We start from the raw sequence: 55,371 nt of genomic DNA, 5'->3' as shown, positions 1-55,371 counted from the left end.
TTCCGCCCCTGACCTGCGACCGGGTCCCACGCGGCGTCTTCGGCCCGTCCGACCGCGCCGCCCTCTCCCGGCCTCTCCCACAGCGCTGCCGCGCTTGGGAGAGGAGGCCTCACGATGTTCCAGCCGTCCGCAACGGGTCGATTTCGGTCATCACTCACGCGGCGACAAGCGGACCTCAGCGGGCGTTACGAGTACACGCCCTTAGGCCCCCAGCTCCCTGGAACGCCGCACGGCGGCGGCCACCGCCTCACGCAGCAGGGGCGGAAGGCCCCCGTCGCCCAGCAGGACGTCGAGCGCCGCCTCGGTGGTGCCGCCGGGCGAGGTGACCTGCCGGCGAAGCTCGGCCGGTTCGCCGCCGTTGCGGGCCAGCAGGGCGGCGGCGCCGGTCAAGGTGGAGCGGGCGAGCCGCTGGGCCTCGCGCGACGACAGCCCCGCCTCGACCCCCGCGGCCTCGAGGGCCTCGATGAAGGCGTAGAGGTAGGCCGGCGCCGACCCCGACACGGCGGTCGCGGCGTGCATCAGGCTCTCGTCGTTCAGGTCGACGACGGCGCCGAGCGGCTCGAACAGGGCGTGCGCGCGCGCCAGGGCGGCAGGATCGTCGGCGTAGAGGCTGGCGGTCCCCTGCCCGATCGCCGCGGCGGTGGTGGGCATGACGCGGGCGACGCAGCGGCCCCCGAACGCCTTGGCGATGTCCCGCGACATGACGCCCGCGGCGATAGAGACGACGACCGCGCCCGAGCTCAGCCAGGCGGCGGTCTCGCCGGCCGCCTCGCGCCACAGCTGGGGCTTCACGGCCAGGACGACAGTGTGGGCCCGGGCGAGCTCGGCGTCGGGCGGGTTGAGGGTGGCGCCGGCCTGCTCGGCGGCGAGCGCCGCGGGCCCGGGCTGCGGATCGCGGATGATGAGGTCGGCGCCCGCGAACGCCCCGGCGGCCAGCCAGCCCTCGATCATGGCGCCGCCCATGCGCCCCGCGCCCAGCATCAGGATCGGCGTGATCATGAGGAGGAGCCTTATCCGACGGGGCGCAAAGGCAAAACCCCGAACGGCGCTCCGCCGGTTCCGATTGACGGCGGTCCTCCGGCGCGGTTGCTTCGCGCCCGGTCTGCAAAGGATGTCCTGGATGTTGCGCGGTTTCTTCGCCGGGAGCGCCCTGGCGCTCGTCGTCTGCACGGCCGCCGCCGGCCAGGTGCGCGAGCAGGGGAACATCGTCTACGACGGCGTCCCGCCCACGCCGCCTGCGCTGCAGGCCGCCATCGCGCCCTACTACAACGCCCGCTCGGCCAGCTTCGAGGACTGGCTGCCGGACGGTTCGATGCTGATCTCCACCCGTTTCGGCGACACGCCGCAGATCCATCGTGTCGCACGGCCGCTCGGCGCGCGCGCGCAGCTGACGTTCTTCGGCGAGCCTATCAGCCAGGCCAAGGTGCGGCCGGGGTCGTCCGCCTATCTCTATCCGCGGGATGTGGGCGGGGCCGAATACTACCAGGCCTACCTGCGCGATCTCGCCGGCCGCGAGACGCTGCTGACGGCGCCGAACACCCGCAACCAGGCCTTCCAGTTCTCGCCGGACGGCCGGCTCGTGGCCTGGAGCCAGGTCACGCCCGGCGATCCCAACTACGACATCGTGGTCGCGGATCCGGAGAATCCCGCCAGCCGCCGCGTGGTCCACGAAGGCCAGGGCGCGATGTCGGTGAACGACGTCTCGGCCGACGGCCGCACGCTGCTGGTGAGCCGCACCAACGCCTCGACCTGGGTCGAGCTCTTCACGCTCGACGTGGCGACCGGGAAGCTGACGCCCGTGGGGCCCGGGAAGCGCAAGATCGGCTACATCGACGGCTCGTTCGTGGATGGCGGCCGGGCCGTGCTCACGCTGTCGGACGACGGCTCCGACGTGACCCGCCCCGTGGTCATCGACCTTCGGACCGGCGCCGTCCGCGACCTCGAGCCCGGCGCGAAGTGGGGCTCGGAGGCCTTCGACGTCAGCCCGGACGGCAAGGTGGTGGCCGTGGCGGTCAACGAGGAGGGCTACTCGAAGCTGGTCCTGAGGGACGTGGCGACCGGGCGGGAACTCCCCAGCCCGAAGCTGCCCCCGGGCGTCCTGACGGGCTTCAGGTTCTCCAAGGACGGCCTCCGGCTGGGGCTCAGCCTTTCGACGCCGCTGAGCGCCGGCGACGTCTGGAGCCTCGACCTGGCCGGCGGCGAGCTGGTGCGCTGGACCGAGAGCGAGCTGGGCGGCATGGACGCCGGCCGCCTCGTCGAACCGCAGCTGGTCCGCTACGCGACCTTCGACGGCCGCCAGATCCCCGCGTTCGTGTTCAGGCCCAAGGGGGCGACCGGCAAGCTGCCGGTGGTGATCAAGATCCACGGCGGTCCGGAGAGCCAGGAACAGCCCGCGTTCGACCCGCGACGCCAGTCATGGGTGAACGAGCTGGGCGCCGCGGTGATCCTGCCCAACGTCCGGGGCTCGTCGGGCTACGGAAAGGCCTACATGGGGCTCGACAACGCCGAGAAGCGCGAGGACTCCGTCAAGGACATCGGCGCCCTGCTCGACTGGATCGCGAAGCAGCCCGACCTCGACGCGAGCCGGGTGGCGGTCGTGGGCCAGTCGTACGGGGGCTACATGGTGCTGGCGGTGGCGGCGCACTACAACGACCGCATCGCCGGCGCGATCGACCTCTACGGCATCTCGGACTGGGCGACCTTCCTGAAGAACACCGAGGGCTACCGGCGCGACCTGCGCCGCGCGGAATACGGCGACGAGCGCGATCCGAAGATGGCGGCGGTGTTCGAGCGGATCTCGCCGATCCGCATGAGCGCGCGGATGAAGAAGCCGATGATGGTCTTCCAGGGCGCCAACGACCCGCGCGTGCCGCGCTCGGAGTCCGAGCAGATGGTCCGCCAGCTTCGGGCGCAGGGCTCCGAGGTCTGGTACGTCCTGGCCAAGGACGAGGGGCACGGCATCTACAAGAAGGTCAACCAGGAGGCCGTGCGCGCCACCGAGGTGGTCTTCCTCAAGAAGGTGCTGGGGCTGGAGTAGGCCGAGGCTCGCGCGGCCGCGCGGCGAGGCTCAGGCCTCGCCGACGGTCTCGAACATGCAGGCCGCGATGGCTTCCTGCGGGGTCTTGGCGCCCCGCAGCAGGAAGTCGAAGGCCGGGAAGAAGCGGTCGGCGGCCTCGACGGCCACGTCGATCATGGCCGCGGCCTGGGCCAGGCTCGGCTGCTCGCCGGTCATCAGCGCCATCCCGTGGCGGAAGATGATCTCGCCCTCGTCCCACAGCTCGAAGTGGCCGAGCCAGACGCGGGGGTTGATGGTGGCGATCAGCTCCTGCGCCGTCTGGCGCTGCAGCTTGGGCACGTTCAGATCCATGGACAGGCACAGCTGCAGGGTGTCGCCCTCGGGCCGCCACGCGAACCACAGCTCGTAGTCCTTCCAGTCGCCCGCCAGCGTGAAGGCGAGGTCGCCCTCCTCTGTCCGGTCGAACGGCAGGTTCTCCGCGGTCAGGACGTGCTCGACGACGTCGAGGGGATCGTTCGTCAGGACGACGCTGTCGTCCGTCTGGGAGGTGTCCATCACGACCCCTTTCGACACGGACGGGGAGCGGAACGCCACCCCCGAATCGTCCGCATGTTCGAAGCTAAACTGTTTCTGGAACGAGGTGTCAGCGGGTTCTTGCGTAGCGCGAGCGCGTTTCGCGTCCCGTGCAACGTTTTCACGACGATTGCGCCGATTTTCCGCTCGATCGGGCCGGTTTGGCCGCCTTCAACGCCTCGATTTCGGCTCGGAGCGCCGCGACCTCGGCCTTCAGCGCTTCGAAATCCTCGCGGCGCACCAAGTCCATCTCGGCCACGAGGCGGTCGGTCTGGCTGCGGAAGGCGGCCTTGGCCTCGTCGCCGGCCGCCTGGGCCAGGCCCATCGCGGCGGTGGTGAGCTTGGCGATCTCGTCGAGGATCGGGTTCTGTGTCTGCATCAGTCTCTTTCGGGTCCTGGGAGGCAGGTCCCTGGTCGCCTCTATATGGCCCTTCGGGGGTGAAAGCGAAGGGCTTCTCGTCTAGACGCATAAGGTCCTAACGCCGCAGAAGGTCCGACAGTGCCGTTCCCAGAGATCGACCCGATCGTGCACATCGGCGACTTCGCCCTGCAGTGGGGTCCCTTCGCGATCCGCTGGTACGCCCTCGCCTATGTGGCGGGGATCCTGCTCGGCTGGCGCTACGCGGTGGCGCTGCTGAAGAACGACCGGCTCTGGACGCGGCGGCCGCCGCCCCTCACGCCGGACCAGATGGACGACCTGATCCTGTGGATCGCGCTGGGCGTGATCGGGGGCGGCCGGCTCGGCCATGTGCTGTTCTACACGCCGGCGATGATCTGGGAGGACCCGATCGGGATCATCCAGGTCTGGGAAGGCGGCATGAGCTTCCACGGCGGCGCCATCGGGGTCGCCATCGCACTGATCGTCTATGCCTGGCGCAACAAGCTGGACCTGCTGCGGATCGCCGACGTGGTGGCGCCCGCCTATCCGATCGGCCACTTCCTGGGCCGCTGCGCCAACTTCATCAACGGCGAGCTCTGGGGCCGCCCGGCGCCGCCGGACCTGCCGTGGGCCATCGTCTTCTGCAACGACAAGATCATCGAGACCTACGGCAAGTGCCACGCCGGGACGATTCCCCGGCATCCGAGCCAGCTCTACGAGGCGCTGTTCGAGGGGCTGGTGCTGTTCCTGATCCTGCGGTGGGCGACGCACGGGGCGAAGCTGGGGAACCGGCGGGGCGTCGTGGCCGGACTGTTCCTGGTCTTCTACGCGGTGTTCCGGATCGCCATCGAGACCGTGCGCGAGCCCGATGCGGGCCTCGAGAACCTGCCGCTCGGCCTGACCATGGGCATGTACCTGTCGATCCCGATGGTGCTGGCGGGCGCATGGCTCGTCTGGCGCGGGATGCGCGAGGCGCTGCCGCCGGAGGCCGCGGCCCAGCCCACCAAGGCATGAGCCTCGCCGACAAGCTGGCGGCCGAGATCGCGCAGACGGGGCCGCTGACGGTGGCCCAGTACATGACGGCGTGCCTTCACGATCCGCAGTTCGGCTACTACGCGACGCGGCCGGCGCTGGGCGAGACGGGCGACTTCGTGACCGCACCGCTGGTGAGCCAGATGTTCGGCGAGCTGATCGGCGTCTGGGCGGCCTCGGCGTGGAGCCTGATGGGCGAGCCCGAACGGGTCGTCCTGGCCGAGATGGGGCCGGGCGACGGCACGCTCATGGACGATCTCCTGCGGGCCGGGCGCGCCCTCCCGGGCTTCCTGGAGGCCGCCGACGTCTGGCTGGTGGAAACCTCCGCGCCCCTGGCGGCGCGGCAGGCCGAGCGGCTGGGCGCGCGCGTGCGCTGGGCCCGGAGCCTGGACGAGGTTCCGGGAGGCGCTCCCCTGCTGCTGATCGCCAACGAGCTGCTCGACTGCCTGCCCGTCCGCCAGTTCGTCCGCACCGCCGCGGGCTGGGACGAGCAGGTGGTGGGCGTCGGCCCCGACGGCCGCCTGGCGTTCGCGCGCGTGCCGGCCGCGGCCCCGGTGGCCGACGCCCGCGAGGGCGCCGTGGTGGAGGTTTCCGGCGCGCAGGCGGCGCTGGGCGCGGCGCTCGGCGCTCGCCTGGCGCGGGACGGCGGGGCCGCGCTGCTCGTGGACTACGGCCGCGCCGAGCCGGGTTCGGGCGACACGCTGCAGGCCCTGCGGCGGCACGAGAAGGTGGACCCGCTCGCCTGCCCCGGCGAAGCGGACCTTACGGTGTGGGCCGATTTCCCCGCGGTGATGGCGGCGGCCGAGGCCGAGGGCGCGGCCGCGGCGATCCTGACCCAGGCCGCGTTCCTCGCCCGCATGGGGATCGGAGAGCGCGCCGAGGCCCTGGTGCGCGCGCGGCCCGAGAAGGCCGCCGTGATCGGGCGTCAACTGCACCGGCTGGTGGGCGGCGACCAGATGGGGGAGCTGTTCAAGGTCTGCTGCCTCCACGCGCCCGACTGGACACCGCCGGGATTCGAGGAGGCGGCCTGAGCGCGGCGGCGCCGTGGGCCTGATCCCCTCGCCGCATTTCAGGGTCCTCCCCTGCAAGGGGAGGAGGAGCCTGCGTCAGCAGGGTGGCGGGGTCGCGGCGCCGGGAATGCGCCCCCTCCACCGCCTTCGGCGGTCCCCCTCCCCCTGCGGGGGAGGATCGGACCACCGGCCTGGCTCCCCGCAAGCGGAGGGGAACCTGCTGGCCCTATGCGATCGCCGGAGAGCGGCGGGGGATGACGCCGCGCGGAATCGGAGCGATGGGAAGGCATGGCCGACCTTCCCGTCCTGACCTCGCCGCTGCTGGACCTGCCCGGCGTCCGCCACGCCTTCTTCACCCGCCAGGGCGGCGTGTCGCAAGGCGTCTACGCGTCGCTGAACGTGGGCGCGGGGTCGAAGGACGATCCCGCCGCGGTGGCCGAGAACCGCCTGCGCGCCGCCCGCCGGATGGGGGGCGACCTGGTCACCGCCTACCAGGTGCATTCCGCCCGCGCCGAGCGCGCCGAGGGTCCATGGCCCGGCAAGCCGCCCGAGGCCGACGCCGTCGTGACCCGGACGCCCGGCGTGGTCTGCGGCGCCCTGGCCGCCGACTGCGCGCCGATTCTGATGGCCGACCCGCAGGCGCGGGTCGTCGCGGCCGTCCATGCCGGCTGGCAGGGCGCGCTGGCCGGCGTGGCCGAGGCGGCCATCGACCGCATGGTCGAGCTGGGCGCGGCGCCCGGGCGGATCCAGGCCGCCATCGGGCCGTGCATCGGCCCCCGAAGCTATGAGGTGGGCCTGGAGTACGTGGCGCGGTTCACCGAGGCCGACCCCGCCTACGCCCGGTTCTTCACGCCCGGCGCCACGGCGGACAAACGGAACTTCGACCTGCCGGCGTTCGTGCTGGCGCGCCTTCGCGCCGCGGGCGTCGGGGCGTGCGGCTGGATCGGCCGGGACACCTGCGCGGAGCCCGACCACTTCTTCTCGAACCGACGGGCCTTCCGGCAGGGCGAGCCCGACTATGGCCGGCTGCTCTCGGCGATCGTGCTGACGCCTCAGTAGCTCGGGGCGGCCGCGGCCTGCAGGGCGCCGGCCGGCGTCAGCGCCACCCGCTCGTCGCCGAGGATGGCGATCAGGTCACGGGCCGCCAGCGCGTCCACGGCCGCGGCCAGCCGGTCCGGCTGGAAGGCGCCGAAGCGGGCCGCGGCGGCGCAGAGGTCGGTCCGGTCCGTCGCCTGGCCCGGACGCAGCTCCTGGAAGCGGGCGGCCGCCAGCACCGCCCATTCGGCGTCGTCGAGCAGCAGCGGCGCCGGCGCGACCGGGACGGCAGGCGCCGCCGAAGGCGCAGGCTGAGGCTGGCCGGGCGGACGCAGCGCCCCCAGCATGGCGGCGGCCATCTCCCGCTCGCCCGAGATGGCCGAATCGCTGCCGTGCCGGAGCAGGTGTTCGACCTCAGCGTCGGAATGCGCGCGGGCGATGATCTCCAGGTCGGGGTTCACCCGGCGCGCCTCCTCGGTGACGCCGCCGGATTCGAACCCGTCGGGGGCGGTGCAGATCAGCCGCGCCGCCCTGGCCACATTGGCGGTCGCCAGCACCAGCGGATCGGCCGCATTGCCGTCCACGACCTCGTAGCCGGCGTCGCGCGCCCTCTGCGCGGCGGTCTCGCCGACTTCGACCACGACGAAGGGGCGCTCCGCGGCGCGCAGCCCCTCGGCGACGGCCGCTCCGACGCGACCGAAGCCCACTACGATCACATGGTCGGTCAGGCCCGTGGCGGCCGGGCGCGGCGCGGGCGGCTGCGACGCCACGATCTCCCGGGGCGCGCCGGGACGAACGCGGCCGATGGCGGCGAAGATCAGCGGGTTCAGCAGGATGGAGACGATGGCGCCGCCCAGGATGAGGTCGCGCCCCTCCTCGGGAAGCAGGTTCAGGTCGACGCCGAGGCCCGCGAGGATGAACGAGAACTCGCCGATCTGCGCCAGCGAGGCGGCGATGGTCAGGGCGGTGGGGCTGTCGTGCCGGAAAGCCCGCACGATGGCGAACGCCGCGACCGACTTGCCCAGCACGATGATGGCGACGGTCGCCAGCAGCGGCCAGAACTGCTCGACCAGCACCATCGGGTTGAAGAGCATCCCGACCGACACGAAGAACAGGACCGCGAAGGCGTCGCGGAGCGGCAGGGTCTCCTCGGCCGCGCGCTGGCTGAGCTCGGACTCGGCCAGGATCATGCCGGCGAAGAAGGCGCCCAGGGCGAACGAGACGTCGAACAGCAGGGCCGCGCCGAACGCCACGCCCAGGGCGATCGCGAAGACGGCCAGACGGAACAGCTCGCGGGAGCCGGTGTGCGCCGTCCAGTGCAGGATCCAGGGGATCACGCGGCGGCCCACGATGAGCATGAAGGCCACGAAGGCGATCACCTTGCCGATGGTCACCGCCAGGGGAATCACCCAGCCGGTGACGGCGCCGCCGGAGCCATCGGCGCTCGCCAGCGCGCCGGCCAGGGCGGGCAGCAGGACGAGGGCCAGCACCATCGCCAGGTCCTCGACGATCAGCCAGCCGACCGCGATGCGCCCACGGTTGGTCTGGACGATCCGCCGCTCCTGCAGGGCCCGCAGCAGAACCACGGTCGACGCCACGGACAGCGCCAGGCCGAAGACGAGCCCCGCCACGGGCGTCCATCCCATCAGATAGGCGAGCCCCATGCCCAGCAGGGTCGCCACGGCCATCTGGCCGACGGCGCCCGGGATCGCGATCTTGCGGACCGACAGCAGGTCCTTGAGCGAGAAGTGCAGCCCCACCCCGAACATCAGCAGGATGACGCCGATCTCGGCCAGCTCCAGCGCCAGCTTCTGATCCGCCACGAACCCCGGCGTGAACGGTCCCACGAGGACGCCCGCCGCCAGGTAGCCGACCAGCGGCGAGATCCGGAACCGGTGGGCCAGGGCGCCCAGCGCGAATGCGACGGTGAGGCCCGCGACGATGGTGGCGATCAGCGGCGTATGGTGGGGCATGCGGCTCCGTGGCGTGGGCGTCGAAGTGCGGCGTCGGACTCCTGCCTAGCGGCAGGACGCCGTCCTGACCAATAGAGCCGCCGTGATCGTCGGCGACGTCTTCCCCTGGCGGAAGGGGTGGACTCAGGCGAAGGCGCTGGTATTAGCCCGCGCATCCGCCAAGGGGGGTCCGATGAAGCTGCTCGCCGGCAACTCGAATCGTACGCTCGCGCAGGCGGTCGCCTCGCACCTCGACGTCCCGCTCTGCCGGGCTCAGGTGAAGCGGTTCGCCGACAACGAAGTCTGGGTGACCATCGACGAGAACGTCCGCGGCGAGGATGTGTTCATCCTGCAGTCGACGAGCTATCCGGCCAACGACCACCTGATGGAGCTGCTGGTCTGCATCGACGCACTGAAGCGCGCGTCGGCGCGGCGGATCACCGCGGTGACGCCCTACTTCGGATACGCCCGGCAGGACCGCAAGACCGGCGGCCGCACGCCCATCTCGGCCAAGCTCGTGGCGAACCTGATCACCCGCGCCGGCGCCGATCGCGTGCTGACGATGGATCTGCACTCGGGGCAGATCCAGGGCTTCTTCGACATCCCCACGGACAACCTCCTGTCGGCGCCGCTGCTCGCGGCCGACATCAAGGAGAACTACGAGAAGCCCAAGGACATCCTGATCGTCTCGCCCGACGTGGGCGGGGTGGTCCGGGCGCTGGCGGTCGCCAGCCGCCTGAACGCCGACCTGGCCATCGTGGACAAGCGGCGCGCCGGTCCCGGCAAGAGCGAGGTGGCCAACATCATCGGCGACGTGGCCGGCCGCCGATGCATCCTGTTCGACGACATGATCGACGGGGGCGGCACCCTGTGCAACGCGGCCCAGGCGCTGATGGACGGCGGCGCGTCCGAGGTCAGCGCCTACTGCAGCCACGGCGTGCTCTCGGGCGGCGCCGTGGAGCGGGTCGAGGGTTCGGTGCTGAAGGAACTGGTGGTGACCGACTCGATCGCGGCCCCGCAGCACATCGGCTCGTCCACGAAGATCCGCTACGTGAGCTGCGCCAGCCTGATCGCCGAGGCGGTCCGCCGCATCGCCAATGAAGAGAGCGTGTCGAAGCTCTTCGACTGAGCCCGGCTGCGCTGACGCTTGCCCAACGCCGCGAACGGCGGGTAAGCCATGGACCCTCGGGGGACTGACGCTGGAATCACCGCTCGCAAGAGGGGAAGGTTGCTGATGCCGTTCCGCCTACCCGTTCGTTTCGCCGCCGCCATCGGGCTCGCCGCCGCCGTGCTGGCAGGCTGCGCCGACGCCCCGACCGTCATCGCCCCGCCCCCGCCGCCGCAGGCTCCGGCCGTGACGCTGTCGCCGCGCCTGGTGGAGCTGGCCAGCGCGTACCGCTCGTACGTCGAGGCGACCAGCGCCATCAGCCCGGCGTTCGCCGACGCCGAGGGCGTGCAGCGCTCGCTGTCCACCGGTGTCGCCTACGAACCGAATCAGATGGTGCGCGGCGCGATCGCCTACGCCGCCGTGGTGGCCCTGCAGGATCGCGCCTTCGTCGAGGGCGTCCGCGTCTACGCCAAGGACCCGACCCAGCGGGGGCAGGTCGCCTACGAGATCCTGAAGGACCCCGCCTATGCGATCGGCCTCCAGGGCTCCGCCAGCGCGGCCGGCCTGGTGATCGCCACCATGGGCGGCGAGGCCCAGCGCCTCTACGACGGCGGCAAGGCCGTGAAGCAGTCGGCCTACGAGATCCAGAAGCAGCCCTGGTCGAAGTCCGAGGCGCCGGCGCCCATGCGCGACGCCCGCCTCGCCAACGCCAAGTCGCTGTCGACCACGGCCATGCGGGGAGACGTCAACCAGACCGCCCGCCTGCAGCAGGCGTCCACCGGCGCGGCGAGCCTGGGACTTTCGGCCCAGGCGGCGGCGCCGCCCTACACGCCCACCGTCGTCCGCGGCCTCGCCGTGGCGGCCCTGGCGGTGCTGGGCCAGGCCGGCGACGCCAATGTCGACCAGGTCATGGGCCTGATGGCCGAGCCGAACGTCGGCAGCTGCATGAGCATGTCGAAGCTGAACCTCTACCAGTGCCTGGCCGTGGCGCGGCCGCACTACGAGGACGTCTTCTGCCTGGGCCAGCACGCGATGATGGACACCGGCCGCTGCATGATCCGCGCGGCGGGCCTGCCCGAGCCGCACGAGCCCCGTTTCGTCCCCAGCGCGGCCTCCGCCGCCAAGGGCTATCCGGCCAAGAAGCCGCCGCCGAAGAAGGGGCGCCGCAAGAGCTGAGCGGCCCCGCGCGGCGACGCCACGGGCCCCGTTGCGTCGCCCAGGGCTTTTGTGTATCTACGCGCACCCAATTCGACCCTCCGGGGTTTGAACCCGCCGCCGCGCGCGCGTCCGCGCGGCGCATTCGTTTTGAAGGCAAGGCCATGGCCGAGATCGTTTTGAACGTTGAAGTGCGCGAGCAGACCGGGACCGGCAGCGCGCGCGCGACCCGCCGCGACGGCAAGGTGCCCGGCGTCCTCTACGGCGGCGGCAAGGATCCGGTGGCGATCTCGGTCCGCTCCAACGAGTTCCGCAAGGCGCTCTACACCGGCAAGCTGCTGGGCCACCTCGTGACCCTGAAGTACGGCCAGGAGACCCAGCCGGTCATCGCCAAGGCGGTGGACATGCACCCGGTGACGGACGAGCCCTGGCACTTCGACCTCTACCGGGTCGACGCCCACCAGGAGATCAAGATCGAGGTCCCGGTGCACTTCGCCAACCAGGACGACAGCCCGGGCCTGAAGCGCGGCGGCTCGCTCAACATCGCGCTGCACACGGTGACCGTGTCCTGCCACGCCGACGAGATCCCGGAAGAGATCGTCGTCGACCTGACCGGCAAGGAAATCGGCGACAGCATCCGCGTCTCCGACCTGAAGCTCCCGGGCAAGGGCGTGGTGGCGCTCGACGGCGACGCGACGGTGGCCTCGATCGCCGCCGCCAAGGTCGACACCGGCGGGGCCGAGGGCGAGGCCGCCGAGGGCGAAGCCGAGGCCTGAGGCCTGGCGCTCGCGCGGGGGCCGATGTGCTGATCATCGCCGGCCTGGGCAATCCGGGCCAGACCTACGCGAAGAACCGCCACAACATCGGCTTCATGGCCGTTGACGAGATCGCGCGCCGCTGGGGCTTCCCCGCGGCGCGTTCGCGTTTCCAGGCCCAGGTGGCGGAAGGCGCCATCGACACGCCGCAGGGGCCGGTGCGGACCCTGCTGATGAAGCCGCAGACCTTCTACAACGAGAGCGGCCGCGCGGTCGGCGAGGCGGTCAAGTTCTTCAAGCTGGACCCCGCGGTGGACCTCGTCGTGTTCTACGACGAGATCGACCTGGCGCCGGGGCGGTTCCGGATGAAGGCGGGCGGCGGCGCGGCGGGCAACAACGGCGTCCGCTCGATCACCAGCCAGGTGGGACCGCATTTCCGCCGCGCGCGCCTGGGCACCGGACATCCGGGCCAGAAGGAGTTGGTGCACGGCCACGTGCTTTCCGACTTCCACAAGGCCGACATGGCCTGGGTCGAGCCGCTGCTGCAGGCCTGCGCCGACGCCGCGCCGCTTCTGGCGCGGGGCGAGGACGAGAAGTACCAGGCCGAGGTCATGCGCCTCGCCCCCGCGGAGAAGCTCGATCCGCGCAAGCAGGCGCGCGGGGAATGAACAGCTTCAGCGCCCTCTTCGGCGGCTCGCTGTGGCTGCTCGGACTGTCGCTGGTGGTCTCGATCGCGCTCGCGGTCCACGTGGTGCGCACCGGACGCGAACTGTTCTGGCTCTGGATTATCCTGATCTTCCAGCCGATCGGAGGCCTCGTCTACATCGTGGCCATCCTGCTGCCCGAGATGATGGGGGGATCCGGCGCCAAGCGGCTCGGCGCCAGCGCGCGCGCCGCGCTGGATCCCGGACGCGAGTACCGCGAGGCGAAGCAGGCCGTCGAAGACACGCCCACGGTGCGCAACCAGTCCCGGCTGGCGCAGGCCGCCGCCGGACTGGGCCGTCACGACGAGGCCGAACGGCTGTACGCCGAGGCGGCGCAGGGAATCCACGCCGACGACCCGGCGCTGCTCCTGGGCCGCGCCAATGCGCTGCTCGAACTGGACCGCGGCCAGGACGCGCTCGCCGTCCTGGAGCGGCTCGTGGCCGACCCCGAGGGCCATACGCCGGCCGCCACCCTGGCGTTCGGGCGCGCCTACGACGCGGTGGGCCGCGCCGACGAGGCCGAGAGCTTCCTGCGCAGCGCCGCCGAGCGCGTGCCGGGCTTCGAGGGCATGGCCCGCCTGGCCGCCTTCCTGCGCCGGCAGGGCCGGCGCGACGAGGCGCGCGACATCGTGGCCGAGCTGGACAAGCGCATGACCCGGCTGCGGGGGCCGTTCCTGAAGGAAGCCCGGCGCTGGCGCGACCTCGCCGCCCGCGACGCCTGAGCCGGAGCGCGCGGCCTTGAGGTCCTTCCCGGAGGGGTTCGAAGCCGTGGTGGTGGGCGCGTCCGGCGGGCTGGGCGATGCGCTGGCCACGACGCTCGAAGCCGATGCGTCTGCGGGGCGCGTGCACCGCTTCGGACGCAGCCGGGGCGCCTTCCTCGACCTCCTCGACGAGGGCTCGATCGCCGCGGCCGCCGCCGCCACCGACCAGCCGCGCCTGGTGATCGTGGCCACCGGGCTCCTGCACGACGGCGACCTGCAGCCCGAGAAGCGCCTGGCCGACCTCGACCCCGAGCGGCTGGCCCGCACCTTCGCCGTCAACACGATCGGCCCGGCGCTGGTGCTGAAGCACTTCGGGCCGAAGCTGCCCCGCGACGGCAAGAGCGTGATCGCCGTGCTCACCGCGCGCGTGGGCTCCATCGCCGACAACCGCAAGGGCGGCTGGTACGGCTACAGGGCCTCCAAGGCCGCGGCCAACCAGCTGGTCCGCACCGCGGCGATCGAGCTGGCGGTGCGCCGGCCCGACTGCGCCTGCGTGGCCCTGCATCCCGGCACGGTCGACACCGCGCTCTCCGCGCCCTTCCAGCGCGGCGTGCCCGAGGGACAGCTGTTCACGCCGGACGCCGCCGCGGCGCGCCTGCTGTCGGTCATCGACGGCCTGACGGGGGCCGACACCGGTCGGTTCTTCGCCTGGGACGGACAGGAGATCCCGTTCTGACCGCCGCGCTGCGTCTCGTCCTCGGCGACCAGCTTACCGACGGCCTCTCGACGTTGCGGGACGCCGGGCCCGGCGACACCATCCTGATGGCCGAGGTCATGGCCGAGGCGTCGTATGTGCGCCACCACAAGCAGAAGCTGGTCATGGTGTTCGCCGCCATGCGCCGGTTCGCCGGACGCCTGCGCGCCCGGGGCCTGCATGTCCGCTACGTGGCCCTGGACGATCCCGCCAGCACCGGGGCGATCGACGGCGAGATCCTGCGGGCGCTGGAGGCCGGGCGGTACGACCGCGTGATCGTCACCGAGCCCGGAGAATGGCGGCTGGCGCAGGCGTTCGAGGCCCTGGCGCTGGCCTCGCCCGTCCCGGTGGAGGTCAGCGCCGACGACCGGTTCATCTGCAGCCGCAAGCGTTTCGAGGCCTGGGCCGCCGGCCGCAAGGACCTGCGCATGGAGTTCTTCTACCGCGAGATGCGGCGGGCCACGGGCCTCCTGATGGACGGGACGCAGCCCGTGGGCGGACGCTGGAACTTCGACGCCGAGAACCGCAAGAAGCTGCCGCGCGGCGTTCGCCCGCCCGACCGCGTCCGCATCGCCCCTGCAGCCGACGTGCGCGAGGCGATGGCCCTCGTCGCCGAACGGTTCGGCGACCACTTTGGCGACCTCGACACGTTCGGCTGGGCCGTCGACGCCGACGAGGCCCGACGGCTCGCCGACCACTTCATCGTCGAGATCCTGCCGGGCTTCGGCGACTGGCAGGACGCCATGGCGGGGGGCGCGCCGTTCCTGTGGCACGCGCGCCTGTCGGCCGCGATCAACATCGGCCTCCTGGACCCCCTGGAGGTCTGCCGGCGCGCCGAAGCGGCCTTCCGCGCAGGCGCCGCGCCGCTGAACGCCGTGGAAGGCTTCATCCGCCAGATCCTAGGCTGGCGCGAGTTCGTGCGCGGCGTCTACTGGCTGAGCGGACCGGACTACGTGCGGACCAATGCGCTCTCCGCCGACCGCGAGCTGCCGTGGTTCTACTGGTCGGGCGAGACCGGCATGGCCTGCGTGCGCGACGTGGTGGAGATGACGCGCCGCCACGCCTACGCCCACCACATCCAGCGCCTGATGGTGACCGGCAATCTCGCCCTGCTTCTCGGCGTCCATCCCGACGCCGTGAACGACTGGTACATGACCGTCTTCATCGACGCCTTCGAGTGGGTGGAGGCGCCCAACACCCACGGCATGGCGATCTTCGCCGACGGCGGCGTCGTCGGCTCCAAGCCCTACGCGGCGAGCGGGGCCTACATCAACCGGATGAGCGACTACTGCCGGGGCTGCGCCTACGACGTCTCCGCCAGGCGCGGCGAGGGCGCCTGCCCGTTCAACCGGCTCTACTGGGACTTCCTGCTGCGCAACCGCGACGTCCTGGGGTCCAATCCCCGGCTGGCGATGCCGTACCGGACGCTGGACGGCATGGCGGGCGAGCATGCGGCGATCCGGGCGGACGCCGAGGCGGCGCGGCTCGAGCTCGGGGCCAGGCCGCGCCGGTAGGGCGCTACATGCGGTGCAGCGCGCAGAGCTTGTTGCCGTCCGGGTCGCGCAGGTAGGCGAGGTACATCTTGCCCATGCCGCCTTCGCGCACGCCCGGGGGCTCCTCGCAGGTGGTCCCGCCGTTGGCGACGCCGGCGTCGTGCCAGGCCTTGGCCTGCTCGGGCGAGCTGCAGGCGAAGCCGATGGTGCCGCCGTTGGCGTAGGAGCAGGGCTCGCCGTTGATCGGCAGCGACACGGCGAACACGCCGCCGTTGTGCATGTAGAACATGCGGTGCCCGTCCACCATCGCGGGGCCGGCGCCCAGGGTGGCCATCAGCGGGTCATAGAACTTCTTGGCGCGCTCGAGATCGCTCGTGCCGACCATGATATGCGAGAACATGTATGCCTCCTCCGTTCGGGCCCGGACGTTGCGTCCGCTCCGCTGCGGAAGGCAAGGGCTTGTCCTGTGTGCGCCGCGCCACCGAGCCTCCCCCGCCAGCGGGCCGATCCTCCCCCGCAGGGGGAGGGGGACCGCCGAAGGCGGTGGAGGGGGGCGATCCACGGCGCAGCGACCCCTCCACCCTGCTGGCGCAGGGTCCCCCTCCCCTTGCAGGGGAGGACCTTGCAAAGCTCTGCTGAAGGCGGAGAGGGGTTCAGGCCCTCGGCGTCTCCTATGCGATAACCGTCCGCCAGCGGGGGATGAGCGGAGGGTTCGCGCGCTCAAGGCTATGTGCTAATCGCGGCGCCTCGCAAAGGAACCGCTGTCTATCCATGGCCCTCAAAGTCGCCATCGTCGGCCTGCCGAACGTGGGCAAGTCGACGCTCTTCAACGCGCTCACCCAGACCGCGGCCGCCCAGGCCGCGAACTATCCCTTCTGCACCATCGAGCCCAACGTGGGCGACGTGGCCGTCCCTGAGCCGCGCCTGGAGGCGCTGGCCAAGATCGCGGGCTCGAAGGAGATCATCCCGGCGCGGATGAACTTCGTGGACGTGGCCGGCCTGGTGCGGGGCGCCAGCAAGGGCGAGGGCCTGGGCAACCAGTTCCTGGCCAACATCCGCGACTGCGACGCCATCGCCTTCGTCGCCCGGTGCTTCATCGACGACGACATCACCCACGTGGAAGGCCGCATCGACCCGCTGGCCGACCTCGACACCATCGAGACCGAGCTGATGCTGGCCGACATGGAGAGCCTCGAGAAGCGCGTGGTGAACCTCGAGAAGCGGGCCAAGGTGGGCGACAAGGACGCCGCCCAGACCCTGCGCCTCGTCAAGGCCGCGCTGGCCGAGCTGAACGAGGGCCGGCCGGCCCGGGTCGCCAAGGTCGCCGCCGAGGACGAGAAGGCCTGGCGGATGCTTCAGCTGCTCACGTCGAAGCCGGCGCTCTACGTCGCCAACGTGGACGAGGCCTCGGCCGCCGAGGGCAACGCGCTGTCGAAGCAGGTGCAGGAGCGCGCCGCCCGCGACGGCGCCGACAGCGTGGTCATCTCGGCCAAGATCGAGAGCGAGATCGCCCTGCTGGACGCCGAGGAGCGCGGCGAGTTCCTGGAAACGCTGGGCCTCTCCGAGCCGGGGCTGAACCGCCTGATCCGCGAGGCCTATCACCTGCTGGGCCTGCAGACCTACTTCACGGCCGGTCCCAAGGAGGCGCGCGCCTGGACCATCCACAAGGGCGACACCGCCCCGCAGGCCGCCGGCGTGATCCACACCGACTTCGAGAAGGGCTTCATCCGGGCCGAGACCATCGCCTTCGAGGACTATGTGCGCCTGAATGGCGAAGCCGGCGCGCGCGACGCCGGGCGCCTCCGCTCGGAAGGCAAGGAGTACGTCGTCCAAGACGGCGACGTGATGAACTTCCGCTTCAACGTCTGACGAACGCCTGCGCCGCTTGCGCGTCGCGCGGGCCTGCGGGCAGTGTGCGCCGCCAGAGGCTTGGGAGGACGAAATGGCCGAGACGATCACCCTGACGGGCGCGGACGGGTTCGCGTTCTCGGCCTACCACGAACCGGCGTTCACGCCCCGCAAGGGCGGCGTGATCGTGATCCAGGAGATCTTCGGGATCGACCGGCACGTGCGCGCCGACGTCGAGCGCTGGGCCAAGATGGGCTACGAGGCGATCGCGCCCGCCATGTTCGACCGGCTGCAGCGCGACTTCCACGCCGAACACGACGACGCCGGCATCAAGGCCGGCATCGAGAAGGCCCGTGCGACGCCCCTGGAGCAGGCCCTGGGCGACATCGCCGCGTGCCGCGACTTCCTCAGGCAGCACGGCGAGAAGGTCTGCATCGTCGGCTACTGCTACGGCGGCTCGCTGACGTGGCTGTCGGCCTGCAAGGTCGAAGGCCTGGCCGCGGCGTCCAGCTACTACGGCTCGATGGTGCAGGCGAACGCCGCCCTGTCGCCCATGTGCCCCACCATCGTCCACCTGGGCCGCACCGACGCCGGCATTCCGGCCGACGACGTGGCCGCGGCCATCGCCGAGCACCACGGCGAGAAGGTCCCGGTGCACATCTACGAAGGCGCCGGCCACGGCTTCAACAACGAAAGCCCCGAGCGCTACAACGCCGAGGCGGCGGACCTGGCGCGCCACCGCACGCTCGAACTCTTCGACAACGCCTGACCATGGGCGAGACGATCCGACTCAAGAGCCGCTTCGACGGCTTCGAGTTCGACGCCTACCGCGCGCCGCCGGGCGACGCCCGCCGCGGCGGCCTCCTGCTGATCCAGGAGATCTTCGGCGTCACGGAGCACATACGCGAGCTCTGCGACGGCTATGCGGAGGACGGCTACGAGGTGATCGCGCCGGCGTTCTACGACCGGCTGGAGCGCGGCTTCGCCTGCGACTACTCCGAGGCCTCAATCCAGCGGGGCGTGCAGATGAGCCAGGCGACGCCCTGGGACCAGGTCGCGGGCGACGCCCAGGCGGCGCTGGACGCGCTTGGCGGGCCCAGGTTCGTCACCGGCTACTGCTGGGGCGGCGCGGCCACCTGGCTGGCCGCCTGCCGCTGCGAGGGTATCGACGCCGCGGCCTGCTTCTACGGCCGCCGGATCAGCGAGCTGGTGGACGAGACGCCGCGCTGTCCCACCATCCTGCACTTCGGCAAGACCGACGCCTCGATCCCGCTGGAGAAGGTGGACGAGATCCGAGAGAAGCATCCCGAGCTTCCGATCTACCTCTACGAGGCCGGGCACGGCTTCGTGTCGGACCGGCGGCGCGACTACCATGAGGACTCGGCGCGGCTGGCCCGGTTGCGCACCCTGGCCCTGTTCTCCCGCCATTCGGGCGTCCGCAGCGAGGCCTGAGCCCCGAGACCGGCCAGCGGGTCAGATCTCGATCTCGCGGCGCACGTCCGGATGCCTTTCCAGCACGCGCACCAGCAGCGCCTGGGCGGCCAGGATGCCGATGCCGGCCGCATAGCCCGAGAAGACGCCGGCGGGGTATCGCCCGCCGTTCGCGGCGTTGGAGATCTGCCAGTACATGAAGGCCGCCGCCGCGGTCAGCAGCACCACGCCCGAGAGGATGGACCGGACCGTCTGGCCGAAGCCCGCCCGGAAGCTCATCCAGACATAGCGGGTCAGCGTCCGGCGCAAGGGGCCGACCACGAGCGGCAGGCCGAGCGACAGGGACAGGAAGACGCCGGGCCAGACCAGCGTCCGCTGCGCGATCAGCGCCGCCTCGCCCGGGAGGTTGTTGAACGCGTGCACGACGGCGCCCGCATAGATGAGCGAGGCCGTCACGACCGTGAGGTCCTCGGTGCGCTTGAAGTTCCGCCAGGCGGGCGTGTGGGCCATGTCCCAATGTAGGGGCCTCCAGGCGGCGGCCGTAAGGCGGAATGCCGCGCGTCTCGCGCTATGGTCGCCGGGTGATGCGCGTGAGTCTCGCCAGCCTCGCCCTGATCGCCGCGGCCCCGGCGTCCGCGGCCGAGGTCGCGTGCCGCTATGATGCAGGCGCGATCACCGTGCCGGCGGTGATCGCGGGCATCGCCGGGGACTACATCCTCGACACCGGCTCGGCAGCCAGCGTCCTGGACGAGACCCAGGCCCAGGCGGCGGGCTTCACCGGATCGACCGCGTCGGGAGACGTCAAGGTGGCGGGCCTGACGCTGCAGGGCCGCCCCCTGCGCGTGGCGCCGCTGGACGTGCGGACCTGGAACCAGCCGACCCCCGCGTCGGGCGTCATCGGAGCCGACGTGCTGCAGGGGTTCGTGGTGGACGTCTCGTATGCGCCCTGCCGCGTGCGCCTCTCGACGCCGGGGACCGCGCCGCCGTTTCAGGGCCAGACGCTCGCGCTGGGATGGGACGCCGGACGGCCCACGGCCGAGGCGTCCGTTTCCGACGGCGCCCGCGAGCTGGTCGGCCGCTTCGTGATCGCCACGGGGATGAACGCGCCCCTGCGGCTCGCGGACGACCTCGCCGACGCGCCGGGCGCGTCGCGGCCGGACGAGCTCTATCCGGACGGCGTGTGGCTCGCGCGGCTGTCGGTGGTCCGGTTCGGCGGCTCGGTCGGCCGCGACGTCGCCGCCGGGCTGATGAAGCCGGACGGCGAGGCGGCGGGGATGCTGGGCGCCCAGGTGCTCGCCAACTTCCGCCTGCGCTTCGACTTCCCGGCCGGGCGGCTGGTCGTGGCTCCGGCCCGATAGGAAAAGGGCCCCGGATCGCTCCGGGGCCCTCGGTTCCAGTCGCTGATCGACGCCTAGTGGGCGACGTTGCGCCAGACGCGGCGATAGCTGAAGTACAGGATCACCGTGAAGATCAGCAGGTAGACCATGGCGCCCAGGCCGAACTGCTTGCGCTCGACCATCTTGGGCTCGGCGGCCCACATCAGGAAGGCCGCGACGTCCTTGGCCTGCTGATCGATCGTCGACTTGGTGCCGTCGTCGAACGTCACCTTGTCGGGCGCCAGCTGCGGGGGCATCGCGATGAAGCCGCCGGTCGGCACGTGCTTCGGATCGCCCGTCCAGTACGGCGCCAGGTCGCCGGCGAAGTACTTGTTGTAGTTCATCCCCGGGGTGACGGTCAGGCCGGCCGGCGGCTGAACGTAGCCGGTCAGCAGCGAGTAGATGTAGTCCGGGCCGCCCGCGCGGGCCTTGGCGATGACCGACAGGTCGGGCGGGATCGCCCCGCCGTTGGACGCCGCCGCGGCCGCGTCGTTCGGGAAGGGAGACGGGAAGCGATCGGCGGGCGTCGCCGCCCGCTGGATGGCGTCGCCGGTCTCCGAGTCGATGTCGCCCACCTGGATGTCGGCGGCCAGCGCCTTCACATAGGGGTTGTCGTTCGGGTTCTTGTACTCGGCGTCGTAGAACGGACCGCCCCGCTCACCCAGGTTGCGGAAGGACAGCAGCTTCATGCCGTGGCAGGCCGCGCAGACCTCCCGGTAGACCTTGTAGCCGCGCTGGAGTTGGGCCGTGTCGAACTTGCCGAACGGTCCGGCGAACGACCAGCTCTCGTGGCGGAGCTCGATGTGGCCGCCGGCCGCGGCCGCCGGACCGGCGACGCAGGCGAGCCCCAGGACGGCCAGCGCGATAGCTTTGCGCAGCATGAGGCTCAGCCCCTCTTTTCAGGCGACGCCGTGGCGCCCGCAGGCGTCGTGGCGGGATGCGACAGGACAGGTTCGGAGATGCCTTCCGGCTGCGGCAACGGGGTTTCCGTCAGGCCCAGGACCGGCAGGATCAGCCAGAAGTAGGCGAAGAAGTAGAGCGTCGCCACGCGGCTCAGCCAGACGAAGCTGTTGATGTCCGCGTCGAGCAGGATCAGGCCGCTGGCGGCGCCGATCACCGGATCGTCCGGCAGGCGCGCGCCGCAGAGGCCCAGCACCAGGCAGGCGAACACGAAGATGAAGAAGTAGAGCCGCGCCGTCGGCCGGTAGCGCATGGAGCGCACCTTGGACGTGTCGAGCCAGGGCAGCACGAACAGCGTCGCGATGGCGCCGAACATCAGGAGCACGCCGCCCAGCTTGTCCGGCACCGCGCGGAGGATCGCGTAGAACGGCAGGAAGTACCATTCGGGCACGATGTGCGCGGGCGTCACCAGCGGGTTGGCCGGGATGTAGTTGTCCGCATGGCCCAGGGCGTTCGGGTTGTAGAACACGAAGGCGCCGTAGAGCAGCAGGAACACCGCGATCGCGAAGCCGTCCTTCACCGTGTAGTACGGGTGGAAGGGCACCGTATCGGCCGCCGACTTCACGTTGACGCCGGTGGGGTTGTTGTTGCCCGGCACGTGCAGCGCCCAGACGTGCAGGACCACGAGGCCCGCGATCACGAACGGCAGCAGGTAGTGCAGCGAGAAGAAGCGGTTGAGCGTGGGGTTGTCCACGGCGAAGCCGCCCCAGAGCCAGGTCGTGATCGGCTCGCCGATGATCGGGAGCGCGCCGAACAGGTTGGTGATCACCACCGCCCCGTGGAAGCTCATCTGCCCCCAGGGCAGCACGTAGCCGATGAAGCCCGTGGCCATCATGGCCAGGTAGATCAGGCAGCCGATGATCCACAGCACCTCGCGCGGCGCCTTGTACGAGCCGTAGTAGAGGCCCCGCATCATGTGGATGTAGACCGCCAGGAAGAACATCGAGGCGCCGTTGGCGTGCATGTAGCGGATCAGCCAACCGTAGTTGACGTCGCGCATGATGCGCTCGACCGAGGCGAAGGCGTGGTCCACGTGCGGCACGTAGTGCATCGCCAGCACGATGCCGGTGGCGAGCTGGATGCCGAGCATCAGCGCCAGGATGCCGCCGAAGGTCCACCAGTAGTTGAGGTTCTTCGGGGTCGGGAAGTTGAGCGCGGTGTCGTACGCGAAGCGCACGATCGGAAGGCGGGTGTCGAGCCAGCGCTCGATGCCGGTCTTCGGCTCGTAGGTGGAAGGTCCGCTCATCGGTCTTAGCCCACCTTGATCTTGGTGTCGGAGAGGAAATCCCAGTCCGGCACGACGAGGTTCTTGGGCGCCGGACCCTTACGGATGCGGCCTGAGGTGTCGTAGTGCGAGCCGTGGCAGGGGCAGAACCAGCCGCCGTACTCGCCGCCGCCGAAGGTGGGCACGCAGCCCAAGTGCGTGCAGGTGCCGACCAGCACCAGCCACTGGGGCTTGCCGGGCTTGTGGCGGGCGTCGTCCGACTGCGGGTCGCGCAGCTCCGACATCGGCGTCGCCACGGCCTTCTGGATCTCCGCGGCGGTGCGGTTGCGCACGAACAGCGGCTTGCCGCGCCACTTGATGACCACCTGCTGGCCCTCGGCGACCTTGGTGAGGTCGAACTCGATGGAGGCCAGGGCCAGGGTGTCGCCGGCCGGGTTCATCTGGTCGATCAACGGCCAGACCACCGCCACGGCGGCGCCGCCGGCGGCCGCGGCCGCAGCGATATGGATGAAGTCGCGCCGGCTTGGATCGGCGTGCGGGTCGGCGCCCACGACGGTGTCAGCCACCTTGAAGCTACCCTTCGGTTGGGGCCCTGGGCGGTGAGCCCGTGGCCCGAAAGCTGTCGGCCCGCGCCAGACGTCTGGTGGCAAGCCGTTTCGGGGGACGGTCGGAGGCTGGGCACGCTACAGAGGGACCATGCGAAACTCGCGTCCGCGCCCCAATGATTCGTGCCCTGTCGCCCCGGCCACTCCCGATGGCGAGAGGCCTTAGAATGCGTTTGGCGCTTTTTCAACCGGACATTCCGCAAAACCTGGGCGCGGCCCTTCGCCTGACGGCCTGCCTGGGCGTTCCGCTCGACGTGATCGAGCCCTGCGGCTTCCCGCTCAGCGACGCCGCGATACGCCGCGCGGCGATGGACTATGCCGCCCTCGCCCAGGTGAAACGGCACGCCGGCTGGACCGATTTCCGCGCCGCGTCCGCGGGCCAGGGGCGGTTGGTGCTGTTCACCACGCGCGCAGCCGAGCCCTTCCACGACTTCGCCTTCGCCGCGTCGGACATCCTGCTCTTCGGCCGCGAAAGCGCGGGCGTCCCCGAGGATGTGCACGTCGCGGCCGATGCGCGCCTGCGCATCCCGATCGCGCCGGGCGCCCGCTCGCTGAACGTGGTGACCGCCGCCGCGCTGGCGCTCGGCGAGGGCTTGAGGCAGATCAGGGCTTTCCCGGCCGCATCCGCCGCAGAACAGGCCCCATGACCGACACGACCCTGCCCCCGGAGATCCTCGAACGCCGCGGCCGCACGCAGGCGTGGTTCGAGTCGCTGCAGCGCCGGATCTTCGCCGCCCTGGAAGCCCTGGAGGACGAGGCGCCGCCCGAACTCTATCCCGGCCCCGCCGGCCGCGCCGAGTACAAGCCCTGGACCCGCGAGACGGGGGTGGGCGGCGGCACGGGCGGCTTTCTGCGCGGCCGCCTGATCGAGAAGGCCGGGATCCACACCTCGGCGGCGACGGCCCGGTTCTCGCCCGAGATGGCCGCCCAGATGCCGGGCGCCGACAAGGACCCGTCCTACGTCTCGGCCAGCATCAGCCTGATCATCCACCCGCTGAACCCGTGGGTCCCCACGGTGCACATGAACACCCGGTTCCTCTCGACCGCGGAGAGCTGGTTCGGCGGCGGCGCCGACCTGACGCCCATGCTGGACGTCCAGCGCAGCCAGGACGCCGACGACACCAGGCTGTTCCACGCGGCCATGCAGTCGGCGTGCGATCCCTACGACCCCGAGTGGTACCCGAAGTACAAGGCCTGGTGCGACGAGTACTTCTACCTGCCGCACCGGGGCGAGATGCGCGGGATCGGCGGCATCTTCTACGACCGGCACAACAGCGGCGACTTCGAGAAGGACTTCGCCTTCACCCGCGCGGTCGGCGAGGCGTTCCTGGACGTCTATCCGAAGATCGTCCGCGGCCAGATGTCGAAGCCCTGGGGCGAGGACGAGCGCCTGCAGCAGATGGTCCGCCGTGGCCGCTATGTGGAGTTCAATCTGCTCTACGACCGCGGGACCATGTTCGGCCTGAAGGCCGGCGGCAACATCGAGACGATCCTGTCGTCCATGCCGCCGCGCGTGGCCTGGCCCTGACCTTGGCCAGCCTCGCCGAGCGTCTGGGCTGCCGGCCGGACGAGAAGCTGCTGATCGTCAACTGCGACGACCTGGGCAGTTCGGCGTCCGCCAACCGCGCGATCGGCGACGTGGTCGGCCGCGGCCTGGCGACCAGCGCCACCCTGATGGTCCCCTGCCCCTGGGCGCTGGACGGCGTGGCGCGCGCCCGGGACGGCGGGATCGGCGTGCACCTGACCCTGACCTGCGAGTACCCGGCCTACCGATGGCGCGCCCTGACCGGGGCGGCTTCGCTCCACGACTCGCAGGGCTTCCTGCCCGCGACGATCCAGGAGGTGTGGGCCAACGCCCGACTGGACGACGTGCGGGCCGAATGCCGCGCCCAGATCGAGCAGGCCCTCGCCTGGGGCGTCGACGTGACGCACCTCGACGCGCACATGGGGACGATGCAGCTCGAGCCCCGCTACGCGGCGCTCTACCTGGAGCTCGCGCAGGCCTACCGGCTGCCGGTGCGGATGATCGGCGCGCGGGGCGCGGCGCTCTACGGACTCGACACCCGCGACCGCGCGGCCGAGGCGGGCGTGGTCTTTCCGGATTCGCTCGTCGATCTGTGGGGCCGCGAACGGGGGACCTTCGCCCAGCGGATGGCCGCGCTGCGTCCGGGCGTCACCGAGCTGTTCTTCCATCCGGCCGAGGATGGACCCGAGCTGCGCGGGTACGACCTGCGCGAGGCGGACCAGCGCGCCGGCGACTACGCCGAGATGCTGTCGTCCGGCTATCGTGACGCCATCGCGCAGGCGGGCGCGCGGCTGATCAGCTTCGCCCCGCTGCGCGACCTGATGCGGGCGGCATGATGACGCAGATCCGGCCCTATCGCCCCGACGACCTGCCGGCGCTCTACGAGATCTGCCTGAAGACCGGCGACAACGGGTCCGACGGAACGCACCTCTACGACGATCGTCGGATCATCGGGGAGATCTTCGCCGCGCCCTACGGCGTGCTGGAACCCCGGCATGCCTTCGTCGCCGAGGATGCGGCGGGCGTGGCGGGCTACATCCTCGGGACCGCCGACACCCGCGCCTTCGAGGCCCGGCTCGAGGCCGAGTGGTGGCCGGCGCTCCGGGCCCGCTACCCCGATGCCGCCCACGTCCCGCCGCGCGAACGGACCCGCGATCAGTGGGACGCCTACCTCATCCATCATCCGCCGGCGAACCCGCAGGCGGTCGTCGACCTCGCGCCCGCGCACCTGCACATCGACCTCCTGCCGCGTCTGCAGGGCCAGGGCGTGGGCCGGCGGCTGATGGACGCCTTCCTGGACACCGTCGGCGGGCGCGCCCACCTGGGCTGCCAGGCGCCCAACGTGCGGGCCCAGCGCTTCTACGAGGTCTACGGCTTCCGCCGGCTCGACGGCGTTCCGCCCCGCAGCGTCGTGTGGATGGTGATCGGAGCCTAGCCGAGCAGGAACGCCCGGATCCAGCCGCCCACCCGCGCGCGGTCGTCGGGGCGGCCGAGGCTCGCGAGCGCCCGATCGGCCTCGTCGTCGGCGTAGACCTTTCCCCGGCGCGCCTCGATGAGCGCGGCGGCGTAGGCCGGATCGAACTCGGGGTGCGGCTGCATGGAGATCGCCGGCTGGTCCCGCCACGCCAGGGCGGCGATGGGCGTGAAGGCGCTCGCGGCGACCACCTCCGCGCCGGGCGGGACCTCCACCACCTGGTCCTGATGCGAGGCCGGGAGGCGGATCGCGGCGGCGCCGTCCATCCAGGGCTCGCGCGAGACGATGTCGTAGGCATGCTCGCCGATGCCCCAGCCCTTGGGCGACTTGACCACCTGGCCGCCGAACGCCTGCGCCATGGCCTGGTGGCCGAAGCAGACGCCGACCAGCTTGGCCCGCCCCTTCGCGGCGCGGAGGAAGTCGAACAGCTGGCCGATCCAGGGATCGTCCTCGTACACGCCGGCGGCGGAGCCGGTGACGATGTAGGCGTCGCAGGCGTCGGGCCGGTCCGGGTACTCGCCCTCGTCGGCGGCGTAGACCCGCCAGTCGTAGGCGTCGCGGCCCAGTAGGTTCATGAACATGTCCGGGTAGGTCCCGAACCGCGGGATGGCCGGCTTCGGCGGGCGACCGGTCTTCAGGATGCCGATGCGCATCAGTAGGCCATGCCCTGGGCGACCGCCTTCAGCTTCTCGATGGCCGAGAACTTGTCGTCGAGGAAGTCATGGTCGATCCACCAGTCCTCGACCTCCTTCAGCACCTGGCCGACCAGCGGCCCCTTGGGCACGCCGGCCTTCATGACGTCGGCGCCGGTGAGCGGGAACGGCGGCGGCGTCCAGCCCTCGGCCAGGGCGATCAGGCCGCGCCACTGCATCGTCGCAGCCGTCCCCGGCGCCGCCGCCCAGGCCAGCTTGGCCCGGTCGCGCAGCGTCTTGCCGCCGGTCCTGTAGACCTCGCGGCGGATCTCGCGCGGGCTCATCCAGCTCTTCAGGGCCGGCGTCGGGGCGAGGGCCGCCACCAGGCGGTCCCGGTCGCCGTTGGAAAGCCGCAGGCGGGTCGCCAGGCGCCCGGCGGCCACCTGGTCGTCCGGCAGCAGGGCGGCCAGCCGCAGGATCGGCTCGCACTCGAACAGCTGATCGGTCTCCACCGCGACGAAGCCCTCGAAGCGGGCGAGGTTCGCCGGCGTCTTGAGGATCACCTCCAGCACGCCGGTCTCGTGCATGAGCCGCACCGCGTCGCGCGGATCGTCGGCCGCCAGCAGCTTGAGCAGCTCCTTCGAGATGCGCTCGGCGGCCAGGCCTTCGATGCCGTCCCGCAGCCTGGCGCACGCGGCCGCCGCGGACGGATCGGGATCGCCCTTCCCGAACCAGGCATGGAAGCGGAAGAAGCGCAGGTTGCGCAGGTGATCCTCGCGCAGGCGCTGTTCGGGATCGCCGACGAAGACGATGCGCCCGGCGCGGGCGTCGTCCACGCCGTGGCCCGTGGGATCGAAGATCGTCCCGTCGCGGCGCGCGTAGAGCGCGTTGAGGGTGAAGTCGCGCCGCTGCGCGTCCTCGGCCCAGTCGGTGGTGAAGGCGACGGTGGCCCGGCGGCCGTCGGTGGAGACATCGCGCCGCAGGGTGGTGATCTCGTGCGGAACGTGGGCGCTGATCGCGGTGACGGTGCCGTGGTCGATGCCGGTGGGCACGGCGCGGATGCGGGCCGCCTTGAGCGCCAGGATCACGCGATCGGGCGTCAGGGTGGTGGCGATGTCGATGTCGTCGACGGGCCGGCCGACGATGGTGTTGCGGACGCAGCCGCCGACGAACCGCGCGCAGTCCAGGCCGCCCTCGGCTTCGAGCGCATCCAGCACCGCCGCCGTCGCCGGCAGGGTCATCCACGGGCGCTGGCCGAGGCTCTCCGTCATGCCCTGGTCCGCTACTGCGCCATCGCCGCGCCGTACAGCCGCTCGTAGAGCGCCCGCAGGATCCCGGCCGTGGCCCCCCAGATGTACTGCTCCGCGTGCGTGGTGGCGTAGAAGCGGCGCTTCTCGCCCGTGGGCAGTTCGCGCTCGTGCTCCTCGTAGTTCGCCATGTCCATGAGGTAGGCGAACGGCGTCTCGAAGATGTGCGCCACCTCGGCCGGGTTGGCGGCGAGGCTGAAGCCCGGCCGGATCAGTCCCACCACCGGCGTGATGAGGTAGCCCGTGCCGGTCTGGTAGGGCGTGGAGAGCCCCAGGGGGCTCACGAACCGCGGTTCCAGGCCGACTTCCTCGTGAGCCTCGCGCAGCGCCGTCTGGACGTGAGTCTCGCCGGGATCGCGCCGGCCGCCCGGCAGCGCGACCTGTCCCGTGTGGCGGCGCAGGGTGTCGGCCCGACGGGTGAGCAGGACGTTCACGCCGGCCTCCCGCTGCACCAGTCCGATCAGCACCGCGGCCGGCTTCAGCTCCTCGAGCGGCATGTCCGACCAGCCGCCGGGGCTGAGGTCGAAGTCCGACCGGAGCGGGCCGCCCTCCACCGCGTGGTCGTGCAGCGGATCGAGGTGCTGGGCGAGCCAGTCGCTGAGTTCGTGGACCGGCGCGTGGGCGTTCATGCGCGCCCCAGCGCGAAGCTGGCCCCGTTCGACGCGACCTCGAGCACCGGCCCCTGGGGCGTCTCGCGTTCCTGCGCCATCTCGACGAGTTCGTAGAACACGGGGCGGGTGACCAGCGCTTCTAGTCCGCGGCGCACGTGGACGTACGGCCGGGGCTCGCCGTCCGCGGCCGTCTCGACCCGCAGGGGATTCTCGGGGCCCGCCTCGACCACGTCGCCCACGTTGGTCGTGAACGTCAGCGCGTCGCCCTCGCGGTCGACGCGGACCGCGACGAACGGAGCGTCCTCGACGGTCACGCGCATCTTCTCGACCGGCGTGACCAGCCAGTAGCCGTCGGGGTCCTTCCGCAGGACGGTCGAGAAGAGCCGAACCAGCGCTTCGCGCGAGATCACGGCGCCTTCGTGGACCCAGCGTCCGTCGCTCTTGATGACGATGTCGATCTCGCCCGAATGCGCCGGATTCCACAGGTGCACGGGCGGCAGGCCGCGGCCAGGAGCCTGCCTGGCGGCCTGGGCGATCGCGTCGAGCGCGGGCTTCGGATCGTTCGTCACCCGCCGAAGGTAGGGGGCGGCGGGAGTCGTCTCAAGCGCGCAAGGATCTGGTGCGGGGACGGACCATGCCCGCCAGCGCGACGTCCGAGAACCTGCGGCTGAGCACCCGCTTCGGGTCGACCGGCCCCGGCAGATCGACGCCGGGCGCGACCTCGAACCCGACCCGCTGGAAGTACGGCAGGTCCCCCACCAGGACGACGGCCGCCTCTCCGGCGGCCCGGCTGGCCTCGCACGCGCGTTCGACGAGCATGGCGCCCAGACCGGAGCGGCGCTCGCTCTCCTCCACCGCCAGGGGGCCGAGGAAGACGATCGGCTGGTCGCCGACGGCGACGCGCCACATCCGCACCACGCCCGCGACCTTGCCGCCTTCCAGGGCGCAGAAGGAGAGTTCGGGCGCGAACTCGGCGAACTCGCGGACGCGTTCCGAGGCCTTCGCAAAACGGCCGGGCCCGAAGGCGCGGTCGAGCAGCGCCTCGATCTCGGCGCCGTGGGCGGGGGCTTCGTTGACGAGGATGAGCGCCGGCGGCGGCCGGCAGGGCTGGAGAGACATGGCAGGCTCGAAGAAGGCGGCGACGGTGGGGCGGGTTCCCGCCCGGCAGGTTCGGGTGGCCTCAGGCCAGCGGACGTCGTCGCATTCGAGGGCCCTCCGGGCCGCAGGCCCCGAGGGGGCCCAGTTGGGAGCGCGCAGATAGGGCCTTGCGCCCCGCCCGTCAATTGGATTGCGGGGGCGGGCGGCGCACGGCAGGGTCCGTCACGCCCGCGATGTCCGACACCCCCGCCGACGAGCCTGTCCCCTCCGCCCGCGCCCTGCTCAAGGAGCGCGACTACCTCGTGTTCTGGGGCTCGCGCTGGACGGGCAGCTTCGCCGCCCAGATCCAGAGCGTGGCCATGGGCTGGCAGATGTACGCCATCGCCCGCGAGACCCGCTCGGTGGAGGAGAGCGCCTTCCTGGTGGGGATGATCGGGCTGGCGGCCTTCATCCCGGTCTTCCTCCTGACGCTGCCGGCCGGCGAGGCCGCCGACCGCTATGACCGCAAGAAGGTGCTGCTGATCTGCCTGACGGGCGAGATCGCGAGCGTGCTGGCGCTCGCGCTGGCCACCGTCAACGGGCTCGCCTCGCCCGCCCTGCTGCTGGTGATCGCCGTGCTGTTCGGGGCCGCCCGGGCGTTCTTCGCGCCGGCGAACACCGCGCTGGGCCCGATGCTGGTGCCGCGCAAGCTTCTGCCGCGGGCGATCGCCTGGAACTCGCTGGCCTGGCAGACGGCCTCGATCGCCGGCCCCGCCGCCGCCGGCCTGCTCGTCGCGCGCTCGGCGGAGACCGCCTACTTCACCACCTTCGCGCTCTACGGCCTGTCGGCGATGTTCGTGCTGTCCATCCGCGGCAACGCCAAGCCGGACGCCAATCCCGGCTCGCGGTGGCAGCTGATGAAGGAGGGGCTGGCCTATGTGTGGCGGCAGAAGATCGTCTTCGGCGCGATCTCGCTCGACCTCTTCGCCGTGCTGCTGGGCGGCGCCACGGCCCTGCTGCCGGTCTTCGCGCGCGACGTGCTGCACGTGGGACCGGAAGGGTTCGGCATCCTGCGCGCCGGCCCCGCCATAGGCGCCACAATCGTCGCGCTCTACCTGGCGGCCAACCCCATCCGGCGGCACGCGGGCCCGCTGATGTTCCTGGGCGTGGCCGTGTTCGGCGCGGCGACGGTCGTGTTCGGCCTCTCGAAGTCCCTCTGGCTCTCCGTCGTGGCGCTCGCAGTCCTCGGCGGGGCCGACATGCTGTCGGTCTTCGTGCGCCAGACCCTGGTCCAGCTCGTGACGCCGGACCACATGCGCGGCCGCGTCGCCTCGGTGTCGTCGGTGTTCATCGGCGCCTCGAACGAGCTAGGGGAGTTCGAGAGCGGCGTCGTGGCGCGGTTCCTGGGACCGGTCGGCGCGGCGGTGTTCGGAGGCGTGGGGGCCATGGCCGTCACCGCCCTGTGGGCTCGCCTCTTCCCCGACTTGCGCCGGGCCGACCGCCTCGAATAGAGGTCTCCCATTCATTCGGGAGGATTTTCGGTCATGGGCGCATTGGACGGACGCGTCGTCCTGGTCACGGGCGGCGGCAACGGCATCGGGCGCGATTGCGCGCTGATCGCGGCGCAGGAAGGCGCCATGGTCGTGGTCAACGACCTGGGCGGCGGACTGAAGGGCGAGGACGAGGGCTCCGCGGGCCCGGCCGAGGCGGTCGCCGCCGAGATCCGCGCCGCCGGCGGCCAGGCGGTCTCGAACTCCGACAGCGTCACCGACCTCGACGCCTGCTACGGCATGCTCGAACTGGCGAAGAAGGAATTCGGCGGCCTGCACGCGGTCATCAACCCCGCCGGCATCCTGCGCGACGTGATGTTCCACAAGATGACCGAGGCCGAGTGGGACGCCGTCATCGCCGTGCACATGCGCGGGTCGTTCAATGTGGCGCGCGCCACGATCGAACACTTCCGCGATCAGAACGACGGCGCCTACATGTTCTTCACGTCCACGTCCGGCCTGTTCGGCAACATCGGCCAGGCGAACTACGGCGCGGCGAAGATGGGCATCGCGGGCCTGTCGCGGATCATCGCCATGGAAGGCGCCCGCAACAACGTGCGCTCCAACTGCCTGGCCCCCGTCGCCTGGACGCGCATGACCCAGTCGGTGCCCGTGAAGGACGAGGCCGCGGCGGCCCGCCGGGCCGTGATGGCCGAGAAGATCCGCCCCGACCAGCCGGCCCGCTTCTCGGTGGCCATGGTCGCCCCGGCGGCGGCGCACGTCAGCGGCCAGATCTTCGGCTCCTCGGGCGAGAACATCATCCTCTACAGCCAGCCGCGGCCGATCGAGACCTGCACCAAGGAAGAGGGCTGGACGGTGCAGTCGATCCTGGACGAGGCCGTGCCGCAGATGGCGCCCAAGTTCTTCGACCTGAACCGGGGCCCGCTGCCCGGCAACCAGAACCAGCAGCAGAAGCAGCCGGCCTGACGGCGCCGGCGCGCTGACGGACGAGCGGCGGCGGACTCCGGTCCGCCGCCGTTTTCGCGTTTGGCGCCCGGCTTGCGACGGGCGGGACGATGACGCTCGGCCTGTCCCAGATTGGCGCAACGCTCCGCAACGCGGCTCCGCCGCCGCGGATGGACGAGCTCGCCCTGTTCCGCATGGGCTCGCAGGACCGCATCCAGGCCGAGACGCAGATGCGGGTCGAAGCGGCCCGCCGCGACCTCGCCCTCGGCAACCAGGCGCGCGCCGAGGTCCGGGCCGTGGGCGCCTTCATCGACCTGCGCGTCTGAGCGGGGTTTGGTGAGGCCGCGCGGGTCGGCTATCTAGCCTGCGCCATGAGCCACAACACCTTCGGCCACCTGTTCCGCGTGACCACCTGGGGCGAGAGCCACGGACCGGCCCTGGGCTGCGTGGTCGACGGCTGCCCGCCCGGCATCCCGCTGACCGAGGCCGACATCCAGCCCTGGCTGGACCGCCGGCGGCCCGGCCAGGGCAAGTTCGTGACCCAGCGGCAGGAGCCGGACGCGGTGCGCATCCTGTCGGGCGTGTTCGGCGACGATCGGACCCCGGGGCCCGTCACGACCGGCACGCCGATCTCCATGATCATCGAGAACGTGGACCAGCGTTCGCGCGACTACTCCGAGATCGCCCAGGCGTTCCGCCCCGGCCACGCCGACTACGCCTACTTTGCGAAGTACGGCGTGCGGGACTACCGGGGCGGGGGCCGGCAGTCGGCCCGCGAGACGGCGGCGCGCGTGGCCGCCGGCGCGGTCGCCCGCAAGATCCTGGACGGCGTCACGATCCGCGGCGCGGTGGTGCAGATCGGCCCGCACGCCGTCGACCCCGGGCGCATCGACTACGGCGTCACCGGCGACAACCCCTTCTGGGCGCCCGATCCCGACATCGTCCCTGTGTGGGAGGAGCATCTGGAGAAGATCCGGAAGGCGGGCTCCTCGACCGGGGCCGTGGTCGCGGTCGAGGCGGTTGGCGCGCCGGCCGGCTGGGGCGCGCCGCTCTACGGCAAGCTCGACGCGGAACTCGCGGCGGCCCTGATGTCGATCAACGCCGCCAAGGGCGTGGAGATCGGGGCCGGGTTCGCCGCTGCGGCGCTCACGGGCGAGGAGAACGCGGACGAGATGCGGATGGGCAACGACGGCCAGCTGTTCCTCTCGAACCATGCCGGCGGCGTGCTGGGAGGCATCTCGACCGGCCAGGCGATCACCGCCCGCGTCGCGTTCAAGCCGACCTCGTCCATCCTCACGCCCCGCCGGACGCTGAACGAAGCCGGCGAGGAGATCGAGCTGCGGACCAAGGGCCGCCACGATCCCTGTGTCGGCCTGCGCGCGGTGCCGGTGGTCGAGGCCATGGTCGCCTGCGTGCTGGCGGACGCGTTCCTCCGGCACCGGGCCCAGACCGGCGGCGCGGCCCATCCCTTGGCAGCCCCCGGCGGTTGAACCGCCCCATGGCGACTACCAGGAGGGGTAAGTCGCTGATCCTGCATCCAAAAGCGGCTCGGATACCGACGATATCATCGTTGACCGGTCGTATGTGGCTATCCTATTCCAGCGCACTGCTTCACGGTTGACGGCCTCGAAGCGCCAGTACCCCAGCCGGCAGGGAGCCGCGTGCGTTACGACCTCCTCAGAATCCTGCTGGTGGACGACAACCACTACATGCGCATTCTCCTTGCCGAGATTCTGCGCGCGCTGGGCATCACCCATATCCGCGAGGCCAACGACGGCGCGGAAGGCCTGCAGATGATGCGGGACCACCCGATCGATCTCGTGATGACCGATCTTTCGATGCAGCCGCTGGACGGAATCGACTTCGTGCGGCTGCTGCGCAATTCGCCGGACAGCCCCAACCAGATGGCGCCGGTGATCATGATCACCGGGCACTCGACCCTGCAGCGGGTCAACGAGGCGCGCGACGCCGGCGTGAACGAGTTCCTCGCCAAGCCGCTCACCGCGCGCGGGGTCGTCGAGCGGCTGCACAACGCGATCGAGAAGCCCCGGCCCTTCGTGCGCACCGACGACTATTTCGGTCCCGACCGGCGGCGCCGCAGCGATCCGGACTACAAGGGCCCCCTGCGCCGGTCGGACGACGCCAAGCAGAAGACAGGCTAGAGCGCGAGCGCGCAGCTCTCGCCGATCGTGGGACGCGACACCACGATGCGCGACAGCCCCGGGAACTGCGGCCTCAGCCGCTGGGCGAAGTAGACGCAGAGGTGCTCGAGCGTCGGCCGCTCCAGGCCCGGCTTCTCGTTCAGCAAGCCGTGGTCGAGTTCGCCGGCGACGCCCTTGAGCGCAGCCTCGAGGTCGGCCAGGTCGGCCACCCAGCCCACCGGTTCCTGCGCGGGCCCGCTGACGGTGGCTTCCACGCGGAACGAGTGGCCGTGCAGATTGGTGTAGGGACGGTGCTTCGGCCCCTCGGCCAGGTAGTGGGCCGCATCGAAGGTCGCGGCCTTGGTGATCTCGAACGTGGGCTGGTTCATAGCGGATGGTCGCCGAGGCGGGTCGGGCCTCAGGCGATGCCGAGGTACTTGTGGGTTTGCACGCTTAAACGCCACCGAGGGTGGGCGAGGCAATAGTCTATGGCGGCGCGGGTGTTGGCTTCGCGATCCGGGCCGTCCATCGGCTGCAGCAGGAACCGCTCGAAATCCAGGTGCTCGAAGCGTTCGGGCGAGGCCGTCGCCTGCGGGAAGACCAGCTTCAGCTCCTGGCCCGAGGTCTGCGCCAGCGGCGCGTCGGCCTTCGGGCTGACGCAGATCCAGTCGATGCCCGGCGGCGCTGGCAGGGTCCCATTGGTCTCCAGCGCGATCGAGAATCCCCGCGCGTGCAGCGCGTCGATCAGGGCGGCGTCGACCTGCAGCAGGGGCTCGCCGCCGGTGAGCACCGTCAGCCGCGACTCGGGCCCGGCCGCCCAGGCCGCCTCGATGGCGGCCGCCAGGGCCGCGGCGTCGGCGAAACGTCCCCCGCCCGGCCCGTCCATCCCCACGAAGTCGGTGTCGCAGAAGGCGCACACGGCCGAAGCGCGATCGCGTTCCAGCCCGCTCCAGAGGTTGCATCCCGCAAACCGGCAGAACACCGCCGGCCGGCCCGCCTGACCGCCCTCGCCCTGGAGCGTCAGGAAGATCTCCTTCACGGCGTAGCTCATGGCTCGAGCGCCGGACGTCCGTCGGCGACCCAGGCCTCGAAGCCGGTGCGACGGAGCTCGCACGCCGGACAGGCGCCGCAGCCGAAGCCCCACGGGTGCAGCTCCCCGCGCTCCCCGAGGTAGCAGGTGTGGCTCTCCTCGACGGTCAGGGCCACGAGCGGCTCCCCGCCCAGTCCCTTCGCCAGCGCCCAGGTTTCCGCCTTGGTGAGGCGCATCAGCGGCGTCTCGATCCGGAAGTCCTGCGCCATGCCCAGGTTCAACGCCTGCTCCAGGGCGTCGAGCGTATCGCGGCGGCAGTCGGGATAGCCGGAGTAGTCGGTTTCGCACATGCCGCCGACCAGCCGGCCAAGTCCGCGGCGGTCGGCGAGCGCGGCCGCGTAGGTCAGGAACACCAGGTTGCGGCCGGGCACGAAGGTGGAGGGCAGGCCCTTCTCGGTGATCGCGATCTCGCGCTCCGTCGTCATCGCGGTGTCGGACAACGCCCCGAAGCTGCGGATGTCGATCATGTGGTCGTCGCCCAGGCGCGGCCCCCATGCGGGGAACTCGCGCGCGAGACGCTCGCGCACCGCCCGGCGCGCCTCCAGCTCGACCGCGTGCCGCTGCCCGTAGTCGAATCCCACCGTCTCGACGCGCGCGAACCGGCTCAGGGCCCACGCGAGGCACGCCGTGGAGTCCTGGCCGCCGGAGAAGAGCACGAGCGCGCCGTCGTTCATGGGCGCCATATGGCGCTTTCGGCCTTCGCAGGGAAGCGACGCTAAGGAAACTTGGGTGTCCGCGGCGCCACACCTCCGCAACGCAATCCCTTACCGGGCAAGGCGTCCGTTGACATAACACCGTCGCATCGCGAGCTTGGCCGCGCCGATTGGGGGGCGCGCCGCCACCCCGTCGGCGTCCGCTATGGCGGCGTATCGGCGATCACGGGCCGCTGACAAGAGCCTGGACGCCCTGGGAGAACAGGATGTCAGAATCTCGCGCTCTTCGGAGCTTGCTGGCTGTTGGCGTTTCCGCCGCGGCCCTCACTGCGTTTGCCGGTCCGGCCTGGTCGCAGACCGCCGGCTCGAACGTGATCGAGGAACTCGTCGTCACGGCGCAGAAGAAGGAGGAAGCCCTCCAGGACGTGCCGATCGCGGTTTCCGCGTTCGACCAGAACGCCCTCGAGAAGTCCAAGATCGACGGCGGCCCGAACCTCGTGCTCGCGGTGCCGAACGTGAACTTCTCCAAGGGGAACTTCACGGGCTACAACTTCCAGATCCGCGGCATCGGCTCGAAGCTGGTGGCGGGCTCGGGCGACGCCGGCACCGGCATTCACCTGAACAACGCCCCGCTGATCGCGAACAACCTGTTCGAGACCGAGTTCTACGACGTCGAGCGCGTCGAAGTCCTGCGGGGCCCGCAGGGCACCCTCTACGGCCGTAACGCCACCGGCGGCGTGGTCAACCTGATCACCGCCAAGCCCACGGACGTCTTCGAAGGCAACGTTCGCGGCGAGTACGGCAACTACAACTCGATCAAGGTCCGCGGGATGATCAACATCCCCCTGGGCGACATGTTCGCCGCGCGCCTGGCGGGCAACTACCTGAAGCGCGACGGCTTCGGCGAGAACCTGGTGACCGGCAACGACGCCGACGACCGCGACCTCTACGGGGTGCGGGCTTCGCTGTCGTTCAAGCCGAGCGACCGCTTCCGCGCCTGGGGCGTCTGGGACCACTTCGAGGAAGACGACAACCGCTCGCGCATCGGCAAGCAGTACTGCACGAAGGACGTGGGCCCGGCCAGCGTCGGCGGCCTGGGCTTCTCGGCGGTGCCGGTGATCGCGCAGATCCAGCGCGGCCTGTTCAGCCAGGGCTGCTCGCCCACCTCGCTCTATTCGGCCAACGCCCTCGGCACCGTGAACTCCCAGGCGACGCTGGGCGGCCTGTTCGGCGCGCTGGGCGGTTTCCAGACGGGTGACGCCTACGCCGGCAAGATCCAGACGCCGAACATCCGCGACATCGAGTCGACCTTCGATCCGATCTACAAGTCGAAGACCGACATCTACCAGTTCAACGCGCAGTTCGACGTCGCCGACAACCTGACCCTGAACTGGCTCACCAGCTACACGTTCTACAAGCTGTACACGCGGCAGGACTACAACCGCTACACGCCCAGCGTGCCGTTCAACACCACGCCGAACCCCGTGAACGCGTTCGCGGCGGTCCCGGGCTTCGCTTCGATCTATGCCGGCCTGTTCCCCGGCGGCGTCATCCGCGACCCGCAGAACGGTCCCTTCAACCGGTTCACCACCAGCGACATCTCGTCGGCCTACACCGAGAACTGGAGCCACGAGGTCCGGCTGCAGTCCGACTTCGACGGGCCGTTCAACTTCAACGTCGGCGTCTTCATGCTGCGCTACCAGGCGACCGGCGACTACTACGTGATGTTCAACACGGGCACCGGCTTCTACCAGTTGAACAACCTGCTCACGACCGGCAACGCCAACTGCGTCGGCGCGGCCCCCTGCGTGAGCATCGACCCGAACGTCGATCCGAACCGTTCGGGCCACAACTACTATGACAGCTACGGCCCGTACGACCTGACCAGCTACGCCGCGTTCGGCGAGTTCTACTGGCAGATGACCGACACGTTCAAATGGACGCTCGGCCTGCGCTACACGGTGGACAAGAAGGACGTCGAGAACCACGGCGTCGTCCTGGGGACGCCCGGCGTCGGCATCGGCGGGCCTGCGCCCGGTCAGCCGGCGAACCTGAAGGCGAAGTTCAAGGAGCCCACGGGCCGCTTCGGGTTCGACTGGAAGCCGGACCTCGACTTCACCAACGACACCCTGGTCTATGCCTTCTACTCGCGCGGCTACAAGGGCGGCGGCCTGAACCCGCCGTTCAGCCCCGGCATCGGCACGGTTCCGCAGTCGCCGACGTTCGAGCCCGAGTTCATCAACGCCTACGAGATCGGCACGAAGAACACGCTGCTCGACGGCACGATGCAGCTGAACCTCACGGGCTTCTACTACGACTACAAGGGCTACCAGGTTTCGAAGATCATCAACCGGACCTCGATCAACGAGAACATCGACGCCCGCAACATGGGCCTCGAACTCGAGTCGATCTGGCAGCCGATCGATGGCCTCCGCCTGAACGTCGCCCTCGGCTACCTCGACACCAAGATCAAGAACGCGACGTCGATCGACACGTTCAACCGGACGCAGGGCAACCCCCTGCTGACGCTGATCAAGTCGGGCAGCGCCTCCAACTGCGTCGTCTCGACGGCGCATGCGGCCCAGGCGCTGGCGATCTCCAGCGGTCTCGTGCCCGGCATCGCCGCCAATCCGTTCAACCTGCTCGGCGTGTGCACCCCGACCACGGCGGCGGGCTTCGGGACGAACATCCTGGGCACCGGCGCGCTCGCGGCGGGCACCAACGTGTTCGGCGGCCTGCTCTCGGAAGGCGTCCCGGTCGATCTCTCGGGCAACGACCTGCCGAACGCGCCGAAGTGGACCATCTCGCTGGGGGCCCAGTACACCTGGACCTTCGGAGAGTGGGACGCGACGCTGCGTGGCGACTACTACCGCCAGACCAAGACCTTCGCCCGGATCTACAACTCCGACGCCGATCGGATCAAAGGCTGGGATAACGTGAACCTGACGCTCACGGTGGAGAACCGTGACCTGGGCGTCGAGGTCGGCGGCTTCATCAAGAACGCCACCAACGAGAAGGCGATCACCGACTTCTATCTGACGGACGACAGCTCCGGCCTGTTCCGGAACGTGTTCTACACCGAACCGCGCACCTACGGCGTCTCGGTCACCAAGCGCTGGTAGGACCCGGCGCAACTCCCAGGGAATGCCTTGTCGGGGGCGGCGGAGCGATCCGCCGCCCCTTCCTTGTGCGAGGGCAGGCGCAGCACGGGCTCCGCCAGTTTCTGCGGCCCGGCGCCCTTACTGTGTAAAGCGTCGATTGACAGGCGCTACTCCGGCGGGCGAGCTTCGTCATGTTGGACGGGGGGCGCGCCGCCACCTCTTCAGCATCCGCGATGGCGGCGCATGGGCGATCACGGGCCGTACAAGAGCCTGGACGCGCTGGGAGGAAATTGATGTCGGAAACTCACGCTCTTCGGAGCTTGCTGGCCGTTGGCGCATCCGCGGCGGCCCTCGTCGCGCTCGCAGGCCCCGCGTGGTCGCAGAGCGCCAGCTCGACCCTGATCGAGGAACTGGTGGTCACCGCCGAGAAGCGGGAACAGAGTCTGCAGGACGTTCCGGTCGCGATCTCGGCCTTCACGAGCGAACAGCGCGACATCGTCGGCATCAACACGGTTCAGGACCTGACGAACTTCACGCCGGGCTTCGTCTACCAGTCGTCGAACGACCGGGCGAGCATGCGCGGCATCGGACGCCTGACCAACGTGCACTCCGTGGACGGCGCGGTGTCGATCTACATCGACTCGCTGTTCACCACGTCGACGGTTCTGGCCGGCGGCCCGCCGCTGGATGTGGACCGTGTCGAAATCCTGCGCGGTCCGCAGGGAACGCTCTACGGCCGCAACGCCATCGGCGGCACCGTCAATGTCATCTCGCGCCGGCCGACCGAGGACTTCTACGCCGAGGTCCGGGCCATCGCCGAGAACTACAGCTTCACCAACCTGCAGGCGGCGGTCTCGGGCCCGATCAACGACAAGCTTCGGTTCCGCTTCTCGGGCTACAAGCTGGACCAGCGCAAGGGCTACTTCACGAACATCGCCGGCGGCCCGTCCGAAGGCAGCAAGCGCGACGAGTACCAGGCCCAGTTCCAGATCGAGGCCGACCTCGGCGAGAACGCCGACCTCTGGGTGTCGTACAAGACCCTCGTCTGGCACAACCGCGGCGGCCCCGGCGCGCGCTCGGGCTATCTGGGTGACCGCTACGAGACGGGACGCACCGATCCCAACTTCTCGATCGTCTACAACTCGGCCCACGCCTTCTCGCCGGAGACCGGCCTGAACGGCATCGTGCCGGGCAGCCTGCGCACCGTCGGAACGGGCATCAACACGAACCCGGCCCTCGACGACTCCCGCGACTTCCAGACGAACATCCCGCAGCGGGTGCGCCTGCGCGACGTCAACTCGCTGACGACCAACTTCGTCTACCACCTGCCGACCGTCGACATCCGCTATGTGGGCGGCATCCAGGAGTACAAGTACGACCTCTACGGCGACACCGACGCGACGAACGTCCTGTCGTACCAGATCCCGCTGGCCCCCGGTTCGGTCTGCGGCAATGTCGCCGCCCTGTTCGCGGCCGGACGGTCGACGGTGAACTGCTCGCCGCTCACCGTGAACGCCAACAATGGCTACCACTACTTCGAGTACCCGACCTGGTTCAGCCACGAGATCAACATCTCGTCGACCCACGACGGGCCGCTGCAGTGGATCGTCGGTGCGTTCTACTACAACGAGGAATACACCGGCACTGGCAGCACGGCCGACTTCTTCCTGGTCGGCCCCTCTTCGCTGCAAACCCCGGTGCTCGGCGCCGCCCCGAACCCTCAGAATTTCTGGTCGACCGGCAACTACTCGCTGACGACCCGCAGCAAGGCGGTGTTCGGCCAGGTGGACTGGCAGGCGACCGAGACGCTGAAGATCACCGGCGGCCTGCGCTACACCAAGGACAAGAAGTTCGGGACCGAGTTCCGGCGGATCGTCTGCAACTCGGACGCCTGCTACCCGGGCCTCTATGCGGCCCTCGGCCTCGGCTCCCTGGGTCCGGGGACCGCGGCCAACTACGGCAGCCTGCTGGGCAACCTGAGCGCCTTGCCGGCGGTCGGCCAGGCCTTCGGCCTCGGCAACGCGCTGGCGCCGCTCGGCGCTCTCGGCAACGGCGCCTTCGATCTCACCGACACGCTGGCGCCCAAGAGCACGGCGGGACTGATCGAGGGCGTGAAGACGCCGTCGGTCTGCGTCTCCGGCGTCTGCCGCCAGTACGTCATCGGCCCGAACGGCGTCGCCAGCCGCGACCTCAGCGACACCTCGTCGGCGGTCACCGGCACGGCGGGCATCCAGTGGGATCCGGATCCGGACACCATGGCCTACGCCCGCTACAGCCGCGGCTACAAGGCGTTCGGCTTCTCCGCGGGCGGCTTCTTGGCCGTGCCCAAGGCCGACAAGGAGACGGTCAACTCCTACGAAATCGGCCTCAAGAAGAACTTCGGCCGCGCGCTGCAGGTGAACGTCGCGGCCTTCTACCTCGACTACCGCGACCTGCAGGCTCCGGTCGCCGTGCGCGTCGGGGCGACCAACGTCACCCAGTTCGTGAACATCGCGAAGTCCGAGTCCTACGGGGTCGAACTGAGCACGATCTGGCAACCCACCGAGGCGCTGCGCCTGAGCCTGGACTACGGCTACAACCCGACCAACATCAAGAAGAGCAGCCTGCTCGTCGATGTGAACGACAACGTGAACACCGGCGCGGTCAGCGTGGTGGGCAACGCCCTGCCGCAGGCCCCTGAGCACAAGCTGGCCCTGAACGGCCTCTACACGTTCAACATGGACGCCGGGAAGCTGACGTTCGGCGCGACCTACCTCTACCGCTCCAAGTCGTACGCCAACGTGTTCGAGCGCCAGTACAACGCCGCGCCGTCCTGGGATCAGGTGGACCTGCGCGCCATCTGGCAGCCCGAGGACGACAAGTACACCGTCATTGCCTACGTGAAGAACGTGTTCGACACCGAGGGCTACGCGGCGGCGGTCGCGGCCTCCCAGAGGAACAACAATCCGCTGGTGCCCTCCGACCAGTTCCGCAACGGCGCTCGCAACTACGAGCTGACCCCGCCGCGGCTCTACGGCATCGAGCTTCAGTACCGCTTCTGACCACAGCGGCTTTTCACGCCATACCGGGGCGGCGGAGCGATCCGCCGCCCCTTTTTCATGCCCAGGTGGACGCCGGCTCCCGATTTTGAGGATTCGGTATGGGGCGCTTGAGATTTCTGCGTTCGCCGAACCCTTATGCGGCAAAGGATCGCGGAGCCACGTCTGGAATTGTACTCGCAATTCGAAAATGCGGTCTTTCGGCCACAGTGCGTCCGAAAGTCATGCTGCAGCCGCGGCATTCCGTTTGACGGCTTGACCGCGGCGCCCTGAGGGTCCGCGCCCCGGTGCGCCTCCCCGCGCCCGTTCCGACAATCAGCAGAAACACGGGGCTCGGCGCGTGAGCAGCGCGGACCCCGGGAGGACCTTCATGTCTCGCAAAACCACGCCGGCTCGCGCGGTCCTGACCGCCAGCGCCTCGTTCCTGGCCCTATCGGCCGCCGCCCTCCCCGCCCTGGCGCAGACTGCCGACGACGGCGGCGCGGTCGTCGAGGAACTCGTCGTCACCGCCGAGAAGCGTGAGCAGTCGCTGCAGGACGTCCCGGTGGCGGTGTCCGCCTTCACGTCGGAGAGCCGTGACGTCCGCGGGATCACCGGCATCCAGGACTTCGTGAACTTCACGCCCGGCATGAACTATTCCGGCACGGACCGCGTCAGCCTGCGGGGCGCCGGCCGCAACACCTTCTACATCGGCAACGACCCGGGCGTGGCGTCGTACTCCGACGGCTTCTACTCGGCCTCGTCGTCCGAGCTGTTCAAGACGCCGCTCTTCATCGAGCGCACCGAAATCCTCCGTGGGCCCCAGGGCACGCTCTACGGGCGCAACGCCATCGGCGGCGCGATCAACCAGGTTTCCAAGCGGCCGGCGAAGGAGTTCGGCGGCGAGATCCGCGCCAGCTACGGCAACTACGACCGCACGCGGATCGAGGCCGTCGTCTCGCTGCCGGTGGCGGAAAACCTGCGCTTCAAGGTCGGCGGCAGCCAGGACCACCAGCGCGACGGCTACATCAAGAACATCGGCCCCGCGAACGAGGGCGCGACCATCAAGCGCACCTACTTCGAGTTCATGATGGAGGCCGAGCCCACCGAGCGGCTGTCGATCTTCGCCCGCTACAACCGCTCGTCCTGGGACGACACGCTGGGCGTGGGCGACCGCCTGAACAACCTGGTCACGCCCTACGACACCACGCGCGCGTTCGGCCTGATCGGCGCCCTGCAGCCGAACCCGCAGTTCGGCTACGCGACGCCGAACCCCGGCGTCACCGACCCCTACGTGATGAACACCAACACCGACGGCTACGGGCAGCTGCGCGGCAACCACCTGCTCACCACGACGGTGACCTATGACCTCGGCTTCGCCGAGCTGAAGTACATCGGCGGCTTCCAGCAGTACAACTTCCAGACCGGCGGCGACTACGACGGGACGAGCCGTACGGGTCCCATCGCCATCCCGGGCATGGCGGTCCCCTACTTCCCGACCCAGACGACCGACTTCAACGAGAAGAAGCGCTACTACTCGAACGAGGTGAACCTCACCTCGACGGGCGACGGTCCCCTGCGCTGGATCCTCGGTCTCTACCAGTACGAGGAGGAGTACCGTCAGCGCATCCAGCTCGCCAACCCCAACCAGGTCCAGCTGGCTGTGCCGCTGACCCTGGCGGGCACGCCGGCGGCCGCGAACCCGCTGCGCAACTTCTTCGACGCCCAGGCCACGCTGAACTCCAAGGCCTACGCGGTGTTCGGCCAGGCCACCTACGAGTTCAGCGACCAGTTCGCCCTGACGGCCGGCCTCCGCTACACCAAGGACAAGAAGTCGGGCACCGAGTTCCAGCGTCTCATCATCCTGTCGCCGGCGATCGCCTTCGGCGCAGCGGCCTTCGACGTGTCGACCGACGCGGATCCCGCCACGCCGGGCGTGCAGAACTTCCGCGCCCTGAAGGACAGCTGGGACGCCGTCACCGGGACGCTGAACCTCGACTGGACCCCCGATGCCGACACGCTCGTCTACGGCAAGTACAGCCGCGGCTATAAGTCGGGCGGCTTCCTGCTGGGCACGCTGGCCCCGCAGCCGCAGGCCGACCAGGAGCAGGTGGACGCCTTCGAGCTCGGCCTGAAGAAGACCATCGGCCGCCGGCTCCAGGTGAACGCCGCCGCCTTCTACAACGACTACAAGGACCTGCAGCTGAACCTGTCGCAGCTGAACCCGGCCGGCACGGCGGCGTCCAACAACTTCGTCAACGTCGACGCCGAGGCCTACGGCCTGGAACTCGAGGCGGTCTGGCGTCCGATCGGGGCGCTCGACCTCTCGGCCAGCTATGGCTACCTGCACACCGAGATCACCCGCGGCTGCTGCTTCTACGATCCCGCCGACCCGGGCGCGCTGGACCCCAACGCCACGCCCGCGGGCGGCTCGGTGATCTCGAACGGCACGCGGCTGGTCTTCCAGACGCTGAAGGGCTCGCGCATCTACCAGTCGCCGAAGCACAAGTTCGCGGGCAACGCGAACTACACCTTCGACTTCGCGCCCGGCTCGCTGATCCTTTCGGCCACTTACACCTGGACCGACGAGACCTACTACCAGCCGTTCAAGAGCGCGGCGAACAAGGTGAAGGCCTACGACACCACGGACTTCCGGGTGCTGTGGAACGACGCCGACGACCGCTTCACGATCATCGGCTTCGTGAAGAACGCCTTCGATCAGAACGGCTTCACGTCCAACGGATCGACGACTCCGACGGCGATCTTCGACGTCCCGGGCTCGGGCGTCGCGCCGAACATCGCTCAGACGCGGACCGCCATCACGCGGGGCCTGATCCAGCCGCGCACCTACGGGGCCGAGCTGCAGGTGCGTTTCTAAACCTCTGATCTGACGCGATCTTTTCTCCCACTCGCGTCGACCTTGGGGCGGCGGACCTTCACGGTCCGCCGCCCTTGTTCTTTCTGGCGCGGCGGCCTCTGGAGCCCCAGGCGCCGGCCGGCAGGCGCAATGCGCACGCGCGCTGCCCGGATTTAACCTATGGGCAAGCGCTATCACTCAGAATGAGTACTCAGTTTCGTCGCGCCGGCGGGTCATGTCGCTTCCCGACTTCTTCTTCGATCGCGTCACCGCCGACATCCGTCAGCAGATGGACGGCGTGATCGCCTTGACCGAGCAGCTGGCCCGCCAGCGGCTGACGGCGGATGGCGAAGCGTGCCTGGCAAGCGTGGCCGAGGCGGCGGCGGGCGTCAGCCGCATGCTGGACGCTGCCCGCGACCTGCGAAGGACCACGTCGAGGGACGTGCAACTGGACCTTGAGCCGATCCGGCTCCGAGAGGTGATGGACGAGATCCATGACCGCTGGCAGCCGCGGGCGGCGGCGGCCGGGGTGACCCTGCTGGTGTCGTATGACGGCGAGCCTGAGACGGCGGCCATGGCCGACCGCAAGCGCCTGTTGCAGATCTTCGACGGCTTCATCGGCGAAGCCGTCGGCGCCCAGGCGCGCGGCGCCGTGGAAGCCAGCCTGCAGGCGCGCTCCGGCCCGGACGGCGTGACCCTCCTGGGTCGGGTTCGCGGCCCCCGGGACGGCGGCTGGGACGAGCAGGACGTGGAAGCCCGGATCCGCAGCATCGAGGGTCGGCTGGGCCTGGAGGCGGCGATCGGGGCGATGCTCTCGCGCCGCCTGCTCGCCGGCATGGAGGGCCAACTGCGGCGGGAAGCCAACGCCGGCGCCTCCGACACGGCCGCCTTCGAGATCCGGCTCGCGCCGGTCGTGGAAGCAGCGGGCGAGGCTCCCGCCGAGGACGCAGGCCGTCCGGCCCACATCCTCGTGGTGGACGACAACGCGACCAACCGCATGGTGGCGCAGTCCCTCGTCGAGATGTTCGACTGCACGAGCGAGGCGGCCGAGGATGGCGAGGAGGCCGTCGAGGCGGCGCGCTCGGGCCGCTTCGATCTGATCCTCATGGACATCAAGATGCCGCGCATGGACGGCGTCGCCGCCACCCGCGCGATCCGCGCGCTTCCCGGTCCCGTCGCCCAGACGCCGATCATCGCCCTGACCGCGAACGCCGACCCCGAGGACGCGGAGAGCTATCTCGCGGCCGGCATGAACGGCGTCGTCGAGAAGCCGATGAAGCCCGAGCACCTGCTCCAGGCTCTACAGGATGCGCTGGCGCCCGGCGCCGCGGCCGCGGCGGCCTAAAGCCCCGTTACAACTGCAACTTTCTTGCTCTGGGCGCCGCTATTGCACGGGCGTCCGCAATGACATAGGTCGCGGGCTGCTGTTTCGGGGTTGGATTATGTCCGAGGCGAAGTCGGCGGCTCAGCCGCCCTCATTGGAGGCCGTGCGCCAGCGCATCGACGCGCTGGACACTGAGCTTCTGCGCCTCATCGACGAGCGGGCTGCGCTCGCCCGGGTGGTCGCCGAGGCCAAGCGCGCGGCCGGCGACGGCGACAAGTTCGGGCTTCGACCCGGCCGCGAGGCGGCGATCCTGCGGCGGCTCATCGCCACCGAGCGGCGGGCCGCCAGTCCGGCGCTGATCGTGCGCATATGGCGCGAGCTGATCGGCGACAGCCTGGCCTCGCAGGGCCCGTTCCATCTTTCGGTCTGGGGTGGGAAGGATCCGGGCCGCGCCGTCGAGCTGGCGCGTCACAGGTTCGGCGCCGCGCCTCCCATGGTGCAGGTCGCCAAGGCCGAGGACGCGGTCGCCGCGGCGCGCACCCGCGGCGGCGTCGGGATCTGCGCGCTCACGGCCGACAGCGCCTGGTGGGGCCGGCTGCTCGCCGAACCCCGCCTGAGGGTCTTCGCCGCCCTGCCGTGCCTGGGCGCCTGGGGTCCCCTGTCGGCGCTCGCCGTGGCCGAGGTCGCCGTGGAGCCCACCGGCGAGGACGTGACCTTCTGGGTCACCGATGCCGCGGGCGCAGCCGACGCCGTCATCGACGCCCTTTCACGCGATGGGGTTGCGGCCGAGCTGCTGGCCGAGGCGGGCGGTCTGAAGCTGTTCGGACTGGCAGGCTTCTATCAGGCCGAGGATGCGCGGCTCGCCCGCGCGCCGGGGCGCCTGGCAGGCGTGATTGGGGCTGCGCCAGCGCCGCTGGACGTGTAGAGCGTCCGGATTGGTTTCATCTGAAACGAACCCCCATGACCCATACGTCCGAACCCGATGATCGGGCCCGCGCCGCCCGCCCGCTGCCCAAGCCCGGGATCATGGAGATCCACGCCTATGTCCCCGGCAAGGCCAAGGCCGACAGCGGCGTGGAAGCGGTCAAGCTCAGCGCGAACGAGAATGTCCTCGGCTCGAGCGAGAAGGCCCGCGAGGTCTATGTTTCCGCGGCGACCCAGCTCCACGTCTACCCGGACAGCCGCACGACGATCGTGCGCGACGCCATCGCGGAACACTACCGTCTCGAACCCGAACGGCTGATCTTCGGGTGCGGGTCGGACGAGGTCTTCGCGCTGCTCAACCAGACCTTCCTCGAGCCGGGCGACAACATCGTGCAGGGCGAGTACGCGTTCGCGGCCTTCGCGATCGGGGCCCGCGCGTGCCAGGCCGAGGTCCGCAGCGCCCGCGAACCGGGCTACCGGATCGACGTCGACGAGATCCTGAAGTGCGTGGACGGACGGACACGGCTCGTCTTCCTCGCCAACCCCGGCAACCCCACCGGCACGTGGATCCCGTTCGGCGAGGTGCGGCGGCTGCATGAGCGCCTGCCGCCCAGCGTGGTGCTGGTGCTGGACGGGGCCTACAGCGAGTTTGCCAACGATCCGGCCTTCGACGACGGCCTCGACTATGCGCGGACGTCCGAGAACGTGGTGGTGACGCACACCTTCTCGAAGCTGCACGGGCTGGCCGCGTTGCGTGTGGGGTGGGGCTATGCGCCGGCCGCGATCGCTGCGGCGGTGGATCGGATCCGGCTCCCGTTCAATGTGTCGATCCCCGCGCAGCTCGCCGCCGTCGAGGCGCTGAAGGATACCGAGTTCCAGGCGCGGTCGATCGCTCACGTCGACCAGTGGCGCGCGTGGCTGACCCAGCAGCTGGGCGGCCTCGGATTCGAGGTCGTCGGGCCGTCGGCGGCCAACTTCGTGCTCGTGGGGTTCCCTGACCGGCCGGGGCGGACCGCCGCGGACGCCGACGCCTTCCTCAGTGCGCGCGGCCTGCTGACGCGCCGGCTCCTGAACTACGGGATGCCGGATCACCTGCGGATCACGATCGGTCTCGAGGCGCACAACCGCGCGCTGGTCGAGGCGCTGACCGACTTCATCAAGGGCTGAGGAATGAACGAGCCGATCTACGCGAAGATGGCGGTGATCGGCTGCGGCCTCATCGGCTCATCTGTGGCGCGCGCCGCGCGCGAGGCCGGCGGAGCGGTCGGCGAGATCTCCATCGCCGAAACCTCGGACGCCGCGCGGGCGCGGATCCTGGAGCTGGGGCTCGGCGACGTGGTCACGTCCGACGCGGCCGAGGCGGTGCGCGACGCCGACCTGGTGGTGTTCGCTGTCCCGGTGATGTCGATGGAGGCGGCCGCGCGCGCAGCGGCGCCCGGACTGAAGCCGGGCGCCACGGTGACCGACGTGGGTTCGGTGAAGACGCATGTGGCGGACGCCCTCGCCGCGGCGTGTCCCGAAAGCGTCTTCATCGTACCCGGCCACCCCATCGCCGGAACCGAGCAGTCCGGCCCCGACGCCGGCTTTGCCGAGCTGTTCCAGAACCGCTGGACGATCCTGACGCCGCAGGAGCGCGACGATGCGGCCTATCGCTCGGCCGTTGACCGGCTCAGCCGCTTCTGGACGGCGCTCGGCGCCCGGGTGGAGGAGATGGAGGTCAAGCACCACGACCTGGTCCTGGCCATCACGAGCCACCTTCCCCACCTGATCGCCTACAACATCGTGGGCACGGCTCACGATCTCGAGGGCGTCGCCGAGGCTGAGGTGATGAAGTACTCCGCCGGGGGCTTCCGCGATTTCACCCGCATCGCCGCGTCGGACCCCACCATGTGGCGCGACGTGTTCCTGACCAACAAGGACGCGGTCCTCGAGGTGCTGGGGCGGTTCACCGAGGACCTGCAGGCGCTGTCGCGCGCCATCCGCTGGGGTGAAGGCGACAAGCTGTTCGACCTGTTCAGCCGCACCCGCGAGATCCGCCGCGGCATCGTCGCCATGGGGCAGGAAAGCGCCGAGCCCAACTTCGGGCGCGACCGCGGGAAGCACTGAAGCGCCACAATCGCGAAACACGGCCGCAATGGGCGTGGCGCGAGATCCGGCGACACAAGCTGGAGACACTCGATGCGCAACACGATCCTCGCCGCTGCCGCCCTTCTGGCTGCCGCGGGCGCAGCACAGGCGCAGATGCCGGCCCCGGCCGACCTCATCAAGCGCTGGGACACGAACGGCGACGGCGCGGTCGACAAGGCGGAATGGACGGCGGCGGGGCGGCAGGCCGACCGGTTCGACCTGATCGACGCGAACAAGGACGGCAAGGTCACCGCCGCCGAGCTCGAGGCCGCGATGGCGGCGATGCGCCAGCGCGGCGGCTGACGCCCCCGGACACCTCTGCCAACCCCGAACTGAGACGAGGGCGCGCAGGACGCCCCCGGTCGATCGATGTTCAGCGCCGGCAGATCAGGCTGAAGGTGACACTCGTCAGGGGCGCGGCCGCGGGAGCGTTCGGGGCGCCTGCGCCGCCCACCGTCCTGTAGGCCACCCCGTTCTCATCCAGGAAGGCCTGCAGCAGGGTCACGGGGACCGCGAAGTTGATGTTCTGCGGGAACTCGCCGGTGGCTCGCACGAGGGTTACCTCATCTAGCTTGGACACCGTCACGCCGATCAGCCGCCCGTTCGCATCGACCACGGGGCCACCGCTGTTGCCTGGCTGAATCTGGGCCGAGATCTGGATGAGGCTGCGGTCGCCTTCGGGGCCGCTCAGGCCGCTCACGACGCCCGTGGTGATCTTCAGGCCTGACCCGATGAGGCCGCCCAGCGGATAGCCGCCCGCGGTGAGCGACTCTCCGAGCCGCGGACCGCGATCGCGCAGCATGAGGAACTGTCCACCCGCAGTCGACGTCTTCAGGATGGCGAGGTCGGCCCGCTTGTCGAGCGCGACGACTTTGACGGCGCCCCAACGCGGAGATTCGACCGCCTTGCAGTTCGCGACGACGTGGGCCGCCGTCATGGCGAGCCCGTCGGCCGAGATGAAGAACCCCGTACCGCTGCCGTCGCCGGCATCGTCCTCCGAGCTCCCGGCGGCGCCCGCGCCCTCGGAACCGAGACCCGGCCCCCACCATCCGTCTTGACCGGACGCACAGTCGACCAGAGCGTCGAGCACGCCATCCACGCCGGAGCCCTCCAGCGTCATATCTGCGATCCGCCGTCCATCCACGGAGATACGCAGCACCCGCGCAAGCCGGAGCGCCGCCAGCGCTTTCTGGCCAATAGGACCGTCAAGGTAGAGGTAGTTGTCGTCATAGGACGGCTCGAAGTCGAAAGCATAGGCCTCGGTCGAGAAGAGTCCCTTTCGGCCCTGCTTGAGGGTCTTGTTGGCGCTGACCCCGAAGGAGGTGCCCTCCTTGGTCGTCACCAGGACGATCGCGGGTCCACCCTTCATGGCGGCGTAGGCGGTGCAGGACTCCTCCTCCGCGTTGGCGCGAACCCGCCAGAAGCCCTCGGGATTGAGCGCCCCCCGCACGTCCGCGGTCGCAGGCGAGGCCACGCCGGCCCCCCACCACCCCTGCTGGCCCTTCGAACACGCGATGACGGCGTCGAGCGCGCCCTCGAGCCCGGTGTTCTCCACATCGGCGCTGAACACTACGCGGCCATCGAGCTTGACGGCGATCTCGCGGGCCAGCCGCAGCGCCGCGATGGAGCTCTCGTTCATCTCCTCTTCGCTCACCAGTACGCCGCCGCGGCCGAAGGCCGGCGTGAATGAGAAACTATAGGCTTCAGTCGAGAACGCCGCCCGTCGGCCCTTGAGCGGCCGCTTTCCACCCACGGCGAGCGCGAGAGCTCCGTTTTCCGCGTGCAGCATGAACACCTCGCCGGACTCGGTCTCCAAGGTGGCCAGGCAGCTGGTGCTGTCGCTCTCTCCGCGGCCGACCGTCCAGAAGCCCTCCTTGTTGAGTGCGCTCTCGTCTGCCGCCACAGGTCCGGCGACCGCCAAGAGCCCAGCGACCAGCGCGGTCAGGAAACTGCGAAACACGGCACACGCCTCCAGATTGAAAGCTCGGCCTTAGCACGCAGCGCACGGCAAGAACATTAAGCGAACAGATTGCTTGACAGATGGCGCGCGGCTAAGCAGCCAGGAAGGCTCCGACGGTCTCGATCGCTTCCACCAGGGTCACCCGCTTCAGCTCGACCCCTTCGGGGAGGCCGGAGAACAGCCGCGTCGGCGAACTCGCGTCCAGCATGACGAAGCAGCCCCGGTCGTCGGCCCTGCGGATGAGCCTTCCGAAAGCCTGCGCGATGCGGGCGCGGGCGATGGCGTCGTCGTAGCTCTTGTTGCCGAAGCGGGCGCGGCGGGCCTTGTGCAGGATGTCGGGGCGCGGCCAGGGGATGCGATCGAAGACCAGCAGGCGCAGACTGCGGCCCGGCACGTCGACCCCGTCGCGCACCGCGTCGGTGCCCAGCAGGCAGGCATCCTCCTCGGCGCGGAAGATGTCGACCAGCGCGCCTACCTCGAGGGGGTCCACGTGCTGGGCGTAGAGGGCGAGGCCGCGATCGGCCAGCGGGGCCGCGATCCGCTCGTGCACGGCGCGCAGGCGGCGAATGGCGGTGAACAGGCCGAGGCCGCCGCCGCCCGCGGCCAGGAACAGCTCGCGCATGGCCGCGGCGATCTGGCGGGCGTCGTCCTTGCTCACGTCGGTGACGACGAGGGCGCGGGCGTTGGCGGCGTAGTCGAACGGCGAGCCCACCTTGAGCGTCTTCGGGCGCTCGGGCAGGCGCGCGGCGCCGGTGCGCATCTCGGCCAGGGCGAAGGGGTCCTCGAGCGTCGGGTCGGCCAGCGTGGCGGAGGTGACCAGCACGCCGTGCGCAGGCGCGATCACGGCGTTGGTCAGGGGCTCGGTGGGGTCGATCCAGTGGCGGCGGCAGGCGGCGTCGACGACGCGGCCGAACATGAAGTGGGCGTCGAACCAGTCGACGAAGTCGGGGTCGTCCTCGGCGCCCTCGTCGATGGCCTGCAGCATGGCGCGCCAGGCGGGCAGCTGCATGCGGGCGCGGCGGTCGAGGCCCCGGAGGGCGCCTTCGATGCGCGCGCGCTCGGAGGCGGACAGCGTCTCGGCCTCGGCGTCCATGACGTCCTCCAGCGCCCGGGCCAGCGCCAGCAGCGGCGCCTCCACGGCCGCCAGCGCCGCGGCCGCCTCGCGCGCCGTGTCGCGCACCAGGTCCAGCGCCGGCCGCGCCTGGCACTCCATGCCCACCTCGGACGGCGCCGCCCGCGCGCGCAGCTGCTCCAGCACCGCCACCAGGAACGCCTCCACCGGCCCCAGCGGGTTCACCTCCCCGGTCGGCGGCGCGATCCGGCCGCTCCAGCCCTCCCCCGGCAGCGCCGAGGCCGCCCCGATGCACCGCGCCAGCGCCTCGCGCGCGTCCTCCCGGTCGCCCAGGATGTCGAGCAGCCGGTTCTCCAGGCCCCGCCCGCGCCGTCCCCGGCCCTCCGGCCCCCGGATCCAGCGCCGCAGCTCGGCCGCCTCCTGCCCCGACAGCGCCGCCGAGAACGCCGAGTCGGCCGCGTCGAACAGGTGGTGCCCCTCATCGAATACGATGCGCTTCAGGTGCGTCGTCTCGGCGTCGCCCTTGGACCCGCGCGCCGCCCGCGCCCCGTCGAACGCCGCCTGGCTCAGCACCAGCGCGTGGTTGGCGATCACCAGGTCCGCGCGCCGGCTGCCGCGGATCGCCTTCTCCACGAAGCAGGCGCGGTAGTGCGGGCAGCCGGCGTGGACGCACTCGCCCCGCCGGTCCACCAGGTTGGCGGGCGAGGCCTGGGCCGCGGGCGGCGTGGCGAACAGCGTCGGCAGCCAGGCCGGGAAGTCGCCGCCGGTCATGTCGCCGTCGCGGGTGGCCCGCGCCCACCGGGCCGCCAGCCCCATGCCCACCAGGTCGCCGCCCCCCGAAACCCCGACGCCCATCTGGGCCGCGTTCGCCTGCTCCTGGAAATTCAGCAGGCAGAGGTAGTTCTCGCGCCCCTTGCGCACCACGGCCTTCTTCGCCCGCACCGCCGCGTCGGGGTAGACGGCGCGGCTCTCGCGCTCGATCTGGCGCTGCAGCGCGCGCGTGTAGGTCGAGACCCACACCGCCGGCCCGTTGGCCTCGGCCCACAGCGAGGCCGGCGCCAGGTAGCCCAGGGTCTTGCCCACGCCGGTCCCCGCCTCGGCCAGCATCATGTTGGGCTCGCCCTCCCGTTCGCGCGGGGCGAAGACGTGGGCGGTCTCGGCGGCGTATTCGCGCTGCGCCGGCCGCGCCTCGTCGAGGCCGGCGGTCTCGAGCAGCGAACGCAGCCGCGCCTGGGCCGCCTCGGGCGCCACGGGCCTGCTGCCCGGCTCGCCGGGCGGCGCCTCGGCCTCCCACTCGGGGATGCGCTGCCAGACGTCGAGGCCGGACGAGCGGAACTGGTTGCCGGCCGGCTGGGACCGAAGCGCGCCGATGGCCGCCGGGCCCCACGGCCAGCCGGCCCGCGCCAGGGTCTCGGCGAGCGCCAGCGCCTCCTCGCGGCTGGGCGTGGGCGCCGCCGCCAGCTCGGCCAGCAGCCTGCACGCGGCCGCGTGCAGGCTGGCGGCCTGCTCGGGCCCGCCCGCGGGCGCCGGCAGGTCCAGCGCCTGGGCCAGGCCCGCGGCGCTGGGGGCGGTGAAGCGCGCGGGCCGCACGAAGGCGAAGAGCTCCAGGACGTCGAAGATGCGGGGCGTGCGCGGCGGCGGGGCGAGGCCCAGGCGGCGCGCCGTCATCGCCGCGTGGGCGACCAGCACCGGCGCCGACTGCAGAAGGTCGCGCGCGTCCGGGGGACGGATCTGGGCAGCCGGGCCCTCAGGTGGCGCGAGCGCGCAGCGGGGACCCGGCAGGACGACGAGCGCGGGGGCGAGGGCCAGGGCAGGCGGCGGAGCGGACACCGCCATGGGCTAGCGCAGAATCGCCGGGAACGGAATGGGAACGGTGGGGGTGGGACTGGGAAGGTCTGGTCCAGGCAGGTGTCCCCTGCCTTGGCGGAAGAGCACGATGCGCCTTCACGTCGGCCGTGGTCTTGTTGGGCACGCCTTCCACCCGGCCCTCGCCGGCGTCCGGAGGCTTCGCAGGCTCAGCAGCCTCGCCGCTCCGGTCCCGTGCACGACTCGTCGGACACCGTCCAACGAACCCCTTCAGCATCGGACGATGCCTCGAACGTGACCCCCATTTCCTGGAACGCCCGGAAGAGGGCGCGAAGCGTGGTCATCTGGACGGAGACGGGTCCGTTGATGCGCTCGATCCGCTTGATGGTCTCCAGGCTCAAACGCGCCCGCTTCGCGAGCTCGGCCTGATCCAATCGCCGCGCGACCCGCGCCGCGCGGATCTGCTCCCCCGTCAAGTCGAACATCCTGGCCCCGAACCGGCATCGGTCGACAAATCGAGTCAAATATAGATCGGGAAAAAGTCGTGGCAAGGCGCGATAAGTCTCATTTTCGTGAGCCAACATTACTGTTGATGCAAGTCGCAACATATCGTCGTTCGACGTAGTTGCGCGCAAAAGGTGTATCAATCTCCTTTCAGACGATTCCTTAAGTCCCGCTCTGCCTAAACTAAACATTGAACCGACTCACTCGTTCGCCCCAGAAGAGAATCAGCGCTTCCCCAGGGGACTCGGCCTGCCGCAGGACGCGGACGTCATCGGCGTGCGGGCGCAGGCCGACGCCGCCCTGCCCGGTCAGGCAGCGGGGCGGAAAACCAGCCAGGCCGCACGGGCATGCCCGGCATCCCGTTCGGCCATCTCTGTTGAAGCCCGCAGCGCCTTTGCGCGACGCTCCCAACGTCGGAGATGGGCGGGTTGCGGGCGTTGAAACGGCTTGCCGCCACTCCTGATGTTCCGATATTGTTCCACTCCTCCTCTCCCAGGCGCGGCAGCGCCGTGGGAGAGGCCGGGAGAGGGCGGCGCTGAGCTGCGCGCGCCGCGCCGCCGTTGGACCAGGAGGCGACGCCTGTGGGCAAGGTCATGTCCGT

The 55,371-nt window shown here is 70.6% G+C and carries 52 protein-coding genes; 32 read left to right on the top strand and 20 right to left on the bottom strand.

Annotation, left to right across the window (positions count from 1 at the left end):
* Positions 1 to 201 precede the first annotated feature (201 nt).
* Positions 202 to 996 (bottom strand): pyrroline-5-carboxylate reductase, encoded by a 795-nt coding sequence (gene proC / locus JNK30_RS17485; RefSeq protein WP_293484143.1) that lies wholly within the window; start codon positions 994 to 996, stop codon positions 202 to 204.
* A 124-nt stretch (positions 997 to 1,120) separates the two neighbouring features.
* On the opposite strand from proC, the gene JNK30_RS17480 reads away from it, so the two are divergent.
* Positions 1,121 to 3,037 (top strand): S9 family peptidase, encoded by a 1,917-nt coding sequence (locus JNK30_RS17480; protein ID WP_293484135.1) that lies wholly within the window; start codon positions 1,121 to 1,123, stop codon positions 3,035 to 3,037.
* 30 nt (positions 3,038 to 3,067) lie between these two features.
* Here the strand turns inward: JNK30_RS17480 and JNK30_RS17475 are convergent, their stop codons facing one another.
* Both JNK30_RS17475 and JNK30_RS17470 read right to left on the bottom strand, forming a co-directional pair.
* Positions 3,068 to 3,571: a YbjN domain-containing protein gene (locus tag JNK30_RS17475; protein ID WP_293484133.1), complete on the bottom strand. Its 504-nt coding sequence runs from the start codon at positions 3,569 to 3,571 to the stop codon at positions 3,068 to 3,070.
* A 139-nt stretch (positions 3,572 to 3,710) separates the two neighbouring features.
* Positions 3,711 to 3,968, bottom strand: a complete 258-nt coding sequence (locus tag JNK30_RS17470; RefSeq protein ID WP_293484131.1) for an accessory factor UbiK family protein — start codon at positions 3,966 to 3,968, stop codon at positions 3,711 to 3,713.
* 120 nt (positions 3,969 to 4,088) lie between these two features.
* Here JNK30_RS17470 and lgt point away from each other — a divergent pair, with 120 nt between their 5' ends.
* The 3 genes from lgt to pgeF all read left to right on the top strand — a co-directional run bounded on the left by lgt (position 4,089) and on the right by pgeF (position 7,069).
* Positions 4,089 to 4,982 carry a prolipoprotein diacylglyceryl transferase gene (lgt, locus tag JNK30_RS17465; RefSeq protein ID WP_293484129.1) on the top strand — a complete coding sequence of 298 codons (894 nt, stop codon included), beginning with the start codon at positions 4,089 to 4,091 and terminating at the stop codon, positions 4,980 to 4,982.
* Positions 4,979 to 6,031 (top strand): SAM-dependent methyltransferase, encoded by a 1,053-nt coding sequence (locus tag JNK30_RS17460; protein WP_293484127.1) that lies wholly within the window; start codon positions 4,979 to 4,981, stop codon positions 6,029 to 6,031. Before lgt ends, JNK30_RS17460 begins: the two co-directional genes overlap by 4 nt.
* Before the next feature lie 267 nt (positions 6,032 to 6,298).
* Complete coding sequence (gene pgeF, locus JNK30_RS17455; protein ID WP_293484125.1) at positions 6,299 to 7,069, top strand: peptidoglycan editing factor PgeF; 771 nt, start codon at positions 6,299 to 6,301, stop codon at positions 7,067 to 7,069.
* Here pgeF and ybaL read toward each other — a convergent pair.
* Complete coding sequence (ybaL, locus tag JNK30_RS17450; protein WP_293484123.1) at positions 7,063 to 9,018, bottom strand: YbaL family putative K(+) efflux transporter; 1,956 nt, start codon at positions 9,016 to 9,018, stop codon at positions 7,063 to 7,065. The genes pgeF and ybaL overlap by 7 nt on opposite strands.
* Positions 9,019 to 9,190: 172 nt before the next feature.
* Here ybaL and JNK30_RS17445 point away from each other — a divergent pair, with 172 nt between their 5' ends.
* The 7 genes from JNK30_RS17445 (at position 9,191) to JNK30_RS17415 (ending at position 15,688) form a co-directional block, all read left to right on the top strand.
* Entirely contained in the window at positions 9,191 to 10,126 is a 936-nt protein-coding gene (locus tag JNK30_RS17445) for a ribose-phosphate pyrophosphokinase (protein ID WP_293484121.1), read from the top strand.
* Between the two features lie 105 nt (positions 10,127 to 10,231).
* The gene (locus tag JNK30_RS17440; RefSeq protein WP_293484119.1) at positions 10,232 to 11,281 is read left to right on the top strand and encodes a hypothetical protein; all 1,050 of its coding nucleotides are present in this window, start codon (positions 10,232 to 10,234) and stop codon (positions 11,279 to 11,281) included.
* A gap of 143 nt (positions 11,282 to 11,424) precedes the next feature.
* Positions 11,425 to 12,036, top strand: a complete 612-nt coding sequence (locus JNK30_RS17435) for a 50S ribosomal protein L25/general stress protein Ctc (protein WP_293484117.1) — start codon at positions 11,425 to 11,427, stop codon at positions 12,034 to 12,036.
* Between the two features lie 26 nt (positions 12,037 to 12,062).
* Positions 12,063 to 12,683, top strand: a complete 621-nt coding sequence (gene pth / locus JNK30_RS17430; RefSeq protein ID WP_293484115.1) for an aminoacyl-tRNA hydrolase — start codon at positions 12,063 to 12,065, stop codon at positions 12,681 to 12,683.
* Positions 12,680 to 13,441 carry a hypothetical protein gene (locus JNK30_RS17425; RefSeq protein WP_293484113.1) on the top strand — a complete coding sequence of 254 codons (762 nt, stop codon included), beginning with the start codon at positions 12,680 to 12,682 and terminating at the stop codon, positions 13,439 to 13,441. Before pth ends, JNK30_RS17425 begins: the two co-directional genes overlap by 4 nt.
* Before the next feature lie 16 nt (positions 13,442 to 13,457).
* Positions 13,458 to 14,156 (top strand): SDR family NAD(P)-dependent oxidoreductase, encoded by a 699-nt coding sequence (locus JNK30_RS17420; protein ID WP_293484111.1) that lies wholly within the window; start codon positions 13,458 to 13,460, stop codon positions 14,154 to 14,156.
* Positions 14,153 to 15,688, top strand: a complete 1,536-nt coding sequence (locus tag JNK30_RS17415; RefSeq protein ID WP_293484141.1) for a cryptochrome/photolyase family protein — start codon at positions 14,153 to 14,155, stop codon at positions 15,686 to 15,688. Before JNK30_RS17420 ends, JNK30_RS17415 begins: the two co-directional genes overlap by 4 nt.
* A 4-nt stretch (positions 15,689 to 15,692) precedes the next feature.
* Here JNK30_RS17415 and JNK30_RS17410 read toward each other — a convergent pair whose 3' ends face one another.
* Positions 15,693 to 16,067, bottom strand: coding sequence for a VOC family protein (locus JNK30_RS17410; RefSeq protein WP_293484109.1), 375 nt, complete (start codon positions 16,065 to 16,067; stop codon positions 15,693 to 15,695).
* 371 nt (positions 16,068 to 16,438) lie between these two features.
* Between JNK30_RS17410 and ychF the strand changes: the two genes are divergently transcribed.
* The 3 genes from ychF (at position 16,439) to JNK30_RS17395 (ending at position 18,967) form a co-directional block, all read left to right on the top strand.
* Positions 16,439 to 17,536, top strand: a complete 1,098-nt coding sequence (gene ychF, locus JNK30_RS17405; RefSeq protein WP_293484107.1) for a redox-regulated ATPase YchF — start codon at positions 16,439 to 16,441, stop codon at positions 17,534 to 17,536.
* A 73-nt stretch (positions 17,537 to 17,609) separates the two neighbouring features.
* On the top strand, positions 17,610 to 18,284 hold the full coding sequence (locus JNK30_RS17400; protein ID WP_293484105.1) for a dienelactone hydrolase family protein: 675 nt from the start codon (positions 17,610 to 17,612) through the stop codon (positions 18,282 to 18,284).
* A 2-nt stretch (positions 18,285 to 18,286) separates the two neighbouring features.
* Complete coding sequence (locus JNK30_RS17395; protein WP_293484103.1) at positions 18,287 to 18,967, top strand: dienelactone hydrolase family protein; 681 nt, start codon at positions 18,287 to 18,289, stop codon at positions 18,965 to 18,967.
* A 21-nt stretch (positions 18,968 to 18,988) separates the two neighbouring features.
* On the opposite strand, the gene JNK30_RS17390 is transcribed toward JNK30_RS17395, so the two are convergent.
* On the bottom strand, positions 18,989 to 19,456 hold the full coding sequence (locus JNK30_RS17390; protein ID WP_293484101.1) for a hypothetical protein: 468 nt from the start codon (positions 19,454 to 19,456) through the stop codon (positions 18,989 to 18,991).
* 74 nt (positions 19,457 to 19,530) lie between these two features.
* Between JNK30_RS17390 and JNK30_RS17385 the strand changes: the two genes are divergently transcribed.
* Complete coding sequence (locus tag JNK30_RS17385; RefSeq protein WP_293484099.1) at positions 19,531 to 20,304, top strand: hypothetical protein; 774 nt, start codon at positions 19,531 to 19,533, stop codon at positions 20,302 to 20,304.
* Positions 20,305 to 20,357: 53 nt separating this feature from the next.
* Here the strand turns inward: JNK30_RS17385 and JNK30_RS17380 are convergent, their stop codons facing one another.
* The 3 genes from JNK30_RS17380 to petA are packed head-to-tail and all read right to left on the bottom strand — an operon-like array spanning position 20,358 to position 23,073.
* Positions 20,358 to 21,203 (bottom strand): cytochrome c1, encoded by an 846-nt coding sequence (locus JNK30_RS17380; RefSeq protein ID WP_293484097.1) that lies wholly within the window; start codon positions 21,201 to 21,203, stop codon positions 20,358 to 20,360.
* A 5-nt stretch (positions 21,204 to 21,208) separates the two neighbouring features.
* On the bottom strand, positions 21,209 to 22,528 hold the full coding sequence (locus JNK30_RS17375; RefSeq protein WP_293484095.1) for a cytochrome b/b6: 1,320 nt from the start codon (positions 22,526 to 22,528) through the stop codon (positions 21,209 to 21,211).
* Between the two features lie 5 nt (positions 22,529 to 22,533).
* The gene (gene petA, locus JNK30_RS17370; RefSeq protein ID WP_293484093.1) at positions 22,534 to 23,073 is read right to left on the bottom strand and encodes a ubiquinol-cytochrome c reductase iron-sulfur subunit; all 540 of its coding nucleotides are present in this window, start codon (positions 23,071 to 23,073) and stop codon (positions 22,534 to 22,536) included.
* Positions 23,074 to 23,279: 206 nt separating this feature from the next.
* Here petA and JNK30_RS17365 point away from each other — a divergent pair, with 206 nt between their 5' ends.
* From JNK30_RS17365 to JNK30_RS17350, 4 genes are read left to right on the top strand one after another with little or no spacing between them, the layout of a single operon-like run.
* Positions 23,280 to 23,759: a tRNA (cytidine(34)-2'-O)-methyltransferase gene (locus tag JNK30_RS17365; RefSeq protein WP_293484139.1), complete on the top strand. Its 480-nt coding sequence runs from the start codon at positions 23,280 to 23,282 to the stop codon at positions 23,757 to 23,759.
* Positions 23,756 to 24,640, top strand: a complete 885-nt coding sequence (gene hemF, locus JNK30_RS17360) for an oxygen-dependent coproporphyrinogen oxidase (RefSeq protein ID WP_293484092.1) — start codon at positions 23,756 to 23,758, stop codon at positions 24,638 to 24,640. Before JNK30_RS17365 ends, hemF begins: the two co-directional genes overlap by 4 nt.
* A 2-nt stretch (positions 24,641 to 24,642) precedes the next feature.
* The gene (locus JNK30_RS17355) at positions 24,643 to 25,473 is read left to right on the top strand and encodes a polysaccharide deacetylase family protein (protein WP_293484090.1); all 831 of its coding nucleotides are present in this window, start codon (positions 24,643 to 24,645) and stop codon (positions 25,471 to 25,473) included.
* On the top strand, positions 25,470 to 26,072 hold the full coding sequence (locus tag JNK30_RS17350; protein ID WP_293484088.1) for a GNAT family N-acetyltransferase: 603 nt from the start codon (positions 25,470 to 25,472) through the stop codon (positions 26,070 to 26,072). The genes JNK30_RS17355 and JNK30_RS17350 overlap by 4 nt, the downstream gene beginning before the upstream one ends.
* Here JNK30_RS17350 and JNK30_RS17345 read toward each other — a convergent pair.
* The 5 genes from JNK30_RS17345 to JNK30_RS17325 are packed head-to-tail and all read right to left on the bottom strand — an operon-like array spanning position 26,069 to position 29,780.
* Positions 26,069 to 26,764 (bottom strand): type 1 glutamine amidotransferase, encoded by a 696-nt coding sequence (locus tag JNK30_RS17345; protein ID WP_293484086.1) that lies wholly within the window; start codon positions 26,762 to 26,764, stop codon positions 26,069 to 26,071. The genes JNK30_RS17350 and JNK30_RS17345 overlap by 4 nt on opposite strands.
* A complete protein-coding gene (locus JNK30_RS17340; protein ID WP_293484084.1) occupies positions 26,764 to 28,014 on the bottom strand; it encodes a CCA tRNA nucleotidyltransferase in 1,251 nt (416 codons plus the stop codon). Before JNK30_RS17340 ends, JNK30_RS17345 begins: the two co-directional genes overlap by 1 nt.
* Positions 28,015 to 28,025: 11 nt before the next feature.
* Positions 28,026 to 28,679 carry a CoA pyrophosphatase gene (locus JNK30_RS17335; RefSeq protein WP_293484082.1) on the bottom strand — a complete coding sequence of 218 codons (654 nt, stop codon included), beginning with the start codon at positions 28,677 to 28,679 and terminating at the stop codon, positions 28,026 to 28,028.
* Positions 28,676 to 29,230: a DUF1285 domain-containing protein gene (locus JNK30_RS17330; RefSeq protein ID WP_293484080.1), complete on the bottom strand. Its 555-nt coding sequence runs from the start codon at positions 29,228 to 29,230 to the stop codon at positions 28,676 to 28,678. Before JNK30_RS17330 ends, JNK30_RS17335 begins: the two co-directional genes overlap by 4 nt.
* 31 nt (positions 29,231 to 29,261) lie before the next feature.
* On the bottom strand, positions 29,262 to 29,780 hold the full coding sequence (locus tag JNK30_RS17325) for a GNAT family N-acetyltransferase (RefSeq protein WP_293484078.1): 519 nt from the start codon (positions 29,778 to 29,780) through the stop codon (positions 29,262 to 29,264).
* A gap of 212 nt (positions 29,781 to 29,992) precedes the next feature.
* On the opposite strand from JNK30_RS17325, the gene JNK30_RS17320 reads away from it, so the two are divergent.
* The 5 genes from JNK30_RS17320 (at position 29,993) to JNK30_RS17300 (ending at position 34,356) form a co-directional block, all read left to right on the top strand.
* Positions 29,993 to 31,249: an MFS transporter gene (locus JNK30_RS17320; RefSeq protein WP_293484077.1), complete on the top strand. Its 1,257-nt coding sequence runs from the start codon at positions 29,993 to 29,995 to the stop codon at positions 31,247 to 31,249.
* A gap of 33 nt (positions 31,250 to 31,282) precedes the next feature.
* Positions 31,283 to 32,215 carry an SDR family NAD(P)-dependent oxidoreductase gene (locus tag JNK30_RS17315; RefSeq protein ID WP_293484075.1) on the top strand — a complete coding sequence of 311 codons (933 nt, stop codon included), beginning with the start codon at positions 31,283 to 31,285 and terminating at the stop codon, positions 32,213 to 32,215.
* 149 nt (positions 32,216 to 32,364) lie between these two features.
* Positions 32,365 to 32,520, top strand: coding sequence for a hypothetical protein (locus JNK30_RS17310; protein ID WP_293484073.1), 156 nt, complete (start codon positions 32,365 to 32,367; stop codon positions 32,518 to 32,520).
* Positions 32,521 to 32,565: 45 nt separating this feature from the next.
* Entirely contained in the window at positions 32,566 to 33,684 is a 1,119-nt protein-coding gene (gene aroC / locus JNK30_RS17305) for a chorismate synthase (protein WP_293484071.1), read from the top strand.
* 171 nt (positions 33,685 to 33,855) lie between these two features.
* Positions 33,856 to 34,356: a response regulator gene (locus JNK30_RS17300; RefSeq protein ID WP_293484069.1), complete on the top strand. Its 501-nt coding sequence runs from the start codon at positions 33,856 to 33,858 to the stop codon at positions 34,354 to 34,356.
* On the opposite strand, the gene JNK30_RS17295 is transcribed toward JNK30_RS17300, so the two are convergent.
* The 3 genes from JNK30_RS17295 to queC are packed head-to-tail and all read right to left on the bottom strand — an operon-like array spanning position 34,353 to position 36,108.
* Positions 34,353 to 34,724: a 6-carboxytetrahydropterin synthase gene (locus tag JNK30_RS17295; protein ID WP_293484067.1), complete on the bottom strand. Its 372-nt coding sequence runs from the start codon at positions 34,722 to 34,724 to the stop codon at positions 34,353 to 34,355. The two genes, JNK30_RS17300 and JNK30_RS17295, sit on opposite strands and share 4 nt — an antisense overlap.
* A gap of 29 nt (positions 34,725 to 34,753) precedes the next feature.
* Positions 34,754 to 35,386 (bottom strand): 7-carboxy-7-deazaguanine synthase, encoded by a 633-nt coding sequence (gene queE / locus JNK30_RS17290; RefSeq protein ID WP_293484065.1) that lies wholly within the window; start codon positions 35,384 to 35,386, stop codon positions 34,754 to 34,756.
* The gene (queC, locus tag JNK30_RS17285) at positions 35,383 to 36,108 is read right to left on the bottom strand and encodes a 7-cyano-7-deazaguanine synthase QueC (protein ID WP_293484064.1); all 726 of its coding nucleotides are present in this window, start codon (positions 36,106 to 36,108) and stop codon (positions 35,383 to 35,385) included. The genes queE and queC overlap by 4 nt, the downstream gene beginning before the upstream one ends.
* Positions 36,109 to 36,371: 263 nt before the next feature.
* Between queC and JNK30_RS17280 the strand changes: the two genes are divergently transcribed.
* From JNK30_RS17280 to JNK30_RS17245, 8 genes are all read left to right on the top strand, one after another.
* On the top strand, positions 36,372 to 39,200 hold the full coding sequence (locus tag JNK30_RS17280) for a TonB-dependent receptor (protein ID WP_367118762.1): 2,829 nt from the start codon (positions 36,372 to 36,374) through the stop codon (positions 39,198 to 39,200).
* A 299-nt stretch (positions 39,201 to 39,499) separates the two neighbouring features.
* On the top strand, positions 39,500 to 42,220 hold the full coding sequence (locus JNK30_RS17275) for a TonB-dependent receptor (RefSeq protein WP_293484062.1): 2,721 nt from the start codon (positions 39,500 to 39,502) through the stop codon (positions 42,218 to 42,220).
* A 367-nt stretch (positions 42,221 to 42,587) separates the two neighbouring features.
* A complete protein-coding gene (locus JNK30_RS17270; RefSeq protein WP_293484061.1) occupies positions 42,588 to 45,074 on the top strand; it encodes a TonB-dependent receptor in 2,487 nt (828 codons plus the stop codon).
* 214 nt (positions 45,075 to 45,288) lie between these two features.
* On the top strand, positions 45,289 to 46,398 hold the full coding sequence (locus tag JNK30_RS17265) for a response regulator (protein ID WP_293484060.1): 1,110 nt from the start codon (positions 45,289 to 45,291) through the stop codon (positions 46,396 to 46,398).
* Between the two features lie 97 nt (positions 46,399 to 46,495).
* Positions 46,496 to 47,302 carry a chorismate mutase gene (locus tag JNK30_RS17260; protein WP_293484059.1) on the top strand — a complete coding sequence of 269 codons (807 nt, stop codon included), beginning with the start codon at positions 46,496 to 46,498 and terminating at the stop codon, positions 47,300 to 47,302.
* A gap of 35 nt (positions 47,303 to 47,337) precedes the next feature.
* Entirely contained in the window at positions 47,338 to 48,468 is a 1,131-nt protein-coding gene (locus tag JNK30_RS17255; RefSeq protein ID WP_293484058.1) for a histidinol-phosphate transaminase, read from the top strand.
* 3 nt (positions 48,469 to 48,471) lie between these two features.
* Complete coding sequence (locus JNK30_RS17250; RefSeq protein WP_293484057.1) at positions 48,472 to 49,407, top strand: prephenate/arogenate dehydrogenase family protein; 936 nt, start codon at positions 48,472 to 48,474, stop codon at positions 49,405 to 49,407.
* 72 nt (positions 49,408 to 49,479) lie between these two features.
* A complete protein-coding gene (locus JNK30_RS17245; protein WP_293484056.1) occupies positions 49,480 to 49,731 on the top strand; it encodes an EF-hand domain-containing protein in 252 nt (83 codons plus the stop codon).
* Between the two features lie 70 nt (positions 49,732 to 49,801).
* Here JNK30_RS17245 and JNK30_RS17240 read toward each other — a convergent pair whose 3' ends face one another.
* The 3 genes from JNK30_RS17240 to JNK30_RS17230 form a co-directional block, all read right to left on the bottom strand.
* Positions 49,802 to 51,388, bottom strand: a complete 1,587-nt coding sequence (locus tag JNK30_RS17240) for a serine protease (protein ID WP_293484055.1) — start codon at positions 51,386 to 51,388, stop codon at positions 49,802 to 49,804.
* A 91-nt stretch (positions 51,389 to 51,479) separates the two neighbouring features.
* On the bottom strand, positions 51,480 to 54,290 hold the full coding sequence (locus JNK30_RS17235; RefSeq protein WP_293484137.1) for a helicase C-terminal domain-containing protein: 2,811 nt from the start codon (positions 54,288 to 54,290) through the stop codon (positions 51,480 to 51,482).
* A 185-nt stretch (positions 54,291 to 54,475) separates the two neighbouring features.
* On the bottom strand, positions 54,476 to 54,751 hold the full coding sequence (locus JNK30_RS17230) for a helix-turn-helix transcriptional regulator (protein ID WP_293484054.1): 276 nt from the start codon (positions 54,749 to 54,751) through the stop codon (positions 54,476 to 54,478).
* Between the last annotated feature and the right edge of the window lie 620 nt (positions 54,752 to 55,371).

Origin of the sequence: Phenylobacterium sp. (assembly GCF_016793225.1) — a bacterium.
Lineage (GTDB): Bacteria > Pseudomonadota > Alphaproteobacteria > Caulobacterales > Caulobacteraceae > Phenylobacterium.
Note: the sequence above shows the minus strand (reverse complement) of the source record. Positions and strands in the feature narration are given on the sequence as shown.

Excerpts from the sequence above, each read along its gene's own strand:
- JNK30_RS17250 (WP_293484057.1), top strand. The coding sequence starts at position 48,472 with ATGAACGAGCCGATCTACGCGAAGATGGCGGTGATCGGCTGCGGCCTC.
- JNK30_RS17295 (WP_293484067.1), bottom strand. The coding sequence starts at position 34,724 with ATGAACCAGCCCACGTTCGAGATCACCAAGGCCGCGACCTTCGATGCG.
- JNK30_RS17445 (WP_293484121.1), top strand. The coding sequence starts at position 9,191 with ATGAAGCTGCTCGCCGGCAACTCGAATCGTACGCTCGCGCAGGCGGTC.
- JNK30_RS17410 (WP_293484109.1), bottom strand. The coding sequence starts at position 16,067 with ATGTTCTCGCATATCATGGTCGGCACGAGCGATCTCGAGCGCGCCAAG.
- JNK30_RS17390 (WP_293484101.1), bottom strand. The coding sequence starts at position 19,456 with ATGGCCCACACGCCCGCCTGGCGGAACTTCAAGCGCACCGAGGACCTC.
- JNK30_RS17475 (WP_293484133.1), bottom strand. The coding sequence starts at position 3,571 with ATGGACACCTCCCAGACGGACGACAGCGTCGTCCTGACGAACGATCCC.
- aroC (WP_293484071.1), top strand. The coding sequence starts at position 32,566 with ATGAGCCACAACACCTTCGGCCACCTGTTCCGCGTGACCACCTGGGGC.
- JNK30_RS17270 (WP_293484061.1), top strand. The coding sequence starts at position 42,588 with ATGTCTCGCAAAACCACGCCGGCTCGCGCGGTCCTGACCGCCAGCGCC.
- JNK30_RS17260 (WP_293484059.1), top strand. The coding sequence starts at position 46,496 with ATGTCCGAGGCGAAGTCGGCGGCTCAGCCGCCCTCATTGGAGGCCGTG.
- hemF (WP_293484092.1), top strand. The coding sequence starts at position 23,756 with ATGACCGACACGACCCTGCCCCCGGAGATCCTCGAACGCCGCGGCCGC.
- JNK30_RS17345 (WP_293484086.1), bottom strand. The coding sequence starts at position 26,764 with ATGCGCATCGGCATCCTGAAGACCGGTCGCCCGCCGAAGCCGGCCATC.
- JNK30_RS17460 (WP_293484127.1), top strand. The coding sequence starts at position 4,979 with ATGAGCCTCGCCGACAAGCTGGCGGCCGAGATCGCGCAGACGGGGCCG.
- JNK30_RS17315 (WP_293484075.1), top strand. The coding sequence starts at position 31,283 with ATGGGCGCATTGGACGGACGCGTCGTCCTGGTCACGGGCGGCGGCAAC.
- ybaL (WP_293484123.1), bottom strand. The coding sequence starts at position 9,018 with ATGCCCCACCATACGCCGCTGATCGCCACCATCGTCGCGGGCCTCACC.
- JNK30_RS17350 (WP_293484088.1), top strand. The coding sequence starts at position 25,470 with ATGATGACGCAGATCCGGCCCTATCGCCCCGACGACCTGCCGGCGCTC.
- JNK30_RS17480 (WP_293484135.1), top strand. The coding sequence starts at position 1,121 with ATGTTGCGCGGTTTCTTCGCCGGGAGCGCCCTGGCGCTCGTCGTCTGC.
- JNK30_RS17375 (WP_293484095.1), bottom strand. The coding sequence starts at position 22,528 with ATGAGCGGACCTTCCACCTACGAGCCGAAGACCGGCATCGAGCGCTGG.
- JNK30_RS17310 (WP_293484073.1), top strand. The coding sequence starts at position 32,365 with ATGGACGAGCTCGCCCTGTTCCGCATGGGCTCGCAGGACCGCATCCAG.
- JNK30_RS17425 (WP_293484113.1), top strand. The coding sequence starts at position 12,680 with ATGAACAGCTTCAGCGCCCTCTTCGGCGGCTCGCTGTGGCTGCTCGGA.
- JNK30_RS17385 (WP_293484099.1), top strand. The coding sequence starts at position 19,531 with ATGCGCGTGAGTCTCGCCAGCCTCGCCCTGATCGCCGCGGCCCCGGCG.
- JNK30_RS17325 (WP_293484078.1), bottom strand. The coding sequence starts at position 29,780 with ATGTCTCTCCAGCCCTGCCGGCCGCCGCCGGCGCTCATCCTCGTCAAC.
- JNK30_RS17320 (WP_293484077.1), top strand. The coding sequence starts at position 29,993 with ATGTCCGACACCCCCGCCGACGAGCCTGTCCCCTCCGCCCGCGCCCTG.
- JNK30_RS17230 (WP_293484054.1), bottom strand. The coding sequence starts at position 54,751 with ATGTTCGACTTGACGGGGGAGCAGATCCGCGCGGCGCGGGTCGCGCGG.
- JNK30_RS17245 (WP_293484056.1), top strand. The coding sequence starts at position 49,480 with ATGCGCAACACGATCCTCGCCGCTGCCGCCCTTCTGGCTGCCGCGGGC.
- JNK30_RS17380 (WP_293484097.1), bottom strand. The coding sequence starts at position 21,203 with ATGCTGCGCAAAGCTATCGCGCTGGCCGTCCTGGGGCTCGCCTGCGTC.
- JNK30_RS17435 (WP_293484117.1), top strand. The coding sequence starts at position 11,425 with ATGGCCGAGATCGTTTTGAACGTTGAAGTGCGCGAGCAGACCGGGACC.
- JNK30_RS17265 (WP_293484060.1), top strand. The coding sequence starts at position 45,289 with ATGTCGCTTCCCGACTTCTTCTTCGATCGCGTCACCGCCGACATCCGT.
- queE (WP_293484065.1), bottom strand. The coding sequence starts at position 35,386 with ATGAGCTACGCCGTGAAGGAGATCTTCCTGACGCTCCAGGGCGAGGGC.
- JNK30_RS17470 (WP_293484131.1), bottom strand. The coding sequence starts at position 3,968 with ATGCAGACACAGAACCCGATCCTCGACGAGATCGCCAAGCTCACCACC.
- queC (WP_293484064.1), bottom strand. The coding sequence starts at position 36,108 with ATGGCGCCCATGAACGACGGCGCGCTCGTGCTCTTCTCCGGCGGCCAG.
- JNK30_RS17395 (WP_293484103.1), top strand. The coding sequence starts at position 18,287 with ATGGGCGAGACGATCCGACTCAAGAGCCGCTTCGACGGCTTCGAGTTC.
- JNK30_RS17255 (WP_293484058.1), top strand. The coding sequence starts at position 47,338 with ATGACCCATACGTCCGAACCCGATGATCGGGCCCGCGCCGCCCGCCCG.
- JNK30_RS17365 (WP_293484139.1), top strand. The coding sequence starts at position 23,280 with ATGCGTTTGGCGCTTTTTCAACCGGACATTCCGCAAAACCTGGGCGCG.
- JNK30_RS17440 (WP_293484119.1), top strand. The coding sequence starts at position 10,232 with ATGCCGTTCCGCCTACCCGTTCGTTTCGCCGCCGCCATCGGGCTCGCC.
- pgeF (WP_293484125.1), top strand. The coding sequence starts at position 6,299 with ATGGCCGACCTTCCCGTCCTGACCTCGCCGCTGCTGGACCTGCCCGGC.
- ychF (WP_293484107.1), top strand. The coding sequence starts at position 16,439 with ATGGCCCTCAAAGTCGCCATCGTCGGCCTGCCGAACGTGGGCAAGTCG.
- JNK30_RS17400 (WP_293484105.1), top strand. The coding sequence starts at position 17,610 with ATGGCCGAGACGATCACCCTGACGGGCGCGGACGGGTTCGCGTTCTCG.
- JNK30_RS17340 (WP_293484084.1), bottom strand. The coding sequence starts at position 28,014 with ATGACGGAGAGCCTCGGCCAGCGCCCGTGGATGACCCTGCCGGCGACG.
- JNK30_RS17335 (WP_293484082.1), bottom strand. The coding sequence starts at position 28,679 with ATGAACGCCCACGCGCCGGTCCACGAACTCAGCGACTGGCTCGCCCAG.